The organism is Streptacidiphilus sp. BW17 (genome assembly GCF_041262485.1).
GTDB lineage: Bacteria > Actinomycetota > Actinomycetes > Streptomycetales > Streptomycetaceae > Streptacidiphilus.
Genome location: NZ_JBGCCR010000013.1, coordinates 1 through 56,747, shown reverse-complemented (window position 1 = coordinate 56,747; position 56,747 = coordinate 1). Strand labels below are relative to the sequence as shown.

The 56,747-nt window shown below is 71.5% G+C and carries 50 protein-coding genes and 1 pseudogene (1 of these 51 running past the window's edge); 17 read left to right on the top strand and 34 right to left on the bottom strand.

The features are described from left to right. Together ABH940_RS18065 and ABH940_RS18060 are read right to left on the bottom strand one after the other, a co-directional pair. Window positions 1-779 carry the 5' portion of a glycosyltransferase family 2 protein gene (locus tag ABH940_RS18065; protein ID WP_370065928.1) on the bottom strand. Its footprint begins 223 nt before the window's first position, so 779 of the gene's 1,002 nt are visible here — the first part of the coding sequence; its start codon is at window positions 777-779; the stop codon falls past the left edge of the window. A 324-nt stretch (window positions 780-1,103) separates the two neighbouring features. Next, complete coding sequence (locus ABH940_RS18060; protein ID WP_370065930.1) at window positions 1,104-1,610, bottom strand: GNAT family N-acetyltransferase; 507 nt, start codon at window positions 1,608-1,610, stop codon at window positions 1,104-1,106. A gap of 181 nt (window positions 1,611-1,791) precedes the next feature. Here ABH940_RS18060 and ABH940_RS18055 point away from each other — a divergent pair, with 181 nt between their 5' ends. Together ABH940_RS18055 and ABH940_RS18050 are read left to right on the top strand one after the other, a co-directional pair. After that, the gene (locus ABH940_RS18055) at window positions 1,792-2,280 is read left to right on the top strand and encodes a hypothetical protein (RefSeq protein WP_370105705.1); all 489 of its coding nucleotides are present in this window, start codon (window positions 1,792-1,794) and stop codon (window positions 2,278-2,280) included. Between the two features lie 530 nt (window positions 2,281-2,810). After that, window positions 2,811-4,646, top strand: a complete 1,836-nt coding sequence (locus ABH940_RS18050; RefSeq protein ID WP_370065934.1) for an ABC transporter ATP-binding protein — start codon at window positions 2,811-2,813, stop codon at window positions 4,644-4,646. Window positions 4,647-4,967: 321 nt separating this feature from the next. Here the strand turns inward: ABH940_RS18050 and ABH940_RS18045 are convergent. The 6 genes and pseudogenes from ABH940_RS18045 to ABH940_RS18020 all read right to left on the bottom strand — a co-directional run. Then, a pseudogene (locus ABH940_RS18045) lies at window positions 4,968-6,176 on the bottom strand (glycoside hydrolase family 10 protein); the annotation flags it as partial. Window positions 6,177-6,525: 349 nt separating this feature from the next. Beyond that, window positions 6,526-6,912, bottom strand: a complete 387-nt coding sequence (locus tag ABH940_RS18040; RefSeq protein WP_370105704.1) for a nuclear transport factor 2 family protein — start codon at window positions 6,910-6,912, stop codon at window positions 6,526-6,528. A 31-nt stretch (window positions 6,913-6,943) separates the two neighbouring features. Then, complete coding sequence (locus ABH940_RS18035) at window positions 6,944-7,321, bottom strand: signal peptidase I (protein WP_370066100.1); 378 nt, start codon at window positions 7,319-7,321, stop codon at window positions 6,944-6,946. A gap of 51 nt (window positions 7,322-7,372) precedes the next feature. Further along, window positions 7,373-7,843, bottom strand: a complete 471-nt coding sequence (locus ABH940_RS18030) for a hypothetical protein (RefSeq protein ID WP_370065937.1) — start codon at window positions 7,841-7,843, stop codon at window positions 7,373-7,375. Between the two features lie 235 nt (window positions 7,844-8,078). Next, window positions 8,079-8,630, bottom strand: coding sequence for an isochorismatase family protein (locus tag ABH940_RS18025; RefSeq protein ID WP_370065939.1), 552 nt, complete (start codon window positions 8,628-8,630; stop codon window positions 8,079-8,081). 145 nt (window positions 8,631-8,775) lie between these two features. Continuing rightward, window positions 8,776-9,273, bottom strand: coding sequence for a hypothetical protein (locus tag ABH940_RS18020; protein WP_370105703.1), 498 nt, complete (start codon window positions 9,271-9,273; stop codon window positions 8,776-8,778). Here ABH940_RS18020 and ABH940_RS18015 point away from each other — a divergent pair. From ABH940_RS18015 to ABH940_RS18005, 3 genes are all read left to right on the top strand, one after another. After that, on the top strand, window positions 9,263-9,499 hold the full coding sequence (locus tag ABH940_RS18015; protein ID WP_370065943.1) for a hypothetical protein: 237 nt from the start codon (window positions 9,263-9,265) through the stop codon (window positions 9,497-9,499). The two genes, ABH940_RS18020 and ABH940_RS18015, sit on opposite strands and share 11 nt — an antisense overlap. A 192-nt stretch (window positions 9,500-9,691) precedes the next feature. Further along, window positions 9,692-10,105 carry a hypothetical protein gene (locus ABH940_RS18010; protein WP_370065945.1) on the top strand — a complete coding sequence of 138 codons (414 nt, stop codon included), beginning with the start codon at window positions 9,692-9,694 and terminating at the stop codon, window positions 10,103-10,105. Window positions 10,106-10,388: 283 nt separating this feature from the next. Next, window positions 10,389-10,952: a Chromate resistance protein ChrB gene (locus ABH940_RS18005; protein WP_370105702.1), complete on the top strand. Its 564-nt coding sequence runs from the start codon at window positions 10,389-10,391 to the stop codon at window positions 10,950-10,952. 52 nt (window positions 10,953-11,004) lie between these two features. On the opposite strand, the gene ABH940_RS18000 is transcribed toward ABH940_RS18005, so the two are convergent. The 6 genes from ABH940_RS18000 to ABH940_RS17975 form a co-directional block, all read right to left on the bottom strand. Beyond that, window positions 11,005-11,223, bottom strand: coding sequence for a hypothetical protein (locus ABH940_RS18000; protein WP_370065949.1), 219 nt, complete (start codon window positions 11,221-11,223; stop codon window positions 11,005-11,007). Continuing rightward, a complete protein-coding gene (locus ABH940_RS17995; protein WP_370105701.1) occupies window positions 11,220-12,026 on the bottom strand; it encodes a COG4280 domain-containing protein in 807 nt (268 codons plus the stop codon). Before ABH940_RS17995 ends, ABH940_RS18000 begins: the two co-directional genes overlap by 4 nt. A gap of 40 nt (window positions 12,027-12,066) precedes the next feature. Next, on the bottom strand, window positions 12,067-13,227 hold the full coding sequence (locus ABH940_RS17990) for an ABC transporter ATP-binding protein (protein WP_370065953.1): 1,161 nt from the start codon (window positions 13,225-13,227) through the stop codon (window positions 12,067-12,069). Continuing rightward, complete coding sequence (locus ABH940_RS17985; protein WP_370065955.1) at window positions 13,224-14,999, bottom strand: ABC transporter permease; 1,776 nt, start codon at window positions 14,997-14,999, stop codon at window positions 13,224-13,226. Before ABH940_RS17985 ends, ABH940_RS17990 begins: the two co-directional genes overlap by 4 nt. 3 nt (window positions 15,000-15,002) lie before the next feature. Continuing rightward, window positions 15,003-16,088: an ABC transporter substrate-binding protein gene (locus ABH940_RS17980; protein WP_370065957.1), complete on the bottom strand. Its 1,086-nt coding sequence runs from the start codon at window positions 16,086-16,088 to the stop codon at window positions 15,003-15,005. 223 nt (window positions 16,089-16,311) lie between these two features. Beyond that, a complete protein-coding gene (locus ABH940_RS17975) occupies window positions 16,312-17,049 on the bottom strand; it encodes a cyclopropane-fatty-acyl-phospholipid synthase family protein (protein ID WP_370065959.1) in 738 nt (245 codons plus the stop codon). A 104-nt stretch (window positions 17,050-17,153) separates the two neighbouring features. On the opposite strand from ABH940_RS17975, the gene ABH940_RS17970 reads away from it, so the two are divergent. Continuing rightward, on the top strand, window positions 17,154-17,819 hold the full coding sequence (locus ABH940_RS17970; RefSeq protein WP_370065961.1) for a hypothetical protein: 666 nt from the start codon (window positions 17,154-17,156) through the stop codon (window positions 17,817-17,819). Here ABH940_RS17970 and ABH940_RS17965 read toward each other — a convergent pair. The 3 genes from ABH940_RS17965 to ABH940_RS17955 form a co-directional block, all read right to left on the bottom strand. Then, a complete protein-coding gene (locus tag ABH940_RS17965) occupies window positions 17,810-19,981 on the bottom strand; it encodes a ricin-type beta-trefoil lectin domain protein (protein ID WP_370105700.1) in 2,172 nt (723 codons plus the stop codon). The genes ABH940_RS17970 and ABH940_RS17965 overlap by 10 nt on opposite strands. A gap of 225 nt (window positions 19,982-20,206) precedes the next feature. Next, window positions 20,207-22,408, bottom strand: a complete 2,202-nt coding sequence (helR, locus tag ABH940_RS17960) for an RNA polymerase recycling motor ATPase HelR (RefSeq protein WP_370105699.1) — start codon at window positions 22,406-22,408, stop codon at window positions 20,207-20,209. 88 nt (window positions 22,409-22,496) lie between these two features. After that, on the bottom strand, window positions 22,497-23,459 hold the full coding sequence (locus ABH940_RS17955) for a M23 family metallopeptidase (protein ID WP_370105698.1): 963 nt from the start codon (window positions 23,457-23,459) through the stop codon (window positions 22,497-22,499). A 293-nt stretch (window positions 23,460-23,752) separates the two neighbouring features. Here ABH940_RS17955 and ABH940_RS17950 point away from each other — a divergent pair, with 293 nt between their 5' ends. Then, entirely contained in the window at window positions 23,753-24,823 is a 1,071-nt protein-coding gene (locus ABH940_RS17950; protein WP_370065969.1) for a protein kinase, read from the top strand. 93 nt (window positions 24,824-24,916) lie between these two features. On the opposite strand, the gene ABH940_RS17945 is transcribed toward ABH940_RS17950, so the two are convergent. Then, the gene (locus ABH940_RS17945; RefSeq protein WP_370105697.1) at window positions 24,917-25,963 is read right to left on the bottom strand and encodes a hypothetical protein; all 1,047 of its coding nucleotides are present in this window, start codon (window positions 25,961-25,963) and stop codon (window positions 24,917-24,919) included. Window positions 25,964-26,070: 107 nt separating this feature from the next. Here ABH940_RS17945 and ABH940_RS17940 point away from each other — a divergent pair, with 107 nt between their 5' ends. Further along, entirely contained in the window at window positions 26,071-26,742 is a 672-nt protein-coding gene (locus ABH940_RS17940; RefSeq protein WP_370065973.1) for a TetR/AcrR family transcriptional regulator, read from the top strand. 20 nt (window positions 26,743-26,762) lie between these two features. Further along, complete coding sequence (locus ABH940_RS17935; protein WP_370065975.1) at window positions 26,763-27,410, top strand: hypothetical protein; 648 nt, start codon at window positions 26,763-26,765, stop codon at window positions 27,408-27,410. Window positions 27,411-27,443: 33 nt separating this feature from the next. On the opposite strand, the gene ABH940_RS17930 is transcribed toward ABH940_RS17935, so the two are convergent. Both ABH940_RS17930 and ABH940_RS17925 read right to left on the bottom strand, forming a co-directional pair. Further along, window positions 27,444-29,138, bottom strand: a complete 1,695-nt coding sequence (locus tag ABH940_RS17930; protein ID WP_370105696.1) for a thiamine pyrophosphate-binding protein — start codon at window positions 29,136-29,138, stop codon at window positions 27,444-27,446. A gap of 41 nt (window positions 29,139-29,179) precedes the next feature. Continuing rightward, on the bottom strand, window positions 29,180-30,679 hold the full coding sequence (locus ABH940_RS17925; protein WP_370105695.1) for a sodium:solute symporter: 1,500 nt from the start codon (window positions 30,677-30,679) through the stop codon (window positions 29,180-29,182). 200 nt (window positions 30,680-30,879) lie between these two features. Here ABH940_RS17925 and ABH940_RS17920 point away from each other — a divergent pair, with 200 nt between their 5' ends. Next, entirely contained in the window at window positions 30,880-32,487 is a 1,608-nt protein-coding gene (locus tag ABH940_RS17920; RefSeq protein WP_370105694.1) for a PucR family transcriptional regulator, read from the top strand. 44 nt (window positions 32,488-32,531) lie between these two features. On the opposite strand, the gene ABH940_RS17915 is transcribed toward ABH940_RS17920, so the two are convergent. From ABH940_RS17915 to ABH940_RS17880, 8 genes are all read right to left on the bottom strand, one after another. After that, window positions 32,532-33,257, bottom strand: coding sequence for an SRPBCC family protein (locus ABH940_RS17915; protein WP_370105693.1), 726 nt, complete (start codon window positions 33,255-33,257; stop codon window positions 32,532-32,534). A 2-nt stretch (window positions 33,258-33,259) separates the two neighbouring features. Next, a complete protein-coding gene (locus tag ABH940_RS17910) occupies window positions 33,260-34,435 on the bottom strand; it encodes an XdhC family protein (protein ID WP_370105692.1) in 1,176 nt (391 codons plus the stop codon). After that, window positions 34,428-35,630: a VWA domain-containing protein gene (locus ABH940_RS17905; protein ID WP_370065987.1), complete on the bottom strand. Its 1,203-nt coding sequence runs from the start codon at window positions 35,628-35,630 to the stop codon at window positions 34,428-34,430. The genes ABH940_RS17910 and ABH940_RS17905 overlap by 8 nt, the downstream gene beginning before the upstream one ends. Continuing rightward, window positions 35,627-36,664 (bottom strand): AAA family ATPase, encoded by a 1,038-nt coding sequence (locus ABH940_RS17900; RefSeq protein ID WP_370105766.1) that lies wholly within the window; start codon window positions 36,662-36,664, stop codon window positions 35,627-35,629. Before ABH940_RS17900 ends, ABH940_RS17905 begins: the two co-directional genes overlap by 4 nt. A 17-nt stretch (window positions 36,665-36,681) precedes the next feature. Beyond that, entirely contained in the window at window positions 36,682-37,560 is an 879-nt protein-coding gene (locus ABH940_RS17895; RefSeq protein WP_370105691.1) for a xanthine dehydrogenase family protein subunit M, read from the bottom strand. Then, the gene (locus tag ABH940_RS17890; RefSeq protein WP_370066102.1) at window positions 37,557-39,953 is read right to left on the bottom strand and encodes a xanthine dehydrogenase family protein molybdopterin-binding subunit; all 2,397 of its coding nucleotides are present in this window, start codon (window positions 39,951-39,953) and stop codon (window positions 37,557-37,559) included. The genes ABH940_RS17895 and ABH940_RS17890 overlap by 4 nt, the downstream gene beginning before the upstream one ends. 14 nt (window positions 39,954-39,967) lie before the next feature. Then, the gene (locus tag ABH940_RS17885) at window positions 39,968-40,537 is read right to left on the bottom strand and encodes a (2Fe-2S)-binding protein (protein WP_370065993.1); all 570 of its coding nucleotides are present in this window, start codon (window positions 40,535-40,537) and stop codon (window positions 39,968-39,970) included. A gap of 136 nt (window positions 40,538-40,673) precedes the next feature. Then, the gene (locus ABH940_RS17880) at window positions 40,674-41,291 is read right to left on the bottom strand and encodes a hypothetical protein (protein WP_370065995.1); all 618 of its coding nucleotides are present in this window, start codon (window positions 41,289-41,291) and stop codon (window positions 40,674-40,676) included. Between the two features lie 328 nt (window positions 41,292-41,619). Between ABH940_RS17880 and ABH940_RS17875 the strand changes: the two genes are divergently transcribed. Beyond that, a complete protein-coding gene (locus ABH940_RS17875) occupies window positions 41,620-42,126 on the top strand; it encodes a hypothetical protein (protein WP_370105690.1) in 507 nt (168 codons plus the stop codon). Between the two features lie 466 nt (window positions 42,127-42,592). Beyond that, on the top strand, window positions 42,593-43,285 hold the full coding sequence (locus ABH940_RS17870; RefSeq protein WP_370105689.1) for a transcriptional regulator: 693 nt from the start codon (window positions 42,593-42,595) through the stop codon (window positions 43,283-43,285). A 68-nt stretch (window positions 43,286-43,353) separates the two neighbouring features. Here the strand turns inward: ABH940_RS17870 and ABH940_RS17865 are convergent, their stop codons facing one another. Both ABH940_RS17865 and ABH940_RS17860 read right to left on the bottom strand, forming a co-directional pair. Then, on the bottom strand, window positions 43,354-44,652 hold the full coding sequence (locus tag ABH940_RS17865) for a KamA family radical SAM protein (RefSeq protein WP_370105688.1): 1,299 nt from the start codon (window positions 44,650-44,652) through the stop codon (window positions 43,354-43,356). An 89-nt stretch (window positions 44,653-44,741) separates the two neighbouring features. Beyond that, complete coding sequence (locus ABH940_RS17860) at window positions 44,742-45,773, bottom strand: hypothetical protein (protein ID WP_370066003.1); 1,032 nt, start codon at window positions 45,771-45,773, stop codon at window positions 44,742-44,744. A gap of 532 nt (window positions 45,774-46,305) precedes the next feature. On the opposite strand from ABH940_RS17860, the gene ABH940_RS17855 reads away from it, so the two are divergent. The 4 genes from ABH940_RS17855 (at window position 46,306) to ABH940_RS17840 (ending at window position 51,355) form a co-directional block, all read left to right on the top strand. Then, window positions 46,306-47,652, top strand: coding sequence for an ABC transporter substrate-binding protein (locus ABH940_RS17855; protein WP_370066005.1), 1,347 nt, complete (start codon window positions 46,306-46,308; stop codon window positions 47,650-47,652). A 133-nt stretch (window positions 47,653-47,785) separates the two neighbouring features. Next, window positions 47,786-48,826: a carbohydrate ABC transporter permease gene (locus ABH940_RS17850; RefSeq protein ID WP_370105687.1), complete on the top strand. Its 1,041-nt coding sequence runs from the start codon at window positions 47,786-47,788 to the stop codon at window positions 48,824-48,826. Then, window positions 48,823-49,722, top strand: a complete 900-nt coding sequence (locus tag ABH940_RS17845; RefSeq protein ID WP_370066009.1) for a carbohydrate ABC transporter permease — start codon at window positions 48,823-48,825, stop codon at window positions 49,720-49,722. The genes ABH940_RS17850 and ABH940_RS17845 overlap by 4 nt, the downstream gene beginning before the upstream one ends. Before the next feature lie 43 nt (window positions 49,723-49,765). Then, the gene (locus ABH940_RS17840) at window positions 49,766-51,355 is read left to right on the top strand and encodes an alpha-amylase family glycosyl hydrolase (RefSeq protein WP_370105686.1); all 1,590 of its coding nucleotides are present in this window, start codon (window positions 49,766-49,768) and stop codon (window positions 51,353-51,355) included. Between the two features lie 16 nt (window positions 51,356-51,371). On the opposite strand, the gene ABH940_RS17835 is transcribed toward ABH940_RS17840, so the two are convergent. The 3 genes from ABH940_RS17835 to ABH940_RS17825 are packed head-to-tail and all read right to left on the bottom strand — an operon-like array spanning window position 51,372 to window position 54,812. Further along, complete coding sequence (locus ABH940_RS17835; RefSeq protein WP_370105685.1) at window positions 51,372-52,067, bottom strand: hypothetical protein; 696 nt, start codon at window positions 52,065-52,067, stop codon at window positions 51,372-51,374. Further along, window positions 52,064-54,310 (bottom strand): hypothetical protein, encoded by a 2,247-nt coding sequence (locus tag ABH940_RS17830; RefSeq protein ID WP_370105684.1) that lies wholly within the window; start codon window positions 54,308-54,310, stop codon window positions 52,064-52,066. The genes ABH940_RS17835 and ABH940_RS17830 overlap by 4 nt, the downstream gene beginning before the upstream one ends. Before the next feature lie 40 nt (window positions 54,311-54,350). Further along, window positions 54,351-54,812 carry a hypothetical protein gene (locus tag ABH940_RS17825; protein WP_370066017.1) on the bottom strand — a complete coding sequence of 154 codons (462 nt, stop codon included), beginning with the start codon at window positions 54,810-54,812 and terminating at the stop codon, window positions 54,351-54,353. A gap of 205 nt (window positions 54,813-55,017) precedes the next feature. Here ABH940_RS17825 and ABH940_RS17820 point away from each other — a divergent pair, with 205 nt between their 5' ends. Then, window positions 55,018-56,004 carry a GNAT family N-acetyltransferase gene (locus tag ABH940_RS17820; RefSeq protein ID WP_370066019.1) on the top strand — a complete coding sequence of 329 codons (987 nt, stop codon included), beginning with the start codon at window positions 55,018-55,020 and terminating at the stop codon, window positions 56,002-56,004. Here ABH940_RS17820 and ABH940_RS17815 read toward each other — a convergent pair. Then, on the bottom strand, window positions 55,997-56,470 hold the full coding sequence (locus ABH940_RS17815) for a hypothetical protein (RefSeq protein ID WP_370066021.1): 474 nt from the start codon (window positions 56,468-56,470) through the stop codon (window positions 55,997-55,999). The two genes, ABH940_RS17820 and ABH940_RS17815, sit on opposite strands and share 8 nt — an antisense overlap. Window positions 56,471-56,747: the final 277 nt, after the last annotated feature.

Below are 56,747 nucleotides of genomic sequence, written 5' to 3'. Positions count from 1 at the left end.
TGACGGATCATCCGGGTGAACAGGTGCGGTGCCACGGTCGCCCGGAGGCCGTCGTCCAGCATGCCGAACGTCTCCTCGTACCGCTCGAAGACGTCGAACTGCGTGCCGCCCGGCGATCCGGCCGGGTGCTGCGTGTGCCTGCGCCGGATCTGCACGCAGTCCCACTGCAGCACGGCGGCGCTGCCGGCGGCGAGCATGGCCCGGTACACGACCGGGATCTCCTCGTGCAGCCCGTCCGGGAAGCTGAGTGCCTGTTCGTTCCAGAACTCGCGACGGAACAGCTTGTCCCAGCAGTGCGCGGCGGTGCCGAACAGCTCCGGCTGGTTGGTGAGGCGGAAGGGGGCGCGCCCCTGACGGGCCAGCAGGTCGGAGGCGGCGCCGGGCCAGGATTTGCCGAGGTGCAGCCGGTTGTGGTCGAAGAGCAGCATCTTCAGCCCCGGAGAGCTCGCCAGCCGGTCCGCCATCGCCTGAACGGCGCCGCCCCAGACGATGAGGTCGGTGTCGAGGAAACCCACGTACTGCCCGGTTGCACGGGCGACGCCCGCGTTCCGGATCCGGCCGATGCTCGCGACCTCGTCCAGCCGCACGACGGTGACGCGTCGGTCGGTCCGTGCGAGGTCCTCGATCAGGTCGACCGGGCACTCGGGCGACGCGTCCGCGACGACGATGACCTCCAGGTCCTGGAACGACTGGCCCAGGAGGGACTGCAGGCAGGGCTCCAGGCTTTTGCGCGAGTCGTGCGCAGGCAGGACGAAGCTGATCAACGGAGAGCTGGACATGGCGGGAACCTAGGGCCCGGACCTGCGCGTGAACAAGATCGGGCCCCCGCGTGGGGCAGCATCGTTATGCAATCGGCCGCAGACCTTCACAAGATCACCTCAGAAGGTGCACGAAGGGGCGACGCAGGTCACACCGGTGTCCGGATGTGACTGTTCCTCATCTTCAACGTCCTTGTGAACACCAAGAGTTGGGCGGGGATACGGCGAGGGTTCGGCGCCTGGCGCAGGCGGTCCCCGAGCACCGGCACCGTCGGTTGACGAACGATGCGTGGTACCTGGGCGTGCGCGAAGCTATGCAGGCGCGGTACGTGCCTACGTACGTCGTCACGGTAGCGTGCGCGTCATCCACACCCGATCGCGGCCCTTCTCGTCCAGGGTGACGTGGTCCCGCTCGAACCCGACCTTTTCGAGCACCCGGAACGACGGAGCGTTCCAGCCGCCCACGGTGGCCCAGAGCCGTTGCCGCCCGGTCGCCGCCGCGGCCTCCACGACGACGCGGGCCGCCTCGGTGGCGTAGCCGTTCCCGTGCACCCGCTTGAACAGCTCGTAGCCGATCTCGGGCTCTTCGGGGGAGCCACGGCCGATCAGCAGGCCGCAGTAGCCGATGAAGTCCCCCTCGTCGCGTCGACGGATGTGCAGCAGTGCGAAGCCGTTCTTCGCGGCTTCGACACGCGCCTCCTCGATGTATGCCCGGGCCCGCTCGACGGTCGTTCCGTCGCTTTCGCGCTCGCCGACCAGGGCGCACAGTTCCTCGGCGTCCGCCCCGGTCCCCAGTTCCAGGATCAGCCGCTCGGTTTCGAGGTGAAAGGGCATCGGTTCGTAGGCGCTCATGGCCACGACCCTATCCGTACAGAACCGGAGCCGCTTCCGCGCTCGTCGGTACACATGACCGACGACCAACGGGGTGGAAGCGCGACGAGCGGGGAGGCCGGGTTCCATGGGGCGACGCGAGCGATGGAAAGAACCGACCTACAGCCCGACACCGCAGGAAGTCCTCGACGTCATGGAGACCATGACGAAACCGACGTCGGCGGGGACGATCGCGCTGGCTCTCGACGCGAAGCGCGGCGCCTTCAGATATCGCCGGTTCAGAAGCCGCCCGCCGCGCACCTCGCCCACCGCGTTGGAAGCGGTGCTGGCGGAGCTTGAACGCCAAGGCGCGGTCAGGTCCGAGGCGAGCCGTTCGCTGCTGCTCGGGACCGGACTCCCCGGAGGTGGCTCCTTGTGGCTCACCGAGGCCCGGTGGGAGGAATGGCGGCAGCGGGAGGCGCGGCGGCAGGCTGCGGCGGACCGGGCTGCAGCGGACCGGGCTGCGGCCGACAGGGCGAGGCTCGGGGAAGCACCGCGGCGCCCTTCATCCTTCGTTGCGAATGATCGACGGGAGGAGCGGGACGAGGGCGGCAGCCCGGTGAAGCGGGCGGTCGACGAGACGCTGGCGGAGAACAAGCGCATGTACAACGAGTACCAACGCCGCAGGCCCGGCGAGGGCGGCGCGTCGTGACCTCCGCCGCCGGGTGAGAGTTTCTCATCTGGATCGCGCGGTCATGGCACTGCTCACCGGAGCCCTCGAGCAGCTGCGATTTGTGTACGTCGGATATTCGTTGCTCCGTCCGCGTGACGGACACCGTCCCACGTTCGGCTTATTTTCTTGAGTGCCAGACGTGAACTGACGCCGTGTAATCTCACGTGTCTCTCAGCAACAGAACGCCACCTTCGTCTCGAAGTTTTGCCACGATCTACTCAGTTCCTCCACCGAGTGCTGGAACTGGAATCAGTAAGGATCTTTGAGAAGGAGAACTCTGATGAGCCTTCGTTTCCCGGGCCTCCGTCGCCACGGCTGGAAGCACGACCGCCACCACGACCGTCGGCACCACTGCCGCCACGGCTGGGGCCGTCACGGCCGCTGAACGTCGCCGCTGAGGCGGTAGACGGCGAGAGTCACTTCGGGGCGGGTCCGCGGCACGGGGCAGCGGACCCGCCCCTTCGGCATGAGTTGTGGTCAGTTGTGGGGATTCGAGAGGAGTGGGGCGGATGGGTACGTCCACGCCGACGCAGGAGGCGGGGATCTCCGCTCCGGCGGATGCCGAAGTCGAGGCGCTACCAGGCCGGCGGTCGTCCGCAGTGGACGACGACGGCGATGCGCCGGCGGAGTCGGGGGAGTCGACGGAGCCGGCGCAGGCGGACGCGTCCGGGCTCCGTGCGCTGGTGCGGTTCTGGCCGTTGACGCGAGGTGACCGGCGCTGGCTGGTGCTGGTCAGCGTGTCGCTGGTGGTGACCGCGCTGGCGGAGACCGTGGCGGTGTTGCTCTTCGGGGAGCTGACCGACAGCGCGTTGCAGACGGGCTCGCTGCGGGCGTACTGGGGGCCCGCAGGCGTCTGGCTGGCCGTCAGCCTCCTTGCCGCGCTGGTCGGGTTCGGCGGCAACTGTCTGGGTGCGTGGGTCGGGGAGCGGTTCATCCTGCGCCTGCGGGCGCGGGTCTTCGCGCACCTGCAGCGGCTTCCGGCCGACTTCTTCCGGCGCCACCGCCCCGGCGACCTCGTCGAGCGGCTGACCGGTGACGTCGCTGCCGTGGAGGAACTGGCGGTGACCGGCGCGATCGGCATCGCGTCCGCGGTGGTCAGCGCCGTGCTGTTCAGTGCCGCGCTGTTCTGGCTGCGCTGGGACATGGCTCTGGCCGTACTCACTGCCGCGCCCGTGTTCTGGCTGGTCGCACGGGTGATGACGGACCGCGCGGAGGTCGCCGCCCGCGCGCAGCGTGCCGCCGACGGTGCGGTGAGCGCGGTGATCGAGGAGTCGCTGCGGGGTGGGACGCTGCGTCGGATGTTCGGCCGCCGGGGGGAGGAGGAGCAGCGGCTCGACGTCGAGGCGGGCGGCTGGCTGCGGGCCACCATGGCGGCGGTGCGGCTGGAGGAGTGCTACCACCAGGTAGTCGTGGTCCTGGAGGCCGGCTGTGTGCTGGGCGTGATCGGTCTCGGCACCTGGGAGGTCGGGCACCACCGGATGACGGTCGGTCAACTCATGTCCTTCGCGGCCTTCCTCGGGTGTCTCTACCCGCCGTTGCAGTCATTGGGGCGCACCGCACTGCTGTTCACCACCGCCACCGCTGCCGCGGATCGGGTCGCCGAGATCTGGGACGCGCCGGTCGCGGAGGGCGTAGGTGCCGTCGGCGGCGCGGCGGAGCCTGAAGCGTCCGCCGCAGCACTGGAGTTCAGCGACGTCTCGGTCCGCTACCCCGGCGCCGAGCAGGACACGCTGCGCGAGGTGTCCCTCGTGCTCGGCGCGGGCCGAACCGTCGTCGTGTCCGGGCCGAGCGGGTCCGGGAAGTCCACGCTGGTACGCCTCGCTCTCCGGCTCGTCGACGCGACCGACGGTCAGGTGCTGCTGAACGGCCGCCGACCGGACCAACTCCCCACCGAGCGCCTGCGCGACGAACTCACCCTGGTGCCGCAGCACACCGACCTGCTCCCTGCTCCGGTCGGCGACAACATCGCCGTGGCCCGACCGGACGCGACCCGCGCCCAGATCACCGCAGCGGCGCGGGAGGCGGGCCTCCACGAGGCGGTGTCCCGCCTGCCGCAGGGCTACGACACCGTCCTCGACCCCCTCCAGCCCCAGCTCTCGGGCGGCGAGCTGCGCCGACTCGCGCTCGCCCGCGCGTACCTGCGCGACTCCGCGGTCTGGATCCTGGACGAGCCCACGGCGGGCCTGGACCCGCAGTCCGCCGCCGCGGCCGTGGCCGCGCTGCGCCGTCGCACGGCGGACCGTGCGGTGCTGATCGTCACCCAGGGCCCGGCGCCGTACGCCTGGGCGGACACCCACCTGGTCCTGAGCGAGGGACGTCTGACGGTCGAGGCAAGCGTCGGCTGACGGGCGATGCTGTCCGATTCAGTCGGCGGAGACAGGCGTGCTCTCCCGGTTGGCGCGGTCGACGGACGTCGCCGCGTAGCTCCAGCCGTCGGCCGCGGCGGGTCCGGTCCATGACGCGGAGGGCGCGCCGGGGAGAACGGCGACCAGCGTGCCGAGGGCGGCCTTCGAGTTCTGGCGCTGCAGCCGGATCGCATAGCGGCTCGGGGCGGCGTGCTCCGCCCGCGCGCGCAACGTCAGGGTGACCGTTCCGGTGGCGGAGCCGGGAGCCGCCGCGACCAGCGGCGGCAGCGGCGGTCGGCCTGCGGCGAGTCGGTGGAGGACCGGCGGCAGCGCGGGCCGTTGCCAGTGGTCGGCAGCCAGCGTGCTGACGCCGCCGAGCCGGTCGGCGATCACGTCCGTGCAGCTGTACAGGAGTTCGCCGTCGATCTGCGGCAGGCTCGCGTCGAGCGTGAGGTGGCGCGACAACTCGCCGGGGTCCTGCCAGGCGGCGGGCTGGCCGGGGATGCCCACTCTGAAGACGCCCTGCCCGATCCACAGCTGGACGTTTGTGCCGTCGACGGCGTTCGCCCACCACCGGGCCAGCACCGCGTAGTCGGCGACGCGCGTGCCGATGCTCCAATACAGCTGCGGGGCGATGTAGTCGACCCAGCCGTTGCGGACCCAGCGAAGGGTGTCCGCACTGAGGTCGTCGTAGGACTGGAGGTTTGCGGTGGCCGAGCCGCGCGGGTCGGTCGAGGCGTTCCGCCAGGTACCGAACGGGCTGACGCCGAAGGCCGCTTCGGGACGGACGGCACGCACCCGGGCCTGCATCTCACGCACCAGCAGGTCCACGTTGTGGCGCCGCCAGGCGGCGCGGTCGGTCCAGCCTGAGCCTTGGCCGTACGTCGCGAACGCGTCGTCGTCGGGGAAGGGCGTGGTGCCGTCCGGGTAGGGGTAGAAGTAGTCGTCGAAGTGGACGCCGTCGATCGGGTAGCGCGCGACCGCGTCCAGGATCGCGTCCTCGACGAAGGCGCGCGCGGCCGGGACGCCGGGGTTGTAGAGGAGTTGCCCGCCGTAGCGAACCACCCAGTCGGGGTGCCGTCGGGCGGGATGGTCGGGGACGAGCGCCCCCACGTCGTCATGGACCGAGACACGGTAGGGGTTGAACCACGCGTGCAGGGCGAGGCCGCGCGCATGGGCGGCGTCGACCATGAAGCCGAGCGGGTCGTAGCCGGGGTCCTGGCCCTGAACACCGGTCAGATACTGCGACCACGGCTCGAACGGCGACGGCCAGAAGGCGTCGGCGGTCGGGCGCACCTGCACGAACACGGAGTTCAGCCCGAGCCGGGCGGCGTGGTCGAACAGTCGGACGAGCTCCGCCCGCTGCTCGGTCGGCGTCAGCCCGGGCCGGGACGGCCAGTTGGCGTTGCGGACGGTTGCGATCCACTCGCCGCGCAGCTCGCGGCCCGAGCGGTTGGCTGTGGCTGGTGCCGCGACTGCAGCCGCGGCACCGGTGGCCAGTTGGGGGAGGCCGACGGCGGCCGTCACCAGGACCGTGGCGCTCCGCAGCACGGCGCGGCGGGTCGTCGGGAGGGCGAGCGCGGCAGGGGAGGGCGGGTGGTCCGGCACGGGTGCTCCTGGGGCGGCCGAGGACGTGGTGGCTGATGGCTACCACGCGATGGCCGCCGCCAAGACCGATGTCCTCCGGAGAGCGCACAGTCGGAGTCGGACGTCAGGGGTCAGATGTCGGGAGTCTGAAGTCTGAAGTCAGGAGCCGGGAGCGGGAGGTCGGAGCTCAGTCCGCGGGGACGCGCGCGAGCGCGGCGGCCAGCGCGGTGCGCTGGTACGGGCTGAGGGCGCCCAGGCGGGTGTCCTCGTCGGCCCCGGTGAGCGCCCGGTCTCAGGCGGGGCTGACGTGAGCGGCGACGACGCGCCAGCCGTTCCCCGGCGTATGGACCCAGGTGCGGGTGTAGCGCACGCGCGCGGTGAATTCCTGCCCCTCGAGCGCTCCGGCGAGCGTGCCGAGGAACCAGGTGACGCCGGTCGCGCCGTCGACCAGGACCGTGAGGTCCTCCTCGTCGACGCGCGTGAGGCGTTGACGACCGCCCTTCTGGATCTCCAGGTCGTCATTCTTGCCGTACAGGCGTCCGTCGGGCCCGGTGAAGACCAGGCGGTCGTCGAGCAGCACATCAAGTGCATCGGCGTCAGCGGCAAGCTGCGCGGCTTGAAGCCGGCGTTCCGCGGAGCGGAGTTCCTCTGTCAACTGACCGGTGCGATCGGCATTCATGCCCGTCACGCTACCCGCGCCGCACGGGTCGTTACTCCTCGGTGGGCGGCTGCACCGCGTAGCCGGGGACGGACGGCCACCGGACCGTCATGACGACGGACTCCTCCTCGGCGACCCAGGAGTGGTCGACGCCCCGACCCCACACCACGTACTCACCCTGACGCTCCAGCACCACGCTCCGGTCGCGGAACTCCATCCGGAACCGGCCGCTGATCAGCACCAGCAGGGCCGTCCGGTGCTCGCCCTCGACCCACTCCAGCCGCTTGTCACCGGCCGGGTGGACGCCCCACTTGATCTCCACGTCCTCGCTGTGGCGCGGATCGCCGGGCTCCTTGAAGTGGCCCAGGATCCAACCACGGTCCAGCGCCGCGTCGGCGCCGGCATTACCCACGTACACGGAGTCCTTCACGCTGTCGTTCACGCCGCCGCACGCTACCAGCAGGTCACCGGGGGCCAGGGATCAGGCTTCCTCCTGGATGTCCGAGATCAGCTTGGTGCTCAGGTCGCTCTGCACCGCCAGCCTGGTGTGAGTGGCGTGGGGGCCGGTGCCCCAGGTGAGGGTGACCGTGGTGAAGAGGTGTCCGGCGCCCGAGTCGTGGTAGCTGACCTGCCAGTGGGTCGGCACGTCCTGGGCGCGCAGGACGCCGTCGGCGTGGTTGGCCTCCTCCCAGACGGTCAGCCGGTGCTGGAAGTCGCGGGTGAGGTAGTGGCTGCGGAGTTCGTGGCCGAGGCTGTCCGTGCCGTCGGAGACGGCGTCGACGTAGGCGCCGTAGAAGTCGGCCACCCGGTGGGCCGCGGAGTCCGGGCTCCCGCCGCGGACGCCCGCGGTGTGGTCGGCGGCCACCGGGTGGGCCACCGCCTGCGCGGAACAAGGGGCGATCAGGGCAGCGAGGGGCAGCAGCGCTGCTACGAGGCGAACGGGAACGCGCATCTGTGAGGTCTCCTCCGCTCGAACACAGGCCCGGAGCACGGGCTGTACGCGAACCACTCTTGCCTGGTGGACGCGTCTGGACGTGGCTGCCCGGCCGAGAGGTCACCTGTTCGGACGGGTGAATCCGCGCGCCCGGCCCCGTGCGCCCGCGTCGCGTCCGTGACCAGGCGTCAACTGGACTCGGCGCAGCAGCAGGAGTGCCCCATGACGCCGCTGATGTGCTCAACCGATGTGCTCAGTCGAAGCTGACCTTCTCCGTGTCGACAGTCCCGCCCTGGCGACCGGGAGCGCTCTGGTACTGCCAGTACAGGTTGGTGTGCGCGATCACCTGGGCCGGGGAGGGGGCGCCGTAGGCGGAGTGGTCCTCGGTCGTGTGGGCGTCGCCGACTAGTGTGGCGTCGTAGCCGCGGACCATGGCCCCGTGGAGGGTGCAGCGGACGCACGCGTCCGTCTGGGCACCGGTGACCACGAGCCGGCCCACCCCGCGCGCGGCGAGCTGCGCCTCCAGGTCGGTCTCCTCGAACGCGTCGCCGTGGGACTTGTGGACGAGCGGCTCCTCGGCCAGCCGGACCAGCTCGGGCACGTAGTGCCAGGCCTCGCTGCCGCGCTCGAGGTCGCCGTCGGAGTGCTGCACCCAGACCACCGGCACGTTCTCCGCGCGGGCCTTCCCGACGAGAGTGTCGATGTTCGCAATCACACGCTCACGGTCGTGGACCCGCTCGACCACGCCGTTCTGGACGTCGATGATCAGCAGAGCGCTGTTCGGGCGGTCGGGCAGGGTGGTCATGGGAAGCCCTCGTCTCTCGTCGCGGATCCTGTGTCCCCACCCACGCTAGGACGCCCCACTGACAAACAGCGTCAGTGGCCGAGGTGAGCTGCTCGGCGCCCGGGATGCGCGCGGCGTGGAGTGCGGCGTCGTGAGAGCTGACGCGTCACTGGATGCGTCGGATGGACGCGCCCACCAGCTGGCCGTTGGTGACGGTGTACGTCCCCTCGTAGACCTGGAGCGTGCCGTCGGTCTGGGTCGCGTAGAGCACGGCGTGGACCTGGGAGGCGCCGAAGTCGCTGACCGTGCCGAGGCTGATCGACGCGGTGTCGGCGAAGCCGGCGACGTACTGCGCGTAGCTTTCGCCTGCGATGTTCCTGCCGCCGAGGGCCCAGGCGGCGGCGTAGTCGTGGTCGGTGAGGTCCTGGTAGTACTGCTCGACCACGGCCGAGGCGTTGGTCAGCGGCGGACTGGACGTGGCCGGAGTGGACGTGGCCGGGGCGGTCGACGTCGGAGGTGCTGGGGGCGCGGGTGGCGGGCGCGGAGTCGCTGTCGTCGTGACGGTCACCGTGGGCGCCGGGGGCGCCGTGGGTGCTGCGGCTCGCGCGGTGGAGGACGGCGCGGCCGGGTGGTGAGGCGCAGGCGCGGTGGTGGTGACGGTCACCCTCGGTGCCGGCGTCGGGGCCCTGGACGAGGGCGAAGCCGGGTACGTGGACGCGGTGGTGGCCGGCGCAGGGGCGGGCGCGGCCTGGTGGGTGACCGTGGCTGTCACCGTGCGGGTCGGGGTGCTCACGGACCGGGAGGGTCCACTGCTGCTGCACGCCGCGGCGGCGGCCAAGACGCAGGCCGTCGCGGTCGCGACGAATACGCCCTTCACTCCTCAAGGCTAGGACGCCCCACGCCCGCAGGCTCATCGGAGCGTGACAGCCGCTGCGGGGCGGCCGTCACAGGTCGGGGTGCGCACGACAGGCTGGTGGGGGCACCCCCGCTGAACGGCCGGACTCCTCACGACTGGGCAACCGGTGGGCCGGGCGGGGCGTGAGGGCAGATGTCAGCAACGAGATCACCTGAGGGGGTACATCGTGTTCCAGACCTTTGCCCGACTGCTCACCGTCGGCGCGATGGCGGGAACCGTCGCGGTCGCCGGGATCGGCAGCGCGTCGGCGAAGAGCAGCATCGACTTCCAGGCGAGCCCGCACGCCCAGCACGTCGGGCAGTGGTTCACCGTGCACGGCACCGGCGTCAGCGACAACAGCGGATGGCAGCGGTTCTGCGTCCAGGAGCACTACGGCACCAGTGGCACCTGGCAGACCGTGTGGTGCGGGCGGATCGTCGACCCGACGCGGCAGAACGCGGTCGGGTACGGCTGGGTCCGTGCGGGCCACCAGGGCGTGCTGGAACTGCGCGGAGTGCTGGAGGGAGTGCAGAGTTCCACGGGCGGCAAGACCTGGCTGGATGCCGAGTCCGACCCGGTCACGGTCAACGTCGTGCGCTGAACGCGGGTGTGGGGCCGGGCCGTTGAGTGTCGCCCGGCCCCGCGAACGCCCTGCGGGCCACGCCCGGCACCGCGCGGCCCGCAGGGTAGGGGAGGGCCGGGCCGGGCCGCTGCTCCGTGTTCATCTGCCCACGGTTCGTACGCCACCCCGACTGCAACCGGCCGTCATCGGTCGGCGTGATCATGATGGGTGGGCTCGGGCACGTGGAGTGCGCGGACTGCGTGGAGTGCGGTCAGGTCACGTACTGTTGCGGCAGGCAGTGGATCGGTGCGGGAGGAAGATCGTGGGGCTGGGCGCCTCGGAGCGGCAGGCCGTGGGTCTGCGTTGGTTGGTGCTGGTCTACAAGATCCCGGCGGAGCCGACACGGTTGCGCGCGGGGGTGTGGCGGAAGCTCAAGGGTCTGGGCGCGATCTACCTGCAGAACTCGGTGGCCGCGCTGCCGGCCGGAGGCCCGTCCGAGCGCGCGCTGCGGCTGCTGCGCAACGAGATCGTGGAGATGGGCGGCACCGCGTCGCTGCTTGACGCGGGCGTGCTCGGCGGCGGAGCCGAGATGGAGGACCAGTTCAACGCGGCGCGCAACGACGAGTACGAGGAGATCGTCGACCGCTGCGAGGACTTCCTCGGGCAGATCGAGAAGGAGTACCGGGCCGAGCACTTCACCTACGCCGAGTTGGAGGAGAACGACGAGGACCTGGTGAAGCTGCGCAACTGGTTCGCCAAGGTCTCGGCGCGCGACGAACTCGGCGCCGCCGGCAAGGCGGCGGCCGAGGCCGCGCTGGAGCGGTGCGCGCAGGTGCTGGACGAGTACGCCGGGCGCGTCTACGCCGAAGAGGGGGACGGCCGCTGACAGGCGGTCATCCCCCTCTTCGAGTTCACATCGGGCGGCGCGACCAGCGCCGCTACTTCTGCCGTGCGGCCTTGACGACCCGGGCCAGTGACAGGCCGAGCAGTCCGGCGACGGCGATCGGCAGCAGCCACCAGGCGTTCACGCCGGACTGCGTCAGGCCCCACGTCGCCGCGAGGGCCACGGCCACGCCGAGCGCCACGCGCCAGTCGTCGCCGACGATGAAGTCGTACCAGAACTGCCCGAAGGACTTGAGGGCGGCGATGACGCTCATGTGAGGCTCCCCTCGGGGTGTGCCGGGTCGGCGGGGGTGGAAGCGGACGCGGACGAGGCGGCAGCCGCCAGGTCGTTGGCCTGGGCCCGGCGCAGCAGCGCCGTGTATCCGATGGCCAGCAGGGCCACGGCGGGGACGATGACCAGCAGTGCCGTGTCCGAACCGGGCCAGTGGGCCCCGGTGCCCTCGCCCGCCCAGAACATGCCGAACGAGGTGAGCATCGTCCCGACGGCGAACTTCATGGTGTTCTCGGGGACCTTGGCGAGCGGCGCGCGGACCGCGAAGCCGGCGGCGACCACGGCGAGCACGGCGACGACCGCGCCGAGCACGGCCACCGGGATGTCGTGCTGGTTGTCGCCGAAGGTGACGACGATGAACGCCACCTCCAGGCCCTCCAGGAAGACGCCCTTGAAGGACAGCGTGAACGCGTACCAGTCCTTGACCCGGCCGCGTCCACCGGCAGCCGCGCCTTCTGCTGCGGCGATCTCCTCGGCGAAGGCCTTCTCCTCGTCGTGGAGCGCCTTGTAGCCGGAGCCGCGCATGACCGCCTTGCGCAGCCACTGCAGGCCGAAGACCAGCAGCAGCGCGCCGACGACCAGGCGCAGCGCGCCCAACGGGATCTGTCCCACGGCCGGGCCGAGCACGGCGACCGTCGCCGCCAGGGTCAGCAGTGCAGCGACGGTGCCCTGCCAGGCCGAGCCCCAGTGCCGGCTGGTGCCTGCGGCCAGCACGATCGTCAACGCCTCGACGGCCTCCACCGCACAGGCGAGCAGGACGGTGAAGAAGAGTACGTACGACGTCATCGGCCACCTCCAGGGTGCAGTTCTGAGCGAAGACGGATGGTCATGGGATCTCCACGGGTGTGCGGTTGAACAGGTGGGAGTCGTCGCCGTCGGAGTGCGAGGGCGACGTGGGGTAGGCGAAGCAGCCGTCCGGGTCGAGAGTGACGCGGACGGGGGTGCCGCGCAGATGGGGTTGTCTGTCGAAGACGCCGGTGAGCCGGGAGCCGTCGGCGAGTTCCACGACGTGGTCGTAGCCGCGTCCCCGGTACGCCGTGTCGGTGACCGTACCGGCCAGGCCGTCACCGCCGCCGACCGAAGCGTCCGGGGCGTCCGGCGCGTCCGTGATCGTGACGGCCGCCGGACGGATCAGGACCTGGACGGACGTCCCGTCCGCGCCGCACGGGCCCATGCAGGTGGCGACCAACGACCCCGCCTCCGTGGTCAGCAGGACGCGGTCCTGGTGCGCAGGGCCGTCCGTACGGCCCGTCAACTCCCCGGCCAGGCCGGTGAAGCGGGCGACGAACGGGGTGGACGGGCGGTGGTAGACGGACTCCGGCGTGGCGAGCTGGACCAGGCGCCCGGCCTCCAGGATGCCGACCTCGTCGGCCAGCGCGAAGGCCTCGGACTGGTCGTGGGTGATGTAGACGGCGGTGGCACCGCTCTCGCGGGTCAGCGTGGAGATCTCCACGCGCAGCCGCTCGCGCAGGTCCGCGTCCAGGTTGGAGAGCGGCTCGTCGAAGAGCAGCAGTCCCGGGCTCGCGACCAGCGCGCGGGCCAGGGCGACGCGCTGCTGCTGGCCGCCGGAGAGCTGGTGCGGATAGCGGTCCGTGTGGTCGGCCAGGCCGACGCGTTCGAGGACCTCCTGCACCCGGCGCTCCGCCTCCGGACGGGGCAGCCGGCGTCGCCGCAGCGCGTAGCCGACGTTCCCGGCGGCGGACATGTGCGGCCACAGGGCGTAGTCCTGGAACACCATCGCCAGATCCCGGCGGTCCGGCGCCAGATGGACCCTGCCCTCGGCCAGCGCTCGCCCGCCGAAGCGCACGGTGCCGCCGTCGGCGCGCTCGATGCCCGCCAGGCAGCGCAGCAGCGTGGTCTTGCCGGAGCCGGACGGCCCCAGCAGCACCAGGAACCGGCCCGGTTCGACGGTGAAGGAGACCTGGTTCAGCACCCGCGTCGACCCGAAGGACTTGCTCAGCTTCTCGACCTGCAGTTGCTCGGTCACGACAGGGCCTCCAGACGACGGGCCGCGGGCAGGAACAGGCGCATCGCGCCGAGGACGACGGCGATCAGGACCAGCGCGCCGAGGACGACCACGACCGTCATCGCCGCACCCGCACCCAGGTCGTACCCCTGAAGCTGCCGGGTGATCGCCACCGACAGCGGTTCCTCGCCCGGCGGGGCGAGGAGTTGGGAGACCGGCAGCTCCAGCAGGGTGCCGCAGAAGGCGATCAGCCAGGTCCACACCAGCGAGCCCGCGACCAGCGGCAGAACCGCTCCGGTCCAGGCAGCCGCCGAGCGGCGGCCGTGCGTGCGGGCCGCCCACAGCAGCGAGTCGCTGACCTGCCCGAGCGACCCGGACAGCAGCCGGGCTGCCGACGGCAGCGCGCCCGCGAGGTAGCCGAGCACCAGCAGCGTCGTCGTCCCGTACAGGTCGATGCCGAGGCTGGAGGCGATGGGCAGGTTGTAGGTGAAGATGTAGCCGCTGGCCAGCAGCACGCTGGGCAGCGCGATCGCGGCGAGCAGCAGCAGGTCCAGCAGTCGCCCGGCGCGTCCGCCGCTCTGGCGGGCCAACGCCCGTCCGGCGACGGCGCCGAGGACGACCGCCGCGCACGCGGTGATCGCGGCCAGGCGCGCCGAGTAGCCGAGCGCGGACATCAACTCGCCCGAGTGCAGCACATGGCGGAAGTTGCCCAGCCCCAGCGCGGACAGCGACACCTGGCCACCGGAGGGCAGCAGCGAGGCCGCCGCCGCGCCGAAGGCCGGGACCCCGGCCGCGGCCAGGAAGAAGCCGACGACGCCGGTGAGCGCCGCGACCTGACCGCCGAGCCCGAGCCGCGTCCGGCGCGCCGGACGGGTGCGGCCGGACAGGATCTGGAAGCTGCGTCCGCGCATCGACCGGCGCTGCGCCAGCAGGGCGATCCCGACCAGCCCCAGCAGCAACCACCCCATCGCCGAGGCGCTCGGGAAGTCGGCGGGGAAGGTCGAGATGGACTGCTCCATCGCCCCCGTGACCAGCGGGAAGTTGCCCTGCGAAGCCAGCGTCGCGGCCACGCCGTAGTCGGAGATCGACTCGGCGAAGACGATCGCCAGCGCGGCCCACAGGCCGGGCGCCAGCATCGGCAGGATGACCCGCGCCGTGGCCAGCCGACCGCCGCCGTGGGTACGCGCGGCGTCCTCGAACTCACGGCCGAGACCGCGCAGGACGGCCGTGATCGCCAGGTACGCGAACGGCACCCCGCGTGAGGCGAGCACCCAGATCACGCCGACCGGGCCGAAGACCACGGACCGCAGCACGGCCGGGTCGTGGCCCAGCATGCGGTCCAGCACGCCCTGTTGCTCGACCAGCCAGGTCCAGCCCAGCGATTCGAGGTACGAGGGGGCCAGCAGCAGGGCCCACAGCAGCAGCCGCCACAGGCCCTGACCGGCGAGCGTGGTGCGCTCCGTCAGCCAGGCCAGCGCGACGGCGACGACCGTGGCGAGCACGGCGGCGCCGAGCCCGACCAGCAGCGAGTCCAGCAGCGCGTGCAGCGTCCAGCCGGAGAGCACCTGCTGGAAGGAGGACAGGGTGAACCAGGAGTCGCCCTGCCCCAGCGACTTGGGGCTGATCGCGACCAGCAGGAAGCCGGCGACCGGGAGCAGCAGCACGGCGGCGAAGCCGATCCACGGCAGCAGCCGCAGCGCACCGGCGGCACGGCCGCGCGACGCGAAGCGTCGGGGGACCCGGGCCGCACCGACGGCGGTGCGCGGCCCGGGGGCGAGCGTGGTGTCGGTCATGGGTCAGTGGACGATCGTGTTGGTGAACCAGGTGTTGACGGTGCCTTCCTTGGGACCCCAGGTGTACGGGTCGATCGCCTGGGTCGGCACCGTGGACAGGGCGGGCAGCGCCGCCTCAGGGGAGACGCCCTGGACGATCGGCCAGAACAGCGAGTCGCCGTTGGGGTCGCCGCTCAGCATGACCTTCTGGCCCTGGGCGCTGAGCACGAAGTCCGCGAACTTCTCGGCCTCCGCCTGCTCCTGGGACGACACCTTGGCGTCGATGCCGATGACGCTCGGGAGCGAGGTCACCTTGGGCAGGTAGGTGGTCTTGATGTTCTTGTCCTTGGTCCCGGCGGCGATACCGGCCGAGCTCTGGATCAGCGCGACCTTGATCTGGCCGGTCTGCAGCGCGTGCAGGGTGTCGCCGTTGGTCTGGTAGATGTGCAGACCGTTGGACTTGAGCGAGCTGTAGAACGCCTGGCCCTGGCTGTCACCGCCGAGCTGGTTGAACATGCCCGCGACGAACGGGTAGGTGGGACCGGAGACGGACGGGTCGTTCATGCCGACCTCGCCCTTCCAGGCGGAGGTGAGCAGCGCCTGCCAACTGGTCGGCGGGTTCGGCGTCTTGGACGCGTCGTAGACGACGGCCGCGGTGACGGTCAGACCGGTCGGCACGTAGCTCTGGTCCTTCGGGACGACGGCCTGACCGGCGGCGTTGAGCTGGACGTTCGGCTCGAAGCCCTTGACCAGCATGCCCGCCTGGTCCATCGAGGCGAACGCCTCGTCGCCGTCCACCCACAGCACACCCCACTGGGGGTTGCCGCGCTCGGCCTGCACGCGGGCCAGCAGCGGGCCGGTGCTGTCGTCGACGAGCTTGGTGGGGATACCGGTCGCCTTCTGGAAGGCGGTGGTCATGGCCGAGTCGTAGCCCTGGGCCGAGTAGACGACCAGCGGCACCGGCGCGCCCGACGCGGCAGCGCTGCCACCGGTGCTCGCACTCGTGCCCGTGCTCGACCCGCAGCCGGAAACCACAGCCATCACCAGACCCGCGGCGGCGACGACGCCGATCGAGGATCTACGCGCACCCATGGCAGTTCGAAGAGACATGTCCGCTCCAGCACAAGTGAAAAGTAACAGTGGTTAGAACCGTGAAGCAACGCTGGAAACGGAAGAGTTGTCACCGGCAACCCGGACGTGAACACGCAGCGAACGTCAGGACGTGATCACGCCGGGCGCGCGGGTGGTGTGCCGGGCGGTGTGCGGGGCGGTGCGGCAGGCAGTCGGGAGCGGCGGATGTGCGGCGGCCACGGCGGGAGGGTAGCCGCCGCGGTCACGCGGGTGTCGGGCGCAGGACCAGGCAGACGAAGCCGAAGCAGTCGCGGTAGACGCGGAGCCACTCGTCGCGGTGGGTCGCGGCGGCTGCCAGTGCGGTGGCGCTGTCGGGGTCGGCGGGGTGTTCCAGCGCCCAGGAGGCCAGGGCGCCCGTCCAGTGCCACTCGTACGCGTCGAGTTCGCGACGGGTGCTGACGTGGCCGTGCACGGGGGTCCAGCCGTCGGCGACGACGCGGTCCACGGTGGTCGCGAGGTCGGCGAAGTCGCCGAGCATCGCGACGGCCTCCGGGGAGGGCTCGCTCTCCCAGATGCCGTCGCCGACCAGCACCCGCCCGCCGGGTGCCAGGTGCTTGCGCGCCGCCGCCAGCGTCGGCAGCAGGCCGCCGAAGGCGTGCGTGGCGCCCACGCTCAGCACCAGGTCGAACGGCTGGGTCGCGGTGAAATCGGCGGCGTCGGTGTGGTGCAGCGCCAGGCGGTCCGCCACGCCGAGCGCGCGTGCGGCGTCCCGGGCGTCCGCCAGCGACGCCTCGGAGAGGTCGACCCCCTCGGCGTGGAGCCGCGGATACGCGCCGAGCGCACGCAGCAGCCACTCCGCGCCCCCGCAGCCGAGGTCGAGCACCCGCACGTCCTCGCGGGGCACCGCCTGTTCCAGCAGCAGGCGCACCGCATCGTCGTCGAGCGGAGCGGCGATCGGGTGATCAGTATGGGCAAGTCGGGAGATCCGGTCACGATTCATCGGTGGAGCGTGGCACGGGTCGTGGACGGCCGCATGCGCTTTTCCGACCGTGGGCTTCGTATCCTGGGACGGTCCCGGTGCAGCGCACAGCAGGGAGTCGGGCGATGGACGAGCAGACCTCCGCATCGGCAGGAACGTCCGCATCGGCAGAGTGCTCCGCATCGGCCGGGACCTCCCGCACGGGAGGCAGCAGGCTGCGGCCGGTGCTGTCGGAGACCGCTGCGCGGAGGCGGCGGCGGGCGTTGCGGTTCCTGGCGCTGTGCGTGGTCGTGCTGGTGCCCTGGACGGTCTACCTGGCGTTCTCGCTGCCGGACCAGTTCGAGGCGCGGCACTGGTCGGCCGCGTGGGTCGGGTTCGACGTGCTCTTGCTGCTGTCGCTCACCGGTACCGGCCTGGCGGCCTGGCTGCGGCGGCAGCTGCTCATTCCGCTCTCCGTCGTCGCCGGGACCCTGCTCCTGTGCGACGCGTGGTTCGACATCACGCTCGACTGGGGCACCCGCGGCGTCTGGGGCAGCGTGGCCGCCGCGTGTCTGGTGGAGTTGCCGCTCGCGCTGCTGCTGTTCCTGCGGGCCCGGCAGCTGTACCGCCGCACCGTTTGTCTGGCCTGGGAACGGATGGGCCTGCCCGGCCAGCCGCCGCCCCTGTACCGCCTCCCGCTGTTCAGCGGCCTCGACACGTTCTCCCCATCCGAGGACCTGCCGGGCGTCGGAGGCGTCGGACTCCGACGCCCGGCAGGCGATGGTGAGGGAGCGGAGCCGGATCAGGGATAGCTGGTCAGGTCCGCGACCGTCGAGCTGCTGTTCACGGTCGCGCCCGTGCCGTTGACGATGTGGTCGATCGTGCCCGTGCCGCCCAGGGAGACGTCCATGGCGTCGTGCAACGCGACGCCCGAGGTGTCCGGGACCTCGATGGCGTGGTCGGCGACCTCGCTCGGGTTGACGTTGAAGTAGCAGTAGACGCCCAGGCCGTAGGCCTGGTGGTCGGTGACGCCCGGCGCGACCTCGTAGGAGGCCCAGCCGTCGCTGCCGCCGTTCATCCAACTCGCCTGGTCCGGCGGGTCGTAGGGCATCTCGGACTGGTAGAAGTAGGTCCGGCCGCCGTTGGCGTTCCACCGCACCTGGTACTGCTGGTAGTGCTCCACGGCGAGCCCGTACATCGTCACGTCGGTGCCGTTGACGACCAGGCCGTTGGCGGCGGTGTTGGAGGTCCAGCCCACGCCGTTGCCGTGGTCCGCGCGCCAGAGCCACAGGTTGTCGCCGATGGTGGAGTTGTTGTTGACCACCAGCGTCTGGCTCGCCTTGCCGACCGCCGCGCCGCCGACGCGGAAGTAGACGTCGGAGAGCACGTTCGGGTCGGCGGAGTGGTCGGCGGAGGCGCCTGCCGGGCCGATCTGCATCAGCGAGGGCGAGTTCGTGGCGCCCGCGTCGACGATCAGGCCGGCGATCCGGACGCCGCCGACGTCGGCGGTGGAGATGGCGGTGACGCCGTTGTCGGCCTCCAGCGTGGCCAGACCGAGGCCCAGGAGGACCGTGTCGGGGCGGGTCACCTGGAGGGTGTCGGTGAGCTGGTAGACGCCGGGCGTGAAGATCAGGTTCTTGCCCGCGGCCAGCGCGGCGTTCAGGGTGGCCGAGGTGTCGGACGGGGTGGCGATGTAGAAGGCGCTGAGGGGCAGTGAGGTTCCGGGCGTCGTCTGCCCGTTGCTCCAGTCGGTGCCGGTGGAGTTGGTGCGCGGGGACGGCACGAAGACGCTGTAGTTGCCCGAGGAGTCGACCGTCAGATACGGCTTCTCGACGCTGGTCGGCGTCTGGGCGACGGTGGTGTCGGGCGGGGTGGGGAAGCTCTGCGCGGGCGCGCCCGAGTCGCCGACGAAGACCATGTTCCAGTTGGAGCCGGTCCAACTGCCGAACTCGTCGTTGCGGGAGAGCCACTGCTGCTGCGAGCCCGAGTTGACCTGGCCGTCGAACTTGGAGTCACCGAAGAAGCCGCCGCTGGACCAGCCGCCGTTGTCGTCGAGGACGACATTGCCCTGGACGTGCACGCGGCGCATCGGCGAGGCCTGGGACACGGCCCACTTGGTGCTGCCGGACGAGGGCGCGATGTCCAGGTTCTCCACCCCGCGCCAGAAGTTCTCGGTGGCGTTGCCGCCGTTCCACTGCGCGTCGGCGTTGACGCCGCCGGTGATGGTGGTGTCGTCGGGCGACGCTCCGAGCCCGAGGACCTGGGTGTAGAAGCCGACGTTGACATTGACGTTGTAGCTGCCCGGCTTGAACAGCAGGGCGTATCGGCTGCTGCCGAACTGGTTCGACTGCTGCTGGCTGTAGACGGAGTCGAGTTGGCTCTGGATCGTGGCCGCGGACTCGGAGGGGTCGAAGACCAGCACGTTGGGGCCGAAGGGGTTGCTGGTCGTGTTCGTGGTCGGCAGCGTCCACTGCTGGTTGGCGGTGCCGCCGCAGTCCCAGATCTGGGCCTGGGTGCCGGGCGTGGTGGACCAGTTGGTGTCGTCCAGGCACCTGCCCGACTGCGGGTTCAGCAGGGAGCCGTTGGTCTGCGGCTCCCAGACCTGGGCGCCGGTGCCGTTGCAGTCGTAGAGGTCCACGGTGGTGCCGTTGGCGGTTCCGCCGCTGTTGACGTCCAGACACTTGCCCAGCACCTGAAGGGTGTTGCCCGAGCCGACCGTCCACTGCTGCGCGGCGCTGCCGTTGCACGTGTAGACCTGGATCGGGTTGAGGTTGGCGGTGGACGCGGAGCGGTCGTCCAGACACAGGCCGCCGTAGCCGGTGATCTGGCCGGTCGCGCCGACGGTGACGGCGGGGGCCGCAGCGGCTGAGGCCGGAGCCAGAGCCACTGCGCCCAGCGTGAGTTGGCACAGCACGGTGGCTGCGGCCAGGAGCCAGAGTCGACTTCGGCCGCGCCGGTGCCAGGGAAGGGACATGTGGGGGACCTTTCGCTCGGGGAGCGGGGCCCGACGATTGAACTCTTGAAGTCATGGCACCGTCAATGGTTTGCGCGACACAAGGTCTGGACCAGTTGCGAATGCCCTGCTGACATGGGCTTTTGGAAACGGCTGCTTATGAGTCCCCGGCTGTCGGGGTCACTTGTTGAACGCGAAGATCGGATATGACGTGCCTGTGCCTCTGTGAACTGACATGACGCCACATCAAGAGCTGGTGAGGATCACGAGTTGCTGCGTCGCGCGGGTCATCGCGACGTAGCGGTCGACCGCCCCCTCGATGCCGTCACCGAAGGAGGCGGGGTCGAGCACGACGACGAGGTCGAACTCCAGGCCCTTCGACAGCTCCGGCGTCAACCACCGCACGCGCGGTCGTTCGGCCGCCGTGGGCTCGTCCATGCTGATGACGCAGGCGACGCCCTCGTTGTGCGCGGCCAGCCAGGTGCCGAGGACCGACTCCAGCTCCGCAGCCGTTCCGTGGGCGACCGGGATCCCGCTGCTGCGGACCGACGTCGGCACGTTGGCGTCCGGGAGTGCGGCGCGGATCACGGGCTCCGCCTCCGTCATGACCTCCTCCGGGGTCCGGTAGTTGACGCTCAGCGAGGCGATGTCGACGCGGTCGAGCCCGATCCGTGCCAGCCGTTCCTCCCACGACTCGGTGAATCCGTGCCGGGCCTGCGCCCGGTCGCCCACGATGGTGAAGCTGCGCGACGGGCAGCGCTGCAGCAGCATCTGCCACTCGGCGTCGGTCAGTTCCTGGGCCTCGTCGACGACGATGTGCGCGAAGGTGCCGGCCAGCCGGTCCGGGTCGGCGGCGGGCAGGGCGGACTCGTCGACCAGGGTGTCCTTCAGATCCTGGCCGTGCAGCATGGTCACCGCGCCTTCGTGGTCGTCGTCGGCCTCCAACACGTCCTTGATGACGTCGGCCATCCGCGCGCGCTCGGCGGCGACGACGGCGTCGTGCCGCCGCTTGCGGCGTTCCGCCTCCGGGTCGCCGAGCCGTCGGCGCGCGGCGTCCAGCAGCGGCAGGTCGGAGACGGTCCAGGCCTGTGCGTCCTCGCGCTGCAGCGTCCGGATCTCGTCGCGGCTGAGCCAGGGCGCGCAGAGTCGCAGATAGGCCGGGACCGTCCACAGGTCGCCGACCAGGTCGGTCGGTTCGAGCAGCGGCCAGGCGCGGTGGAGGGTGGTGACCAGCTCCTCGTCCCGGAGCAGCGACCTGCGGAACGCCTCCGGCGGGACGCTGGGCCCGTCCAGGTCGTCGACCATGCCGAGCCTCTCCATGAGGAGGGTGGCCAGTTCCTCCCAGATCTGGTCGCGCGCCTCGTTGTGCGGCGTGCCGGGCGTGGGCGCGCGGAACGCGTCCGCCCAGTCGTCGGGGGTGATGCGGACGTCGGCCCAGTCCGTGGAGACCGTCATGCCCTCGGTGGGCGGCTCCTCGTAGATGCCGACGGCCTGCTCGATCCCCTTGACCATGCCCGCGGAGGACTTCAGCCGCGCCACCTCCGGGTCGGTTTCGGCGGGTGCGTCGGCGCCCTCGGCGACCAGGTCGCGCAGGGTGCAGGTCTGCACGCCCTCTTCGCCGAGGCTGGGGAGGACGTCGGAGACGTAGTTCAGGTAGGGCTGGTGCGGGCCGACGAACAGCACGCCGCCGCGCCGGTGACCCAGGCGCGGGTCGGAGTAGAGCAGGTACGCGGAGCGGTGCAGCGCGACCACGGTCTTGCCGGTACCCGGACCGCCGTCGACGACCAGCGCGCGGCGCGAGCTCGCACGGATGATCGCGTCCTGGTCGGCCTGGATGGTGGCGAGCACGTCCCGCATCTTCGGCGAACGGGTGCTGCCCAGGCTGGCGATGAACGCCGACTGGTCGTCGAGCGCGGCGCGCCCGTCGAGCCAGTCGGCGGTGAACACCTCGTCCCAGTAGTCGGTGATCCGGCCGCGTGTCCAGCGGTAGCGACGGCGGCTGGCCAGTCCCATCGGGTTGGCGTGGGTCGCGGCGAAGAACGGCTCGGCGGCGGGGGAGCGCCAGTCGAGCAGCAGCCGACGGCCCTCGCTGTCGGTGAGGCCGAGCCGTCCGACGTAGACGGGCTCCGCGTCCGCTGCATCGTCTGCGGGGACGATGTGCCCGAGACAGAGGTCCAGGCCGAAGCGCCGCAGCGCGCGCAGCCGACCGGTCAGCCGGTGGACCTCCGCGTCCCGGTCCATCGCGGCCCGCCCGGCCCCGCCGGGGGCCTTGAGGGCAGCGTCCAGACGGCCTGCGACGTCGGCGATCGCCGCGTCGAGGCTTTCGGCGATCGCGGCGAAGTGCTGCTCGTCGGCGGCGATCAGGGTCGGGTCGGCCTTGGCGGAGAGGCGGTCGGGGAGGTCGAAGGCGCTGGCGGTGGTGGCAACGGCGGTCAAGCGTGGACGCACGGGGTGAAACTCCCATATCCGCAGGTACTGGCGGTAGGTCGACGATTGTGCGCCACAGAGGGGGCCTTGCCGCAAGGCCCCCCATGCGCTATATCTTGAGAGTGGCGAGAGGTGGTCGATCCTCTCGCTTTTCGTTTTGCACCCGCACCCGGGCTCCACGGCGGTGGCCGCCGGGCGCGTCGCGGAAGACGAGGGTGAGCGGTGCGCCGTCGCGGACGGCGTGGATGTGCAGGTGCGGTTCGGTGGAGTTGCCGGACGAGCCGACCAGGCCGAGCTCCTCTCCCGCGTGGACGCGGTCCCCGGGGGTGTGCCTGACCGAGCCCGGAGCGAGATGGGCGAGCAGGATGCGCTCCTGGCCGGTGTCGATGACCACGTGGTTGCCCGCCGGATGCGAGCCGGCCGTGGGGTGGTCGGGGTAGGTGTCTCGGGTGATGACGATGGTGCCGTCGGCCGGGGCGAGGACAGGGACGCGGTATATCGGGTAGTCGCCCAGCCGTCGCGGGAACAGCACGCGGCTGGACCGCCCGTCGTGGGCGCGGCCGACGATGTCGAAGGCACCGCGCTGGGCAGGGACGGTCCAGTGGTGGTTCAGCAGTCGGCCGTTGCCTTCGACGATCTGCCAGTCCCCTTCCCCCAAAGGCCAGTGGAGAGTGGAGGAACGGCCGCCGAGGCGGTCCCGTCGATCGGCCAGGGCAACGACGGCGAGCATCACGGCCATCGCCGGCAGGACGGCATCGCCGAGGGCGAGATCGTCGCGCAGGCGAGGAGCGCGCAGGGCCACGTCGACGACGAGGCCGACCGTCATGGCGGTCGCCGCCCAGCGCTCCCAGCGGGGAACCGTGGCGGCGACGGGTATGCCGAGTCCCACGTAGGCGACGGTCGCGAGTGCGACGAAGGCCAACGCATCGACGGTGGAGCTCCAGGAGTCGCCCGTCAGGCACCGCACCACTGAGTCGGCCAGCACGACCGGCCACAGCCCGACGCCGAGCACGGCTCGGATCGCCGTACTGCGTCGGATGGCCGGATGCAGAGCTTCTGAGTCGTCGCGCATCCCCGTTGTCCCCCGTCAGATCTGGTGGCCCATCAGCCACGGCTGCTCTGCGCCGTTCGCTCTCCCGCAGCCGAGCGACCTCAGTCGTGCGGCGTGGCCCGGGAGGTGCTCGTGCGTGCGCAGTCGGATCACATCGCCCCAGGGTAGCCACTGTTCAAACAGGAGCTGCCGGCGGCGCGCTCCCGTCCCGGCCGGGTGACCGGTGGCGCTGATCGTCTGTCTGGTGGGCCGGGGGCGTGCTCTGTGGTGTTGGTGGTGGGCCGGTGCGGCGGGTCGCGGGGATCGGTGCGGCGATGCTGCGCGCGCTGAGTCGTGCTCACGCGGCCGGGATCATCCATCGTGATCTGAAGCCTGACAACGTGTTGCTGGTGGATGATCGGGTGGTCATCACTGACTTCGGTATCGCGCACATGGTGGATTCCACGATGGCGCTGACCCATACCGGGACGCTCATCGGTACGCCGGCGTATATGGCGCCTGAGCAGCTTTCGGGTCAGCCTCCTACGCCTGCGACGGACTTGTGGTCGCTGGGGGCGACGTTGTACTGCGCGGTGGAGGGGGAGCCGCCGTTCAGTGCCGAGACGTTCACGGCGTTGTGTATCGCGGTGGTGACCGGGATGCCGCGTCCTGCGTTGCGTGCGGAGGGTCTGGGGGCGGTCCTTACGGCGCTTTTGACGAAGGATCCGGCCCGGCGGGTCGGGGCGGCGCAGGCGTTGGCGGCGCTGGAGGAGGTGGCGCGGACCGGTGGGGCCGCGTACGTGCCGACACACGTCGACAGTCAGCCGCCCGCGCCCGCGCCCGCGCAGGCACCCGCGTTGGCACCGGGGTTCGCGCCGGCCGGGCCCGGCGTCCTTCCCGTCGGGGCGCCCGCACCGTGGGGTGGCGGGCCGAGCCCGCGTCCGGCGCTGCCCAAGGCGAGGGCCAATTCTGTGGCAGCGATGATCGCCGGAAGTACGGCGCTGCTCACCGCCGCCATGCTTGTCTGGTTCGGGGTGTACAACTTCCTCGGCGCCCACTGGGCGGCCGATGCCGGGTTCAGCCCGGCATTGGAGAACGTGGCCTTCGGTCTCCTCGGCGGCGGGGTGCTGTTGGTCCCAGCGGGGTTCGCATTCGCCCGCAGGATTGCCGGCGCGTGGACGCTGTGCGCGCTCTGCGTGCTCTACATATTGGCGATCCTCCTGGTGGCGCCACTGCAGGGTGAGGACTTCGGCGCTCACCTTCAGTTCGTCTTCGGCTTCGACGGGGGCGCTGGTGTCGCCAACGGACTGGCGATCATCTTCAGCACCCTGACGGCGATCAGTGCGGCGATCGCCGGCAGCGTGAAGTCGTCCGGACCGACCACCGCCACGCCACCCCGTCCCTGATCACCTCGGTGGTCGGTGAGCCCGGTCAACCATGGGTCGCACCGGCGGCAGAGCCGCGTACCGCGTCGGCCCGGTCGAGCACGGCGTCGCGCATCACGAGGGCACTTCCTCGCTGGAGCGCCGACGGCCGTACTCGGCCAGGGCATGGAAGGCGGCCTTCGGCTCCCAGGGCACGCCCGAGAACGTGGCGCCGGTGCCGCCGTCGGGGAGGACCTTGACGACGCCGGAGGAGGCGAGGTCGAAGTCGCGGTCCGGGGTGTCCTCCGCATGCGGGAGGTCGTAGCGGGCGAGTGTGTAGACGAAGGCGGCGTCGAGCTCCGATCGGTCGAAGGTGTCGAGGAGTTCGAGCAGGTAGGTCGCCTGCTCCTGTTCGTCGCGCGTGACCTGGGAGGTGAACCCGACCGGGCGGGCGTCGTCCCCCCAGGCGAGCACGGAGTCGCCACGTGAGCCGACGTCGGCCGCGCCGCGGTAGGTCACGCAGCCGAACTCGGTGACAGCGGCGGGCTTTCCGTGGGAGCAGAGGGCGCGGATGCCGCGGTCGAGCTGGTCGGCGTTGTGGGCGTCGCGGTAGCCGGCGTCGGAGGCGACGATGTCGAACGGGGTCCAGTCCACGCCCTCGAAGGGCAGCGACGCGTAGCCGATCCGCCCGCCGAAGCGGGCCCGCACGGCGTCGACGGCCTCGCGCAGGAAGGTGTTGACGAGCGCGGGCAACGTGCCCAGTCTGGTGCGCAGTTGCTGCGGGTCGGCGAGGACGCCCGCGCGCTCGGAGAAGGTGTCGCCGGGCAGGAAGCCGTCGGTGAAGAGGGAGATCTCCGAGCCGGTGAGGAAGACGACGTCCGCGCCGTCGAGGCGGAGCTTCTCGGCGCGTTCGGCGCTGTCCGTGAGGAAGTCGAGCAGCTCGGCCTGGGTGAGGCCGTTGGTGAAGGGGCAGTACCAGACCTCCAGCCCCGCACGGGCGGCGTGGCGGGCGGCGATCTCCAGGCGGTCGCGGTCGCCGCCGGTGATGCGGACGGCGTCGCAGCGCAGCTCGTCGCGGATGATCCGCATCTCTCGGCCGACGACGGCCTCGTCGAAGGGTTCGTGGGTAGTCGTTCCGGCGCTGGTGAAGCCGGTGTCGTAGTTGATGCCGAACGCGCGCATGCGGAAGTCCTGCCCTCGGGGAATAGGTACGGTACGTACCGTACTCTAAACCGAAGCGGGTGTCGGCGTACGATCCGTGCCGTAGGAACGGCGGAAGGGACGCGGGAGTGAGCGAGGGAGACCGCGCGACGCGGCGGCGTGGGGCGGAGCTGGAGGAGGCGATCCTGCAGGCGGCGGCGGAGGTGCTGACCGAGTCCGGGGTCGCCGGGCTGACCATGGACGAGGTCGCCCGCCGTGCCGGTACCAACAAGAACGCCCTCTACCGCCGTTGGCCCAACCGCGTCGCCCTGGGCGTCGCCGCCTACCGTCGCCTCGCCGCGGCCGAGCCGGTTCTGCCCGACACCGGAACGCTGCGCGGCGACGCGCTTGAGCTGCTGCGCCGCGCGAACACCACCTGGTCCTCGCCCTACGGCGAGATCCTGCGCGGGCTGATCGCCGCCGCCGGCGGCGTCCCTGAACTCCTCGCCGAGCTGCGCGATCCGTCGGCGAGCAGCAGCAGTGGTGACGGGAGCTTGGGTGGGCTCGACGCCGCCTGGCTCACGGTCCTCGGCCGCGCCGTCGCGCGCGGCGAGGCAGCCCCGGAGGCGCTCCATCCACGGGTCGCCGGTGCGCCGACGGCGCTGCTGCGCAACGAGTACGTGACGCGCGGCGTCCCGGCCGTGCCGGACGAGGTGCTGGTGGAGATCGTCGACGAGGTCTTCCTGCCGCTGGTGCGCGGTCGCAGCGCAGGCTCGGGCCATGCGAGTGATCAGTCCGATATGCAGACCGCACACGACTGATCGACGCTACTCTCCCGATCATGGCTTTGAGACCCGAAGAGTTCTACGACCGCGCCCGTGCCGCCGCTGACGACGAGGGCCGGCTTCCCCTGGCACGGATGACCGGTTGGGGCATCAGCCCGTTCGAGCAGGACGGGCTGCGGGTCTCGCCGCTGCGCCCGCCGGTTCTGCCCGAGCCGGACCGGCACGGCGAGGACCCGGCCGACTGCGGCGACTGCCGCGCCCGGGACGAGGGGATCTGGTTCAACGAGCGTTGGCGGCTGGCCAGGATCCCGGGCGTCGGTGTGCCGCTGGTGCTGATGCTGTACCCGCGCGAGCACTGCGACATGGCGGAGCTCTCCGACGAACTGGCCGCCGAACTCGGGGTGCTCACCACGCACGTCGTCCGGCACATCCAGGCGCTGCCGCACATCTCGCGGGCGCACGTCTACCGGATCGGGGACGGCGCCGCGCACCTGCACATCTGGTTCTTCGCCAGGCCCGAGGGACAGGCACAGCTGTTCGGGTCGTGGCTGCCGGTCTGGGACGACCTGCTGCCGGAGTACCCGGCTGACGTGGCCGATGCGGACGCGTCGGCTGTCGCGGACGCGCTGGTCGCCTCCTACGGCGGGAGCCGTTCGGCCGTCGGGGACCAGGCGCAGGCCGGCTCCTCCGGCTCACTTGCCTGATCACCCCGATCACCGCGGCGCGTCGGACGACGCTCAGCAGTCCGGCTCGTCCAGGTGCGTCGGCGCGAACATCCGCAGCGTGGCGGGGAGGACCACCACGGACGGGCCGGGCGCGGCCAGGGCTGCGGCGAGGTCCTTGGCCAGGCGCTCCGGGGTGGTGGCGACGGCCGGGACACCGAAGGACTCGGCCAGGCGGACGAAGTCCGGGCGGGCGAGCTCGGTCCCGACTGCGGCACCGAAGGAGTCGGTCATGTACTCGCGCAGGATGCCGTAGCCGCCGTCGTCCACGATCAGCCAGGTCACGGGGAGGTCGTGCTGGCGCGCGGTGGCCAACTCGGCGAGGGAGTACATCGCGCCGCCGTCGCCCGAGACGGCCAGGACGGGACGCTGCGCCGCACCGGTCCCGTCGGGGTTGAGCGCCCAGGCCGCACCGAGCGCGGCCGGGTACGCGTAGCCGAGACCACCCGCGCCCTGGGCGGACTGCATGGCGCCCGGCCGCCGCGCGTCCCAGGCCGACCAGGCCCAGTAGCCGAGGATCGTCATGTCGAAGAACGCCGGGGCCTCGTCCGGCAGCGCGTCGCGTACGGCGGTCAGGATCTGCTGCTCCAACTCCAGCCCCTGGCCGTCGATCCGCTCGCGCACCTGCTTGAGCAGCCCGGCCGCCCGCGCCTCCGCCCGGCCGTCGGCGGGCCGTTGGGGCACCGCGCGGCACAGCGCCGACAGTGCGAGGGCGGCGTCCGCGTGGATGCCGAAGGCCGGATGGTTGGACTCCAGCTTGCCCGCGTCGGCCTCGATCTGGACGATCCGGCCGCGCGGGGCGAAGGTGCGGTAGTTGGTGGACAGTTCGCCGAGCCCGGAGCCGACGACCAGCAGCACGTCCGCGTCCTCCAGCAACTCGGTGGTGTGCCGGTCCTCAAGCCAGGACTGCAGCGAGAGCGGGTGCTCCCACGGGAACGCGCCCTTGCCGCCGAACGTGCAGGCGACCGGCGCGCGCAGCAACTCCGCGAGCTCCCGCAGCTGTTCGCCGCCCTCGGCCCTCACCACGCCGCCACCTGCGAGGATCGCGGGCCGCTCGGACGCCGCGAGCAGCGCGGCAGCCTCGGCGACCAGCTCGGCACGCGGCTGCACGGCCCGGGGCTCGGCACGCAGGTCGCGCACCGGCGGTACCTCGGTCGGCGCGAGCAGCACGTCCTGAGGGATCTCCACCCAGACCGGGCCGTACGGCACGGCCAGCGCCGACTCCCACGCCGCCGCGATCGCGGAAGGGATCTGCGACGCGCTGCGCGGGGTGTGGACGGACTTCACCACGTCCCGGAAGCTCGCCTGCTGGTCGACGAGTTCGTGCAGGTAGCCGCAGCGTCGGCCGCCGAGCCCGGCCGAGGGGATCTGGCTGCTGATCGCCAGCACCGGAACGGACGCGGCGGCCGCCTCCTGCAGCGCCGCCAGCGAGGTCAGCGCGCCCGGCCCGGTGGAGAGCAGCAGTGGTGCCACGGTGCCACGGAGTCGGGCGAAGCCGTCTGCGGCGAAACCGGCGTTGTTCTCGACCCGCAGGCCCAGGTAGCGCAGTCGGCTGCGGCCGAGGGCGTCGAAGAGGCCGAGGGCGTGCTGTCCCGGCAGGCCGAGCACACTGTCCGCGCCGAGCGCGGTCAGGGACTCGACCACCAGGTCGCCGCCGAAGCGCGCGGCGCGCGACGGGGTGGCGTTGCCGCGCGGTCCGGTGGTGTTCACTCAGGTTCCTTTCGATCAGCTTGCGTGGTGTGTGCGGCCGGTCAGGCGGCAGATGCTGCGGCCGGTCGGCCGTCCGCGGCCGTTGTCGGGTCCACCGAGGTGGTCTCACCGGCGATCCTGCGCCGCCAGGCATCCAGCCTGGCCGCGTCCGGAGCCGGCGTCAGCAGGCTGACCACGACGTAGGCGAGGAGACTGATGCCGAGGCCGTAGTAGATCGGCTCGTTCGCGAGCACTCCCTTGGTGACCATCAGCACGATCACCGTGCACCCGCCCACGATGATGGACGCGAGCGCTCCCTGGAGGTTGCCGCGCCGCCACACCAGCCCGCCGAGGATGGGCACCAGCAGGCCGCCGACCAGCAGGTTGTAGGCGACGGTCAGGGCGGAGACGACATCGCTGAGCAGGCAGGCGACGACGGTCGCGGCGACGCCGAGGACGAGGATGAAGACACGGTTGGACCGCACCTCGTCCCGCTCGGCGACGGCCGTTCCGTCCGTTGGGCGGGCGTTCCGGCGTCGGCTGACGCGGCGCCAGATGTCGTTCTCGGCCACGGTCGCGGAGGCGATCAGCGCACCGCTCGCGGTCGACATCATCGCCGACAGCGCCGCGGCCAGAACCAGGCCCTTGACCCCGGGCGGCAGGGCGTTCTTGACGATGGTCGCGAACGCGCTGTCCGCGCCGGGCAGGGTGGGATAGAGCGCCCTGGTCGCGGTCCCGATCACCGCCCCGGCGAGTGCGTAGACGAGGCAGTAGACGCCCGCCACCGTGCCGCCGAAGGCGGCGACCCTGTCGCTGCGGGCGGTGAACACGCGCTGCCAGATGTCCTGGCCGATCAGCATGCCGAAGGTGTAGATCAGCACGTAGGTGAAGATCGTCTGCCCGCCGATCGAGGTGGGGGAGAAGAACCCGTGCGGCAGCCGCGCCTCCATCCGGCCGAATCCGCCCGCCTTGATCACGGCCAGTGGCAGCAGGAGCAGCAGCACGCCGACGCTCTTGACGACGAACTGCACCATGTCCGTCAGGGTGATCGACCACATGCCGCCGAGGGCCGAGTAGCCCACGACGATCGCGCCGCCGATGACGATGGCGGCCCAGCGCGGGATGTCGAAGAGCACGTCGAAGACGCTGGCGTAGGCGATGGTGGAGGTCACCGCGAGCATCAGCGTGTACATCCACATCACCACGCCGGAGATCACGCTGGCCGCGTCGCCGTAGCGCAGCGACAGCATCTCGGCGACGGTGTAGACCTTCAGCCGGGCTATCCGGCCGGAGAAGAAGACGCTCAGGGCGAGCAGACCGAGGCCGATGGCGAAGACCATCCACGCGCCGGAGATCCCGTAGGTGTAGCCGAGGCGGACGCCGCCGATGGTGGAGGCGCCGCCGAGGACGACGGCGGCCATCGTCCCGGTGTACATGGTCGGGCCGAGGCGGCGTCCGGCCACCAGGAAGTCGCTCCTGGAACGGGCGCGGCGTCCGCCCCACCAGCCGACGCCGACGATTCCGACCAGATAGGCGACGATCACCACGTAGTCGACAGCCATGCAGGCCTCCGATCCGACCGCCCGGGGGTGGCGGTCCAGCTGTGGGGGAGTTGGGGGTCTGCGGAAGAACCTAGGGCTGCCGCCGAGCAGCGAGGAAGTGTAGGTTTCCTCCATTCCCGCGAGCTCAGCTGGATGGTCTGCACACAGGTTCGCCCGCGAATGCGACCCGGAACGCGACATCGACCCGGAAGGGGCATGGCATGCCCGCACATCCCCCGGCTGATTCCCCGGCGTTCGCCGGACTGACGGCGGTCCCGCTGGACGTCGTCCTGTCCGACGCCGGGCTCGGCGTGCGTCAGGTGGCCGGACCGGTCGAGGACCGCGAGGTCGCGATGGTGCACACCTCGGAGTGGGAGGATCCCAGCCGGTACCTGCTCGGCGGAGAGCTGCTGCTGACCGCCGGACGCCATCTCGGCACCGGGCACGCCGAGTTGGACGCCTACGTGGAGCGCCTGGTCCGCGCGGGAGTGGCGGCCCTCGGCTTCGGCCTCGCGCCTGTCCACGACGAGGTGCCCCCGGAGCTGCTCGCCGCCTGTGCCCACTGGGGCCTGCCACTGTTGCTGGTGCCGCCTGAGACGCCCTTCGTCGCGGTGTCCCGCGTGGTCCACCTCGCCATGGCCGAGGCCCGCAGCCGGGAGCTGCGCCGGATGTCGCGCGCCCAGTCCGACCTGGCCGCTGCCGCGTCGCGACCCGACGCCGTCGAGTCGGTGCTGCGGCAGTTGGCCGGGCACCTCGGAGCATGGACGGCGCTGCTCGACGGCGACGGTCACGAGCTCGTCGCCTGCGGCTCGCACCCCGCCGACAGCGCGCGGCAGCGCCTGCTTGCCCTCGCCCGTGAGCGGGGACGCCTCCGCGCGGCCGGAGGCCGGGTCCCCGAGGCGGCCGTCGAGCACGTGGGCGAGGCGCAGCTCATCCTGCACACCGTGCCGGGCGCCGAGAGCAGCGGCGCGCTCCAGTTGGCGCTGGTCACCGCAGGACGCCAGACCTCGGTGGACCGGTCCGTCGCCGGGATGGGCGTCGTGCTGCTCTCCCTGCTGACCGGTCCCCGGCATGCACTCGGCGCCGACGGACCCACGGCCGGTGCGCTGTTGCGTGCCCTGCTGGGAGCCGGACCGGCGGAACTCGCCGCGCTGCTTCATCCGTCGGGCGACGCATCGGCGGCACGCTGGTCGGTGGTGGCGGGACGCAGCTCCGCCGCGCGGGCGGACGGCTCGGCGCGGTCGGCGCGCGTCCACCTGGCGGCGCTCGGGACGGCGCTGGGCACGGCCTGCCTGGAGGTCGACGGCGACACCCTGCGCGCGGTGATCCCGTTGCCGACAACGGCGGAGGACCGCATGCCGACCGGCGAGGCGGAGGTCTTCGAGGACTTCCCCGACGCTGTCCGGCTCGGTTGGACCCTCGGCGTGAGCGCACCGGCCGGGACCGCGGACCTGCGCGCGGCGGCTGCGCAGGCCGAGCGCGCCCTCCACCGCGCGCTGGCCACCGACCGCCGGACGGTTCGGCACCCCCGAGCGCAGAACGGCGTGCACTCGCTGGTCGACCCCGACGAGGCCCGGGCGCAGGCCCGGCACCTACTCGCCCCCTTGCTGACGGCCGGGCCGCCGGGAGCCGACGTCCTTGTGGAGACCCTGCACGGTTGGCTGTCCGCGCACGGCAGTTGGGACCGCACGGCGGCGGCTCTCGGCGTCCACCGCAACACCGTCCGCCAGCGCGTCACGCGTGTCGCCGCGCTTCTCGACTCGGACCTGGACGACCCGCAGACCCGTATGGAGCTCTGGTTCGCCCTGCGCTGGCTGGATCGGGTGTAGGGCCTGTCGTCAACTCAACGGCCGCCAACGGCCGTCAACGGCGGTCAGCGCCGCCTGCGCGCGATTGCGCGGCGCAGCTGACGCTCCGCGATCGCCAGCGCCAACGCGAACGCCGCGAGCAGGGCCGCGCGGCGCACGACGGGGAGCAGGATCGGGCCGAGATCGAGGGCCTCGTCGCTGCCGAGCTTGGGCGGCGGCGCGGGCTCGGCTTCGTTCTCGACGGTGGCGTCGGCTTCGACCTCAGCCGCTACCTTGGCTTCGGTCGTGGCGGCCGGTGCCTCCTCGGTTGCTGGAACGGCAGCGGGAGCGGCTGTGGCCGAGGCGAGTTGGGCCGAGAGCCGGTCGGCGAACTCGGCGATGACGCGGTCGCCGATGTCGGCCATGACGCCGCGTCCGAACTGGGCCGGGCGGCCGGTGATGGTCAGGTCGGTATCGACGTCCAGCTCCGTCGTGCCCGGTGACTGTTCGTGGACCGCGACCACCAGTGTCGCCTGCGCCGTTCCCGCGCCGCGCTGTTCGCGACCGGAGGCGTGGACGAGCATGCGGTGGTGCGCGTCGTCGCGTTCGTCGACGACGGCGCGGCCCCGGTAGGCGACGGTGATCGGGCCGACCTTGACCGTCATCGAGCCGTAGACGGTGTCGTGATCAGCACGGTCCACATGGTCGACGGCTGCTCCGGGCAGGCACGGCGCAAGGTCCTCGATCTCGCCGAGCGCGCGCCACACCTCGTCCGTGGGGGCGGGGACGGTTGTCACGTGGTGCAGCTGCATGGTCAACTCCTCGCGCTGGTCGGCGCGTTCGCGGGCGGTTGCGCGTGCGGGGCCGGGCCGTGGACGGCGCCGGTCGTGGCGGAGAGCGCGGTGCCGGTGCCGCCCCAGCGGGTGGAAACGATCTCCGCCGCGATCGAGACCGCCACCTCCTCGGGCGTCCGCGCGCCCAGGTCCAGGCCGATGGGCGCGCGCAGCCGGGCCAGTGCGGCGTCGTCGACGCCGGCGTCGCGCAGTCGTGCGAGCCGGTCCTCGTGGGTGCGGCGGCTGCCCATGACGCCGATGTACGTGGCGGGCGTGCGCAGCGCGACCTCCAGCAGCGGGACGTCGAACTTCGGGTCGTGGGTGAGCACGCAGATGGCGGTCGACCGGCTCACCTCCGTCTCCGCGATCGACGCCAGGTAGCGGTGCGGCCAGTCGACGACCACCTCGACCTGCGGCGGGAACCGACGCGCGGTGGCGAAGACCGGGCGGGCGTCGCAGACCGTCACCCGGTAGCCGAGAAAGGCCCCGAGGTCGGCGACGGCGGCGGCGAAGTCGATCGCACCGAAGACCAGCAGCCGCGGCGGGGGAGCGAACGACTCGAGGAAGACGGTCACCTGATCCATCCGGCGCTCGCCGTTCGGGCCGTAGTGGCGCTGCGCGGTGACGCCCTGCGCCAGCTCGCCGCGCGCGTCGGCGGTGACGGCGGCGTCCAGTCCCTCCGCGCCCAGTGGCCCTGCACCCAGCGACCCCTCGACGCGGTCGGGCCAGACGGCGAGGACCGAGCCGACAGTGGTGTCGTCGGGCGCTGCCAGCACGGTTGCCAACGCGACCGGCCGTTGCTCGGCCACGGACTCGGCCACCGCGCCGAACGCGGGGTCCAGCGCGGCCGAGACCGGCCGGACCAGGAGGGTGATCTCACCGCCGCAGGTCAGCCCGACGGCGAAGGCGTCGTCGTCGCTGTAGCCGAAGGTCGCAAGCCGGGCCCGGCCGGTGCGGACGACCTCCTGGGCCAGCTCGAAGACCGCGCCCTCGACGCAGCCGCCCGAGACGCTGCCGACGACCTCGTCGCCCGGTCCGACCGCCATCGCCGCGCCCGGCGCACGGGGCGCGCTGCGAGTCACCCCGACGACCGTGGCCAGACCGAACTCCGCGCCCGCCGCGTACCAGCGCCGCAGCGCGGGCAGGATCTCACGCATCAGCCGCTCCTCTCACCACGGCGGCCAGGTGCGTAAGGGCCGCGAGGCTGTGCCCCTCGACGAACACGTCCACGCTCGGCAGCGCCGCCGCCATGCCCGCCGCCAGCGGCGCGTAACCCGGCTGTCCCTTGCGGGGGTTGGCCCAGACGACCCGGTGTGCGAGCCGGTGCAGCCGCTGCATCTGCGTCGCCAGGACGGCCGGGTCGCCGCGCTCCCAGCCGTCGGAGAGCAGGACCACCACCGCCCCCCGGGCCATGCCGCGCCGGCCCCAGCCGCCCAGGAACGCCTGCAGCGTCTCGCCGAGCCGCGTCCCGCCGCTCCAGTCCGGCACGGCGCGGCTCAGCGTGGCCATGGCCAGCTCGGGTTGACGGTGTGTCAGGTGGCTGGTGACGCGGGTGAGTCGGGTGCCGAGGGTGAACACCTCGGTAGCTGAAGCCGCGGGCCCGGCGGTGCGAGCGGCGGTGCGAGCGGCGTGGGCGAAGCGCAGCAGCGCGTCGGCGTAGGGGGCCATCGACCCGCTGACGTCGACCAACAGCACCACGCGGCGCGGTGTGCGCACGCGGGTGCGGCGCAGCAGGCGGACCGGTTCGCCGCCGTGGCGCAGCAGGTCACGCATGGTGCGGCGGACGTCCACCTCACCGCGAGTGCGCCGGGACGGGCGGCGGCGCGCGGTGCGGCGGGTCTCGCCGTCGAGGGCCAGGGCGGCGAGCAGGCGGCGGAGTTGGGCGCGCTCGGCGTCGGTCGTCGCCGCGATGTCCCGGTGCCGCAGCACCTCCGCCGAACTGGCCAGCGCGGCCAGCGGCCGGTCGACGGCAGGCGAGGGCTCACCGTCGCCGGTCGGTTCGACGCCGACGGACAGGCGCGGCCGTGGCCGCAGCGGCAGCGGACGTCGGCCGTCCACGCCGCGTGCGCGAACACCGAAGTACGCGGAGAAGACGCGGTCGTAGCGGTCGAGGTCGTCCCGGTCACCGCAGAGGGTGAGCCGTCCCGCCCAGTACACGTCCCGTCGCAGCGCCGGTCCGAGGACGTCCAGCGCACTCAGGAACCCGCGCACCTGCCCCGGGGCGACGTCCACCCCGGCCGCGCGCAGCGTCCGGACGAACCCGACGACGGCGGAGGTCGCGGCGCAGGCGGTGAACTCGGCGGGGAGGCCGGGAGACGGCGGTGCGTCGACCGTCGCGACCGGGCAGGTCACGGCGCACCGCCGGACGCCGCGCCCGCGAGCAGCGCCGTCAGGTCGAGGCTGCGCGCCTGCTCGATGTCCTCGTGGTACTTGAGGACCGCGCCCAGCGTCGCCGTCGCCGACTCCGCGTCCAACGCCGTCGCGCCGAGTGCGTGCAGCGCCTCCGCCCAGTCCAACGTCTCCGCCACGCCCGGCGGCTTGAGCAGGTCGCGGGCGCGCAATGCCCGTACGGCGTGCGTGACTTCGACCGCCAGGCGTTCCGTCACCTCCGGCAGCCGTCGCCGGACGATGGCGACCTCGCGGGCGAAGTCCGGGTGGTCGAACCAGTGGTAAAGGCAGCGCCGCTTGAGCGCGTCGTGGACCTCGCGCGTGCGGTTGGACGTCAGCACCACGACGGGAGGCCGTTCGCCGCGCAGCGTGCCCAACTCCGGGACGGTCACCGTCCATTCCGACAGCAGCTCCAGCAGCAGTGCCTCGAACTCCTCGTCCGCGCGGTCGATCTCGTCGACCAGCAGCACCGACGGCCAGGTCGTCAGCGCGCGCAGCAGCGGACGGGCGATGAGGAAACGCGGGCTGTAGAGCTGGTCCTCCAACAGTTCGGCATCGGGAGCGCCGGCCGCGCCGCCCGCCTCGGCGACCTTGAGGTGCAGCAACTGCCGTGGGAAGTCCCAGTCGTAGAGCGCCTGGGCGGCGTCGATGCCCTCGTAGCACTGGAGTCGGATCAGCGGCGCGTCGAGGGCCTGGGCGAGGGCGGACGCCAGGGCGGTCTTGCCGGTCCCGGCGTCACCCTCGCAGAAGACCGGCCGGTGCAGCCGCACGGCGAGGAAGCAGGCGACGGCCAGGCCCTCGTCCACGAGGTAGCCGGTCTCCTCCAGCCGGGACCGCATCGCCTGCGGACTCTCCGGCTCCGTCCGCTCGGGCCCTTTGTCGCGCTCCGCTTCCGCTCCGCTGCGCTGCGCCTCAGCTCGCCGCTCGGGCCCTTTGTCGCGCTCCGCTTCGGCTTCGCTGCGCTGCGCCTCAGCTCGCCGCTCGGATGCTGGCTCCATCATCCCGTGCGCCCTCCTCAGACCGCGCCCGCTGCGGCGGCGCCGGTGGCGGCCAGGACGGCGCGGCGGGTCAGGACGCGGGTGAGGTGCTCGCGGTACTCGGCGGAGCCGGACAGGTCCGTCGGCGGATGCGCGCCCTCGGCGGCCATGGTCGCGGCGCGCCCGATCGCCTCCTCGGTCGCGTCGGCGCCCGCGAGCGCCGTCTCGGTCAGGTGCGCGCGCATCGGCCGTGGGCCCATGTTGACCAGGCCGATCCGCGCCTCGGCGATCCCGCCGCCGTCCCGTTCACGGCGCACCGCCGCCGCGACGCCGACCACCGCCCACGCCTGCGCGGTGCGGTGGAACTTCTCGTAGTGGAAGCCCCAGTCGCCCAGCATCGGGAGGCGGATCTCGATCAGCAACTCGTCGGGCCGCAGGGCCGTCTGGAGGTAGTCGACGAAGAAGTCCGCCGCCGGGACGGAGCGGTAGCCCTGCGGGCCGAGCGCGACCATGGTCGCGTCCAGCGCCAGGCAGACCGCAGGGAGGTCCCCGGCCGGGTCCGCGTGGGCGAGCGAGCCGCCCAGGGTGCCGCGGTGGCGCACCGCCGGATCGGCGACGGTCGCGGCGGCCTGGGCCAGCAGCCCGGCGTGCATCCGCACGCGCGGGTCGCGAATGACGTCGTGATGCGTCGTCATGGCGCCGACGATCAGCTCCCGGCCCTGCTCGCGGACGCCACGCAGCGACTCGACGCCGCCGACGTCGACGAGGAGTTCGGGGAAGGAGAGCCGCAGCCGCAGCATCGGCATCAGGCTCTGGCCCCCGGCCAGCACCTTCGCCTCCGGCCCGGCTTCGGCCAGGACCTGGACGGCCTCCTCCGCGCTCTGCGGGCGGGCGTAGTCGAACTTCGCGGGGATCACGACGCGTCCCCCTTCCGGGAGTTCTCCGCCTTGTCGTGGGCGGCGTCCCTGACGGCCCGCCAGATGCGCTCCGGCGTGCAGGGCATCCGCACGTCGTGGACGCCGAGCGGGCGCAGCGCGTCCATGATCGCGTTGACCACCGCCGGGGTGGAGGCGATGGTGCCCGCCTCACCGACGCCCTTGACGCCGAGCGGGTTGGAGGTCGACGGGGTCTCGGTCCGGTCGGTGACCAGGTCGGGCAGGTCCGGCGCGGCCGGGACCAGGTAGTCGGCCATGGTGCCGGAGACCAGGTTGCCCGCCTCGTCGTACACCGCCTCCTCGTACAGCGCCTGCGCGATGCCCTGCGCGACGCCGCCGTGCACCTGGCCTTCGACGATCATCGGGTTGACGACCCGTCCGACGTCGTCGACGCAGACGTAGGAGCGGATCGCGACCGCGCCCGTCTCCGTGTCGACCTCGACCGCGCAGAGGTGGGTGCCGTGCGGGTAGGAGAAGTTCTCCGGGTCGACCAGGTGCTCCGCGTTGAGCGTCGGCTCCATGCCCTCCGGCATGTCGTGCGCGGCGAACGCCGCGAAGGCGATCTCCTGGATCGTCTTGCTCGCCTCGGGCGAGCCGCGCACCGTGAAGACGCCGTCGGCGAAGTCGAGGTCGTCCTCGCTCGCCTCCAGCAGGTGCGCCGCCAGCTTCCGCGCCTTGGCGACGACCTTGAGCGCCGCCTCGTGCACCGCGATGCCGCCGACCACCAGCGAGCGCGAGCCGTAGGTGTCCATGCCCTGCGGCGCGACGCGGGTGTCGCCGTGCATCACCTCGACGTCCTCGAACGGCACGCCGAGCGCGTCGGCGGCGATCTGGCTCCACGCCGTCACATGGCCCTGGCCGTGCGGGCTGGTGCCGGTGATCACCTCGACCTTGCCCGTCGCCAGCACCCGGATCGACGCCGCCTCCCAGCCGCCCGCCGCGTAGCGCAGCGAGCCGAGGATCCGGCTCGGGGCCAGGCCGCACATCTCGGTGTAGGTGGAGATCCCGATGCCGAGCCGCACCGGGTCGGCGTTGGCGTGGCGGGCCCGCTGCTCGGCGCGCAGGTCCTGGTAGCCGAAGAGCGCGACGGCGCGGTCGGTTGCCGCCGCGTAGTTCCCGCTGTCGTAGGTGAGGCCCGCGACGGTGGTGAACGGGAACTCCTCGTGTCGGATCCAGTTGCGGCGGCGCAGCTCCAGCGGGTCCAGGCCGAGCTCGGCGGCGAGCTCGTCCATGGTCCGCTCGATGGCGAAGGTCGCCTCGGGACGGCCCGCGCCGCGGTAGGCGTCGGTCGGAGTCCGGGTGGTGAAGACGCCCGTGCAGTGGAAGTCGTAGGCGTCCATCTTGTAGATGCCCGGGTACATGAACGCGCCCAGCAGCGGCACGCCCGGCGTGATGATCATCAGGTAGGCGCCCATGTCGGCCAGGATGTCGGCCTTCATGCCGAGCAGCCGGCCGTCGCTGGTCGCGGCCAGCTCGATGTCCTGGATCTGGCCGCGTCCGTGGTGTTGCGCCTGGTAGCTCTCCGAGCGCGACTCGGTCCACTTCACCGGCTGACCGAGCGCGCGGGCCAGCGCCAGCATGATCGCGTCCTCGCCGTAGACCTGCAGCTTCGAGCCGAAGCCGCCGCCCACGTCCGGGGCGACGACGCGGAGCTTCTGCTCCGGGATGCCGGTGGTCAGCGCCATCATGATCCGCAGGATGTGCGGGATCTGGGTGGCGGAGTAGAGGGTGTACTCACCCGTGGCCGGAACCGGGACGACCATGCAGGCGCGCGGTTCCATCGCGTTGGGGATCAGGCGTTGTTGGTGGTGGCGGCGGCGCACGACGATGTCGGCCGCTGCTCGCGCGGACTCGTAGTCGCCCGAGACCAGCGGCCAGGTGTAGCAGTGGTTGGTTCCCTTGTGCGCGTGGACCAGCGGCGCGCCGTCGGCCAGCGCCGCCTCCAGGTCCATCACCGGCGGCAGCGGCTCGTAGTCCACCCAGACGTCCTCCAGGGCATCCGCCGCCGCGTAGCGGTCACGGGCCACGACGACCGCGACCGGGTCGCCGACGTAGCGCACCTCGTCGACGGCGAGGGGCGGGTGGTCGGGGAGGACCATGTCCTCCGTCACCTGCCAGGCGCAGGGCAGCGAGCCGAGTCCCTCGGCCAGATCACGGCCGGTGAACACGGCGACGACGCCCTCGCGTTCCAGCGCCGGGGTGGCGTCGACGCGGGTGATCCGCGCGTGGGCCATCGGGCTGCGCAGGATCGCCACGTGCAGCAGACCGGGCGCGGACATGTTGTCGGTCCACGTGGTCTGCCCGGTCACCAGCCGCGCGTCCTCCTTGCGGGTCCGCGCGCGGCCGACCTCGCGGACGCGGGCCTGCTCGGTCATGCCCGTTGTGTCCGTCATGCCGGGGCCTCCTGACCGCTCGCCTGGGGAACGTCCGCGGCCTGGCCGCGCGGCTCGGGTGCGCCCTGGCGACGCAGTTCCGCCGCGGCGGCGAGAACGGCGCGGACGATGTTCTGGTAGCCCGTGCAGCGGCAGAGGTTGCCCTCCAGCGCGTCCCTGACCTGCTCCGGGGTGGGGTCCGGGGTCTCCCTGAGCAGGTCACGGGCCGCCATGATCATCCCGGGTGTGCAGTAGCCGCACTGCAGCGCGTGCTGCTCGTGGAAGGCCTTCTGCAGTGGGTGCCAGGCCCCGTCCGGACCGGCCAACCCCTGGATCGTGGTCACCCGGCAGCCGTCCGCCTGGACGGCCAGCACCTGGCAGCTCTTGACGCTGACCCCGTCGAGATCGACGGTGCAGGCACCGCAGTTGCCGGTGTCGCACCCGATCGGCGTGCCGGTCCGGTCCAGCCGGTCACGCAGGTAGTGGATCAGCAGCAGGCGTGGCTCCACCTCGTCCAGGTGGTCCACGCCGTCGACGTTCACATGGATCCGGGCCGAGGACGCCCGGGGCATCGGAGTTGTGGCCATCTGCCCTCCTGAGCGATCGGGTCCTGCGACCCAGGGCCCGAAACGGCAGAAATCCGCCTATATCACTACACTAGGCCGCGCCCACGCGCCCTGCGCGGCAGGCTTTCGCTCCCACGGGTCGGCCCCTGCTCCTCTTCTACTCCTCTTCCTCTTCCGCCCTCAGCTGCAACCGCAGCAAGTGCGCGGTGAGCAGCGCCTGGGCGAGGAAGCCCTCGACCGAATCCAGCGCGTGGTGGGCCGCGCGGGTGCGGCCGTCGTCCACCGCGTCCTGCGCGGCGAGCAGATCCGCCGCGGCGAGCGCGCAGACCGCCGCGCCTGCCACGCCGGGCGGGCCGACCGCCTCTTCCTCCTCCTGGTCCCCGTCCACCTCGCCGACGACCTCGCCGACGACTTCTCCGCCGATGACCTCCCCGACCGCGGTCACGTCATCCGCGCCGAGTGCGGCGCCGATGTCGAAGGCCGTCCGGTGCAGGCGGTTGACCAGGACCGCCCGGTGGACGTCGGGGTTGTCGCTCTCGGTGCGCCAGCCGCCCTGCAGCTCGGACATGGCGTGCGGCGGATCGTCGTTGGGGTCCACGACCGTGGCCACCTCGAACTCCACCCGGCCCAGCAGGCCGCCGAGCAGCTCCGGCAGGTCGTCCCGGGTCGGGCCGTAGGGCCGGTACTCGGGATCCGCCACGACCTCCTGGCCCAGCACGGACAAGGCCTGCACCACCTGGTCGACGGTGACGGGCGCGGGATTGTGCAGGTCCATGACGGCTCCCTCGCGTACCTCTCGCGTACATGACGGTTCGTCCACCCTAGACGACCGGCTTAGCAACGCTGACGGGTGCAGTAAGCAAACCTCGCGACAGGCAGTCGCGTTGGCACGGCAGGGTGGACCCATGCTGTGGACGAAAACCGTGTGGGCCAAGACGTTGACCGGGATATCGGCGGGCGCGCTCGTGCTTGCCGTCAGTGCGTGCGCGTCGAGCGCGTCGAGCGCGTCGCCGGTGGGGGCGAGCCGGACGACTTCGGGTGGGAAGGCCGCCGGGAGCTCTGGTGGGGAGGCCGCCGGGAGTGCGGGGGGCTGGACCCTCCGGATGCCGAGCACGGTGGTGGGTCTCAAACAGACCACCCTTCCGAGCGACGCGATGGCGAAGATCGGCTCCACCCTCGCGCAGGAGGCCGCACCCCTCGGCGTCACCGGCGGGACGCCCGCCGTCGCGGTCTACGACGACCCGCAGTACGACGTCTACATCATCATCGCGGGCTACAACGGCTCCGGTTTTGATCCCTCGAAGCTGACCGCTCTGGTCGACGCGGCGCCGAAGACCACCGAGGACGGCGCCGGGGACAGGATCACCACCAACTCGATGCCGGTCGATCCCGGACCCCACGCCGGCACCGCAGGCTGCGCGTCGGAGCTCCTGCAGAACGGGGATCTCGCGACCGAGAGCACGGTGTGCAGTTGGATGACGGCCACGACGATGGGCAGCGTCTCGTACTACCCGAAGCCCGACCAGCAGAAGATGGTGTTCGGGACCGGGTCCGACGTCATCGGGAAGTTGATGCGGGACGTTCGGCAGGCCGTCGAGCAGCAGAGCTGACACAGGCCCCAGGCGCGCACGCGGGCCCGGCGCGCTCCGGTACCGCATGGCGCGCTCACTCGGGCGGCTGACCGGGCGTGCCGCAGGGCGGTCGGGTTCGTTGAACCGGACGTGACTCCTGCGGAACTGTTTCCGCGGCGTGCTCCGAACAGTGCCGCGCGGTCGAGCGACACGCCCCTGTTCAACGCGATCGCCGCGTCATGGGCGGCGGTCGGCCGCGCGGTGCCGGGAAGCCCGGATCCGGAGTGGGACCGGCTCGTCTCCGCCCACTCCGCCCCGCGTCGCCGCCGCCTGCTCCTTCCGACCCCACGTCAGGACGCGCCCTGAGCCCTACCCCGACCCTGGCCCTGGCCCTGACCCTGGCCCTCACCCGCCCGTGCGCGCGTCTCGCCGCGTGCTGTCGGTCCGCCGTGATACGTACACATACAACAGGAATCGAGGGCAACCGAGGGGGAGAGGTGCAGCCATGACGACGGCACAGGACGCCGGTGAGCTGCTGGCCCGCGTGCGCGCGGAGCTGGCGCCGCACGCTGACGAGAACCGGCTGATCGGGCGGATCGCGGACGGCAGCGCGCCGCCGGGCGTGCTGGCCGCGCTCGCTGCGCAGCAGCGGCGGATCATTGCCAGTGACCGCCGTAGCTTCCTGCTGCTGGCGGCGCGTTGCGCGGACTCGCCGGGCGGGGCCTACTTCGCGGAGCTCGCCGCGGGTGAGACCCAGGCGCTGGAGCTGCTGGCGCCCTTCGCCGCCGCGTGCGGTCTGGCGGACGACGCGGCGCTGCGCGCGCAGGCGCCGCTGCCCGGGTGTCAGGCGTACCCGGCCTACCTGGCCTGGCTCGCAGTCAACGGCGAGCCGACCGGCGTGGTGCTCGCGCTGACCGCCAACTTCGCCGCCTGGGGTGGCTACTGCGCCACCGTCGCGGACGCGCTCCGCCACCGCTACGGGTTCGGTGACCGTGCCTGCGCCTTCTTCGACTTCTTCGCCGCGCCCGACCCGGAGGCCGACGCCCGCGCGATCGCCGTGGTCGCGCAGGCGCAGCGGCAGGGCCAGGGGCAGGCCGAGGGGCAGGGGCAGGCCGACGGCGACGTGCTGGAGTACGGCCGGATGCTGCAGGGCTACGAGCTCATGTTCTGGAACACCCTGGCCGACCTGGAGCCATGACCTCGTGCGCCGGCCCCTCCCGAAAGCCCGCCGGGAGGGGCCATTGGTACTGACGGTCCGTCAGCGTGTCAGCTCAGCCCCGGGAGGGCGCCCGTGCCGTCGAGGGGCTTGAGGTCGGTGAGCCAGCGGGCGTCCGGGTCGTAGGCCGCGAAGAACGGGCGGCCGACGAGCTCCGGGTTGCGGGCCTGGACGTAGTGGAGAACGAACGCGCGCTGACCGGCCACCTCGGCCACACCGTCGACCTGGACCTTGCCCGGCGTCGCCGACATGATCGGCCCGCGCACCGTCCGCGCCAGCCCGGAGATCTGCGCGTACGCGTCACGGAAGAGCTCGTAGGCGCGGCCGAGCGGAACGGCGAAGTAGTCCTGCGGGCCGGTGTCCCGCTCGACGAACATGTAGTACGGGACGGCGCCGAGGGCGACCAGCCTGCGCCACAGGACGGCCCAGTCCTCGGCCCGGTCGTTGACGCCGCGGATCAGCGGCGCCTGGCAGCGCACCACCGCGCCGGTGGACTGCACCCGGCGCAGAGCCTGCTCGGCGGAGGCGTTCGCAAGCTCGCGCGGGTGCGAGTAGTGGGCCATCAGCGCGAGGTTGCGCCCGCTCTGCACCACCCGCTCGAACAGCCGCAGCAGGTCGTCGGCGTCCGGGTCGGTCAGGACCCGGTGCGGCCAGTAGGAGAGCGCCTTGGTGCCGATCCGGACCGACTCCAGGTGCGGGATGTCCAGCAGCGGCTCGATGTAGCGGGCCAGGACCGAGCTGCTCATGATCAGCGGGTCGCCGCCGGTGATGAGGACGCTGGTGAGCTCCGGATGCGCGGCCACGTAGGACCTGAGCGCCTCCGCGTCCCCGCTGGCCATCTTCAGGTCGGGCTCGCCCACGAACTGCGGCCAGCGGAAGCAGTACGAGCAGTAGGCGTGGCAGGTCTGGCCCTGCCGCGGGAAGAAGAGCAGCGTCTCCGCGTACTTGTGCTGCATGCCCTCGGTCGGCACACCGTCCAGCAGCGGGGTGTTGAGGTCGAGCTGGCCGCTGGGGTGCGGGTTGAGGCGCAGCCGCAGCTCGTGCACGTCGGCGCGCAGCCGGTCGGCCGACGCGCCCTCGCGCAGCATCGTGGCGATGCGGTCGACGTCGGCGCGCGGCAGCATGTCCGGCTGCGGGAAGACCAGCCGGTAGATCGGGTCGTCGGGCGCCGCCTGCCAGTCGATCAGCTCGTCGACCACGTAGGAATTGGTCCGGAACGGCAGCACCTCGGCCACGGCCCGGGCCCGCATCCGGTCCTGGTCGTTCAGCCCGGCGCGCGCGAGCAGGGCGTCGAGGTGGGGGAGGGAAAGAGCCCGGAAGACTGGACGATCACCGTTCTGCACTGGCACGTACCGAACCTCTGTCACTGCTTGACTGCATTGCCCTTGCTGGTACCGCTGCTGCTTCTGTTGTCCCTGATACCCCTGATGCCCTCGCTTCAGACCGGAGTCGGGCGGGTCTCGTGCAGCCGGACAAAAACCTCGGCGTCCTCACCGTACGTGTCGGCGTACTTGTCACCGTACTTGTCGACGAACGCCGCGCGGAGCCGTGCGAGCAGCTCCGCCTCCGCGGTGTCGATCAGCTCCAGCTGGAAGATCCGCTCCGGGCGGTCGCCCACGGTGACGCGCACCGGACCGTCGCGGTGCCGGGCGAGTTCCACGACGAGACGCCGGTCGCTCAGGACGAGGCCGCCGTCACTGTCGACGTACTCCAGCCGCAGCGGTTCCCGCGCGCCCCCGCCGTCCTCGTCGACGAACTGGACGTTCTTGGTCAGCACTTCCTGGACCGGTCGGGAGCGGGTCCACAGTTCGGCGAAGCGCTCGGAGACGAAGGCGCCGAGCGGCGTGGTGATCCGCACCTCCAGCTGCTGTCCCTCGCCGGAGAGGCGGTCCACGGGGTAGAAGCTCACCATCATCCGCTCACCGCACCGGTACAGCTGGATGGACGGCGCGTTGGCGTAGACGCGCACCTGGAGCTGGTCCCGCCGCGCGGCCGGCAGGCGCTCCGCCAACTGCCGCAGGTCGCGCAGGTTCCGCATGATCTCGCGGCGCACGTCCGCGCTCAGCTCGTGCGACCGCTGCCGTGCGGCCAGCGAGTCGGGATCCAGCAGCATGACGCGGACCGTCGCGCCGCGTCCGATCGCGTTGCGCGCGGCGTCGGCGAAGCGTTCGGCGTTGTTGCCGGACATCAGGTACGAGAAGGTGTCCAGCACGCAGACGATGTCCTGGGTGTGCGCCACCCTGTCGCAGAACGACGGGTAGTCCAACCGCAGGTGCTCGCGGACGCGCTCCTCCTCCAGCCGGGTCAGGATCGGCTGGATGACCAGCAGCGTCACGATCGTGGTCAGCAGCTCCGGGGCCAGGTTCAGCAGCAGGTTCTGCCGGAAGTCCGGCAAGCCCTGGGCGAACCAGATGCACAGGCCGACGCAGAGGCCGACTGCCGCACAGATCAGCAGTACGCCCCGTCGCACGCGGCTGTCCCCGAACACCCGCCACCCCCGTAGCCGCAGCACGCCCAGAAGGCGAGAACGCCCTGAAACGGAACACGTGCCCGGGGAGCGGGCACGTCCGTACGGCCTTAGTACCCCGGCTCCATGGGTGCATGCACCGGAGCGCTCCTCTTCCTGATCGGTATCGGCTGGATAACGCCCCGAGTACCTTTCTTGACGCAAGAAAAGATCACCGGACACACTCTCGTCACCCGAGCGAAACGCAAGTCGGTGCGGATAGTTCTTGTCACCCGCGCGTCGCCCGCACCGGCCTGCCGGCCGCAGGTGGACACGTCCGACGCGCGGGAGGTGCAGGCGGCGCGGGACGCGTTGTCCAGTGCCTGAACTTCCTGTCCGTCACCTTCCGGACTTCTTGTCCTCATCCCAGCGCTCGCCTATCCTCACCTGCCTGCCCGAACCGGCCGACCGATCACCCGTCAGAACTCCGACTACGTACAGCAATCGGGATCCATCAGGGTGTCGATGCTGATCACTACCGTGAGGAGCGTCACCCATGTCCAGCAGTTCCCGCAATCGAGTACGCACCGTGACGACGGCCTTGGGCGCGACGGCCTTCCTGCTGGCGGTCACGGCCTGCAGTTCCAGCTCGGGCGGTTCCGGCTCCACAGGGGGAGCGCTGCCTTCGGCGTCCGGGCCCGCGAAGGGCACGATCACCTGGTTCGCCAACCAGTTCGGCCCGACCGGAACGGATGTCCGCAAGACGCTGATCGCGGCGTTCGAGAAGGCCAACCCGGGCATCACGGTCAACCTGGAGCAGGCCCCGAGCGACACCGACGCCTACCGCTCCACGCTGACGACCCAGATCTCCGGCGGCTCCTCCAGCTTCGACGTGTACAACGGCGACGTCGTCTGGCCCGCGCAGTTCGGCAAGGCCGGCCTCGCCCTGCCGCTGGACAGCTACCTGCCGTCCAGCTTCTGGCAGACCTTCTCGCCGGGTCTGGTCAACGGCCTGAAGTACCAGGGCCAGACGATGGCAGTGCCGCTCTTCACCGACAACGCGTTCCTCTTCTACCGCAAGGACCTGCTGGCCAAGGCGCACCTGCCGGTTCCGACGACCTGGGAGCAACTGCAGTCCGAGGCGGCCCAGTTGCAGAAGCAGGGGGCGGTCAAGTACGGCTTCGCCGCCCAGTTCGCCTCCTACGAGGGCCTGACCTGTGACTGGACCGAGTTCGACGCGGACGCCGGCGGCCAGATCGTCGACTCCGGGGCCACCAAGTCGGAGATCAACTCGGCCGCGTCGCTGAAGGCGCTGAACTACATGCGCGGCCTGGTCAGCAGCGGCGTCGCCCCGGCGGCGGTCACCACCTTCCAGGAGCAGCAGTCGGAGCAGCTGTTCACCTCCGGGCAGGCCGCGTTCCTGCGCAACTGGACCTACGCGTACGCGGACTCGAACAGCCCGTCCTCCTCGAAGATCGCGGGCAACGTGGGCATCACCAACCTGCCGACCTTCGCGGGCCAGACCGGTCCCGGCTACTCGGTCACCGGCGGGTGGAACCTCTACGTCAACCCGCACAGCAAGAACCTGGCGGCTGACGTCGCGTTCGTGAAGTGGATGGCCAGCCCCGCCGCTCAGAAGATCATCGCTGTCCAGGGCGGCGAGATCCCGACGGTCGCCAGCGTCCTGGCCGACCCGAGCGTGCAGTCCGCCAACCCGGCGTTCCCGGTCGCGGCGAAGAACAAGCTGGTGACGCGCCCGTCCAACGTGGCCGCGTACGCGCAGGTCAGCCAGAGCGTCTACAGCAACATCAACGCGGCGCTGTCCGGCTCCACCTCCCCGTCCTCGGCGCTGTCGGCCGCGGACAAGGCCATCGGCACGGCCATCGGCGGTGGCGGGCTGTAACCGACGGGTACCACCACCTAGGAACCGAACCCGGTCGTGGGACGGCAGTTCCGTCCTGTCCCGTCCCACGGCCGGCCCCCGCAGGCCATCCCGTTCCAGCTGTTTCAGCCGCTTCAGCCAAGGCAGGTGCCCCGTGACCACCGACGACCCCGAGGCGGCAGGCCCGCCCACGCCGACCTCAGCCACACTGAGCTCCGACACGCTGACCGAAGACGCCGTCCCCGCGAGCGCGCGGCCCAGGGCCACGGCCGGGCCGAAGGCGCGGAAGCGCCGCAAGGCGTCGGCGCTGGAGCGCCGTTACGCCCGCCTCGGCTGGCTGTTCGCCAGCCCCGCGCTGCTCGTCGTCGCGGCCGTGACGATCTTCCCGATCGTGTTCTCGGTCGTGATGAGCCTCAGCAACGTCAACGTGACGGCCGACGGCTTCCAGCTGTCCGGATTCACCGGCTCCAACTTCTCGCTGGTGGTGGGCTCCGCGCGCTGGCAGCACGACCTGTGGTTCACCGTCATCTACACGGTCGGCACGGTCGCGGTGGAGATGGTCCTCGGTACGGCGATCGCCCTGGTCCTGGAGCGGCTCAAGGTCGGACGCGGCTGGCTGATGGCGCTGCTCCTGCTGCCCTGGGCGATGATCACCGTGGTCTCCGCCGAGCTGTGGTCCTACCTCTACAACGGCGTCTACGGCCTGGTCGACCAGATCCTCGCACCCATCGCCGGACACGACGTCAACCTGCTCGGCACACCGGTGGACGCGACCGTGGCCATGGGCGTCGCCGACGTGTGGAAGACGACGCCGTTCGTCGCCATCATCGTCCTCGCGGGCCTGGTCATGCTGCCCGGGGACGTCGTCGAGGCGGCCCGGATCGACGGCGCCAACGCCTGGACGATCTTCTGGCGGGTCCGCCTGCCGCTGCTGCGGCCGACGCTGGCCATCGCCGTGATGTTCCGCATCCTGCAGGCGTTCGGGCTCTTCGACCTGCCCTTCGTGCTGACCCAGGGCGGACCGGGCACCTCGACCGAGTCGCTCGCCATGCTCGGCTGGCGGGTGATGTTCCAGGACCTCAAGTTCGGCCCCGGCGCGGCCGTGGCGACCACCACGGCGGCGATCGTGCTGGTCGGCTGCCTGCTGTTCCTCAAGGTCTTCCGGGCCCAGGTCGGTCAGGAGGAGACCGTATGAGCACCGTCAGTTCCGGTTCCAAGCCCACCTCGGTCGCCGCACGTCCGGTGGTGATCAACCGCCGACCGGGCGGATGGCGGCGGATCGTCAACGGGACCAACCTCGCCGCCCTGCTGGTCGCGGCGTTCGTCGCCGCGCCGCTGTACTGGCTCGTGGCCACCTCGCTCAAGTCCACCACCGACGTCGGCGCCGCGCACCCGACGCTGATCCCGCATCAGCCGACCTTCTCGAACTACAGCAACGCGTTCAGCAACTACCACTTCGCCACCTACATCGTGAACTCCGCGGTCGTCACCGTCATCTCGACCGTGCTCGTGCTGAGCCTGGGCACGGGAGCCGGGTACGCGCTGGCGCGGCTGCCGCTGCGCGGCAAGGCGTCGGTGATGACCGCGCTGCTAATGATCTCGCTCTTCCCGACCGTGGCGCTGGCCGCGCCGCTCTACCTGCTGATGCGGGACGCCGGGTGGCTCAACTCCTACCAGGGCCTGATCGTCGTCTACACGGCGCTCAACCTGCCGTTCTCGATCTGGATCATCCGCAACTACATGCTGGCGATCCCGAAGGAGATGGAGGAGGTCGCCTGGATGGACGGAGCCTCACCGCTGCGGACCGTCGTCAGCGTGATCCTGCCGCAGGCCAAGCCGGGCCTGTTCACCGCCGGGGTGTTCACCTTCGTGGCCTGCTGGACCGAGTTCCTGATCGCGCTGACGCTCAACAACGACGACCAGCACCGCACCATCCCGGTCGGCATCGCCCTCTTCGGCGGGCAGTTCACCACGCCGTACGGCACGATCTTCGCCGCCGCGACGGTGGCGATGCTGCCGATCGCGCTGCTGGTGCTGATCTTCCGGCGCGCCGTCGTCTCCGGCCTGACGGCCGGTGCCGTCAAGGGCTGACCCGCACCTCCCCACATACCGCACCTGGAGAGACCGCACCCTCATGACCGACGCCGCCCGCCACATCCCCGCCTGGCTGCCCGACGCCGTCCTCTACCAGATCTACCCACAGAGCTTCTCCGACTCCAACGCCGACGGCATCGGCGACCTCCCCGGCATCACCGACCGCCTGGACTACCTGTCCTGGCTCGGCGTCAACACCCTCTGGCTCAGCCCCTGCTTCACCTCAGAGTTCGGCGACGCCGGCTACGACGTCGCCGACTACCTCACCATCGCCCCCCGCTACGGCACCAACGACGACATCGCACAGCTCGTCGAGGAGGCGCGCCGCCGGGACATCCGGGTCATGCTCGACCTGGTCCCCGGCCACACCTCGCACCGCCACCCCTGGTTCCAGCACTCGGCGCAGACGCCCGGCGACGACCGCTACATCTGGGCCGACAAGATCACCGCCCCCGTCCGCGACTGGATCCCCAACCAGGGCGCCCGCGGCGGCTTCTACCTCGCCAACTTCTACCCCATCCAACCCGCTCTCAACTTCGGCTACGCCCGCACCGACGACGCCGAACCATGGCGGCAACCCGTCGACGCCGACGGCCCGCGCGCCAACCGGGCCGCGCTGCGCGAGATCATGGGCCACTGGTTCGACTGCGGCATCGCAGGCTTCCGCGTCGACATGGCCGCCTCCCTCGTCAAGGACGACCCCGACAAAGTCGAGACCGGGAAACTCTGGGGCGAGATGCGCCAGTGGATCGACCGCGCCTACCCCGACCGCGCCCTGCTGTCGGAATGGGGCGACCCCAAGACATCCATCCCGGCCGGGTTCCACTCCGACTTCTTCCTCCACTTCACCGGCCCGGCGCTGCGCTCCCTGTGGGACAACGGGACCGGCAGCCAAGGCGCTTGGGCCGACGGCCAGCCCTGCTACTTCGACCCCGACGGCAAAGGCACCATGGGCCCGTTCCTCGACGCCTGGAACGAGGCCCGCGCCGCCAGCGACGGCTCCGGCCACGTCGCCCTGCCCACCGCCAACCACGACTTCTCCCGCCTGACCTGCGGCCCCCGCACCCGCGACATGGTCGCCCCCGCCTTCGCGTTCCAACTCACCTGGCCCTCCCTGCCCGTCATCTACTACGGCGACGAGATCGGCATGCGCTACCTGCCCGGACTCCCGGAGAAGGAGGGCAGCCAGCTCGGCAGCGAGGCCCGCCAAGGCTCGCGCACCCCGATGCAGTGGAACGCCACCCCCAACGCGGGCTTCTCCACCGCCCCCGCCGACCACCTCTACCTCCCACTCGATCCGGCCCCCGACCGCCCCACCGTGGCCGCCGGCCAGGCCGACCCCGACTCACTCCTCCACCACGTCCGCCGCCTCATCCACCTCCGCCGCACCACCCCCGCCCTCGGCTCCGCCGCGCCGGTGCAAGTGCTGCACCGCGACTACCCCTTCGTCTACCTGCGCGGCAACACCCACCTCGTCGTCATCAACGGCCGTGAGCAGCCCGTCACGGCCCCCGCGCCGATCCTGGGCGGCGGGGGCGGCCTGCGTCCGTTGGCCGTGCACGGGGTCGAGGTGACCGGGGGCGAGATCCGCGCGGCCGGGTTCTCCTACGGCGTCTTCGAGGTTGTCTGACGAGTCGTCACGTGGGCTATGACGGATAGGCGGGGATGCTCGGCGCGCTCGCCGGAAGCCTCACCCCGCCGCACGGGTACTGCTGTGTGAACGCCTTGGCCAGCTTGAGGACGATCCCCGCGTCCGCCTGACGCACGTGGCCCGGGGGCGGCGCGGGGGAGGCACCGGGGTCGACGGCCGCGTTGACGGAGACGCGCGCGTAGCCGTGGTCGACCTGCCCGGAGAAGGAATCGTGGTAGGTGCAGGGGAAGGCCAGGTCGATGCTGTAGCCGTAGGACGCCTGCCAGGCGATGATCCCGCCGCCGGTCCCGGTGCCAAAAGGCAGTGACCGCACCGCTCCGCGGCTCGCGTCCAGGGCCTGGGCCTGACGGAGCTGGGCGGCGGTGTAGAGGGCGATCGTCGGGCCGCTGCCCAGGTAGCGCGGCGTCTGGCCGCCCTGCCAGGACAGCACGCAGTGGTAGCCGCCCTTGGTGGCTTGGCTCGCGGGCTGGAGCGTGGTGGTGTCGGTCGCGGCGCTGAGCGTGCCACCGCCCTGCCCCGCCAGGGGCCGCAGGTCGTCAGCCGTCAGCACACCCCAACAGGCCTGCGGCGGGAGGTTAGTGACTGTCTGCCAGGGCCGCACCGCCAGAACCACGACGGCGGCGGCGACCACGACGACCACCGCGGCGACGACGAGCGGCAGCCGTCGGCGACGGTGCGTCGGCTCGCTCACTTGCCCCCCTGGTGGTAGGCGCCGTCCGTGGTGACGCCGCCTTCGTAGCCGGTCTGCGCCGCCTGCCCGACGTTGTAGGTGGTGGTGCCGTCGGGATCCTGGCCGGTTCCCTGCAGCGCGTTCTGCACGGCGTACTGGGCCGCCTGACCCGCAGCCGTCTTGCCCGAGTTGACGATGTCGATGTTGGTGTCGACGCTCTGCGCCGTGGAGTTGTGGTGGAAGCTGCTGCCCATGTTGGTGATCATCTTGCTGACCTGGCTGTTCAGGATGCTCCCGACGATCGGCACCTTGCCGACCACGCTGCCCACCGAGGCGCTGTAGATGGTGCTGGCCCAGCCAGCGTTGCGGTCGATGGACGCGTTGTAGGCCGCGTCCGACTGCCAGCCGTTCTGGGCCACGGCGTTGGCGCGCGCGTTGCTGAGGATGCCGCTGATCTGGCTGCCCTGGTTGGCCACTCGTGTGAGGTTCTCGTTGAGGTCGCCGGGCTGGTGCACCGCGTTCTGCAACTGACCTGCCGTGTAGCCGTTCTGGGCCTGCTGGAGGATGCCGTAGGCGTTCGGGTCCCGGCCCAGGGTGTCCAGCAGATGGGTGGTGTTGTTCTGGTCGAGGTTGGCCGGGGCACCGTAGACGCCGAGCAGGCCCCCCGAGGGTGCGTTGACGGTCCGGTCGACGTCGCCCATGTACGAGCCGGTCATGTGCGCGAGGCTGCCGTTCATGCTGGAGAAGGGCGCGCCGTTGCCCTGGATCAGGCTCGGGTTGCTGCCGAAGGTGTTCACCACCTGGTTCATCACGTCGTCGGTCGCGGGGGTGTGCGGCGGGGGCACCTGGCCGCTCGGCGCGTCCCAGGCCTGGCCCGTGGTCGCGGCCTGGAGGGCGTGGCCCAGCGCAGTCGGCTCGGAGTTGGCGCCTGCGGCCTGGGCGCCGGCGTCCTGGGAGGTGGTGTCCGACCACAGCGGGTTCTTGTCGCCGTTGGTGTAGAAGCTCAGGTAGCCGTTGGGCGTCACCGTGTGGCCGGACGGGGTGCCGTCGGTGTTGTAGAGGGTCTCCGGGTTGTGGAAGAAGTCCGTCGCTGCGGCCGGGCTGTGCCCGAGCCCCTCCAGAACGCCCGTCACGGGGTTGAAACCGGAGCCGTTGCCCAGGAAGTTGGTCGTGACGTCCGGGCAGGGCGGCGTCGGCATGGCCTGCTCCCACATGCGCGGGTTCTGCTCCGTCAGCTGGGTGACGTGCTCGGCGATGGGGTCGATGAAGTGCGGGTCGTAGTTCCCGGTGCGCAGGATGCTGCCCAGGATCTGGTAGCCGTAGGGCTGGTAGTTGAAGTTGTCCGGCCCGGCCAGCTGGATCCGCTGGGATCCCGCCGCGCGCAGCCCCGCCTCCCACTGGTCGGAGAGGTGCGGCCAGGTCTGGGTGTTGGTCGCGCAGGCCAGCGACGTGCCGAGCTGCTGCTGCAGGTCCTTGAGCAGCGCCACCCGGTTCGGATCGACCGGCGGGCTTCCGGTCGTGCCCTCGGAGAGCTGGCCCCAGGACAACAGCGTCCCCTGGGGGCCGAGGTCGTTGTAGAACGCCGTGGTGAACCGCGGGTCGTTGGCGTGAGCCTTCAGCAGCGCGTCCAGCTGGGCGAGTTGGGCGTTGGTGAGGTTGTTGCCCTGCCGGGCCAGGTTCGCCGCCTGCGCGGCCTCCTCCTCCGGGATGCCGCCGACCGGCGCGGCGTTGAAGCTCTGCTGGTTGGTCCCGGTGTCCGCGGAGAGCGCGGCTGCAGCCGTCTGGTCCGCGTCGGTGGCCTGCTGCACCACGGACTTGATCCGCTGCGCGATGGCGTCCGCCTCCTGGGACATCGCCTGCTGGTACTCCTGGTGTACCCCGGCGTTGTGCGGGAGGTCGGGGGGCGTGTTCCAGGTGACCTGGCTGCCGTCGGCGGAGATCACCAGGCCCTGGCTCTGCGCGTCCTGCTGGATCTGACGCAGTGTGTTCTGGAAGCCGACGAACTGGTCGTGGGCGTCCCGCAGGGCCTTCGCCATCGCGCTGGTCTCGGTGAACGCCGCGTCGATCTGGGTGCGCGCCTGGGTCAACTCCCCGGCGGCGGCCTCCGCGGCCGGCCCGGACCAGCCACTGGCCGAGAGCGGAGTGACCACGCCGCCCTGGAAGTCCGAGTCGTACTCCCACCCGCGCGTCATCTGCTCCAGGTCGGTGGTGACCGTGTCCAGCGCGGAGAGATTGGTGTTGGCCAGCTCGTCGTACGTGACCATGGCGGCTTGTCGCCTCCCGACCGGTGAATGCAGCAGTGGCTCAGTTGTCCAGTGCACGGATATGGCTGCGGTTGGTGTTCTCGGTGCTGGTGTAGCCATTGGCGCTGTCCTGCAGGTTCTGCCCGATGGTGATCAGATTTCCGCCGAGCGTGAGGAACTGCAGTTCCCACGTCTGGTGCGCGGTGGTGATCGCGCCGCCGATCGCCCATCCGTTCATCGCCGTCGCGGCGGTGAACATGTCGCTGCCGGTGGGATTCTGACAGTCGGCGGTCATCTTGTTGCCGAGTTGTCCGGCGTTCTGCCCGGCGGTGCGCAGGGCGTCGGGGTGCACCACCAGTTGCTGGCCACTGGCTCCTGCGGGAGCCGTCGGACTTCCACCGGTGGTGATCGCGGCGGGTGCGGCGGCAAGATCGGGAAACTGTTTCTGTGCCTGTGGCGTGAGATCCCCGGACTTGTCGTACATCCACGGATTCAGAGCTTGATCGAGATCCTGGTTCCCCATGGCGTTTCTCCCCCTGCCAGACACCGGGGTCGCGGTTGCCGCGAATCTATGGCCAATATCCGCCGGTGTCCACAAAAGCAGGCAGTGGGGGTGCGGGCGGCGAAAGGCCGCTGCGAAATGGTGACGAGCCGGTGACATATGCCCTTCCCGCCCGCGTCGGAAAACGGTTCGACGCCCCGGCGCAGCCCTGGCACAGTGGCCCGTCATGACGGACTTCGAGCTCCTGACCGCCGCGGACGTGAGGCTCATGCAAGGTCTGGCGCAGCGCGTCACGGCAACCCGCCTGGACCTGGTCAACGCCGACGCGTCGTACGGGGAGTTGGCCTGGGTGTGGGGCCACGGGCACGCCGCCTACGGCGCGACGTGGCCGCGTCGACTGTGGTTCTGCGGCGACAGCGACCGGGACGAGCTGGTGGCGTGGGGCTGGGCGTACCTGCCGCGCCAGGTGCGGCGCAACGACGGGTCCGTGCGGGAGGTCACCGGCGCGTCGCTGACGTACCAGGTCCATCCCGACCACGCCGAACTGGTCGACGAGGTGATCGACTGGTTCGAGGGCGTGGCGGCCGGTCTTGAGCGCACGGTGCTGGCGTCGGCCGCCGACGCGTTCGCCCTGAAGCGCTGGGCGGCGCACGGCTATGCGTCCGACGCCGAGGCACTCGCCGACGACGGCGACTGGACCCAGCTCAACGAGCGTGACCTCGTCGATGTCGAACTGCCGGTGCTACCAGCCGGTTTCCGCTTCCGCACCGCCGCCGACGCCGGTCCGGACGCTGCCGTTCAGGCCCACGTGGACGCCTGGACTCCCACGGCGTACACGGCGGAGAGCTACGCAGGCGTCCGCCGGACGCCCGGCTACCGCGCCGACCTGCACGTCCTGGTCGAGGCCCCGGACGGCACCATGGCCGCCTCGGCCATCATGTGGCTCGACGAGGTAAACCGCACGGTCGAGTTCGAACCGGTCGGCACCCACCCGGCCTACCGACGGCTCGGGTTGGGCCGCTCGATGCTCCTCCACGGCATGCACCTGGCCCGCGCGGCCGGAGCCACGCACGCGACGGTCGTCTGCCTGGGCGCACCCGGCCACCCTGGGGCACGCGGGCTCTACTACGGCCTCGGCTTCCGGGAACTGTCGCGGGACGCCCCGTTGATCAAATCCGGTCAAGGCCCAGCCCCGACCCACGGGGTCAGGTGAGGGCCAGGCTCGCGCGAGCTGCGATCATGAAGGCACTCTTGTGCTCTTCGAGGTGCTCATTGACCTCCATGCCGCCGATCTCCCGCCAGACCGCTTGGTTGAGCGCTCGCCCGTAGGCACGAGCGGGTTCGTCCAGGGTTGGGTCGCAGAGCAGGGCGACGCCACGATCCGCTGCCCAGAGGTTGGTCATCACTGCTTGTGTCCGAGCTGTCCAGCCGTTCTCGTCATCACCCCAGGGTTCCGGGCGCGTGTAGGCCGCCCGCTCGGCGTCCTGGGCGCACACGAGATACTCCTTGATCGCCTGCACCTGCTCGGCCCTGCGCGTCTCGGCGGTCGCCGCCGACTGCCGCCGCTCCTCGGCCCGATCCGCCGCCCGCTGCGCGGCGCGCTGCGTGAACGCCGTCAGCGCACCGCCGAGCGCGACACCCGCGAGCGAGAAGGCCGATACCAACAGTTCCCCCACCACGCCAACTCTCCTTCTGCGATGAGTTTTCGCCCCTCAGTGTGCCCATCGTCCCGCAGCGGCCCGGTCAGTCGTCCGCGTGGCTCGACGAGGATGCGGACCGGGGCTGTCCCCGCTGTCCCGGCTCGCCCTGGTTGGTCGCGGTCACCACCGCGAAGTCCGCCGCCCACTCCGCCGGACAGGCACTAGTGATCTGGTTCTGAGATGCGCGTGCAGTAGCGGCAGATGCGGTCGAGGATCTGGTCGGCGGTCTTGGTCCAGCGGAAGGGCTGAGCGGACT

Excerpts from the sequence above, each read along its gene's own strand:
- ABH940_RS18060 (WP_370065930.1), bottom strand. The coding sequence starts at position 1,610 with ATGAGCGCCTACGAACCGATGCCCTTTCACCTCGAAACCGAGCGGCTG.
- ABH940_RS18055 (WP_370105705.1), top strand. The coding sequence starts at position 1,792 with ATGACGAAACCGACGTCGGCGGGGACGATCGCGCTGGCTCTCGACGCG.
- ABH940_RS18050 (WP_370065934.1), top strand. The coding sequence starts at position 2,811 with ATGGGTACGTCCACGCCGACGCAGGAGGCGGGGATCTCCGCTCCGGCG.
- ABH940_RS18040 (WP_370105704.1), bottom strand. The coding sequence starts at position 6,912 with ATGAATGCCGATCGCACCGGTCAGTTGACAGAGGAACTCCGCTCCGCG.
- ABH940_RS18030 (WP_370065937.1), bottom strand. The coding sequence starts at position 7,843 with ATGCGCGTTCCCGTTCGCCTCGTAGCAGCGCTGCTGCCCCTCGCTGCC.
- ABH940_RS18025 (WP_370065939.1), bottom strand. The coding sequence starts at position 8,630 with ATGACCACCCTGCCCGACCGCCCGAACAGCGCTCTGCTGATCATCGAC.
- ABH940_RS18000 (WP_370065949.1), bottom strand. The coding sequence starts at position 11,223 with ATGAGCGTCATCGCCGCCCTCAAGTCCTTCGGGCAGTTCTGGTACGAC.
- ABH940_RS17995 (WP_370105701.1), bottom strand. The coding sequence starts at position 12,026 with ATGACGTCGTACGTACTCTTCTTCACCGTCCTGCTCGCCTGTGCGGTG.
- ABH940_RS17985 (WP_370065955.1), bottom strand. The coding sequence starts at position 14,999 with ATGACCGACACCACGCTCGCCCCCGGGCCGCGCACCGCCGTCGGTGCG.
- ABH940_RS17980 (WP_370065957.1), bottom strand. The coding sequence starts at position 16,088 with ATGTCTCTTCGAACTGCCATGGGTGCGCGTAGATCCTCGATCGGCGTC.
- ABH940_RS17975 (WP_370065959.1), bottom strand. The coding sequence starts at position 17,049 with ATGAATCGTGACCGGATCTCCCGACTTGCCCATACTGATCACCCGATC.
- ABH940_RS17970 (WP_370065961.1), top strand. The coding sequence starts at position 17,154 with ATGGACGAGCAGACCTCCGCATCGGCAGGAACGTCCGCATCGGCAGAG.
- ABH940_RS17965 (WP_370105700.1), bottom strand. The coding sequence starts at position 19,981 with ATGTCCCTTCCCTGGCACCGGCGCGGCCGAAGTCGACTCTGGCTCCTG.
- ABH940_RS17955 (WP_370105698.1), bottom strand. The coding sequence starts at position 23,459 with ATGCGCGACGACTCAGAAGCTCTGCATCCGGCCATCCGACGCAGTACG.
- ABH940_RS17950 (WP_370065969.1), top strand. The coding sequence starts at position 23,753 with ATGCTGCGCGCGCTGAGTCGTGCTCACGCGGCCGGGATCATCCATCGT.
- ABH940_RS17945 (WP_370105697.1), bottom strand. The coding sequence starts at position 25,963 with ATGCGCGCGTTCGGCATCAACTACGACACCGGCTTCACCAGCGCCGGA.
- ABH940_RS17935 (WP_370065975.1), top strand. The coding sequence starts at position 26,763 with ATGGCTTTGAGACCCGAAGAGTTCTACGACCGCGCCCGTGCCGCCGCT.
- ABH940_RS17925 (WP_370105695.1), bottom strand. The coding sequence starts at position 30,679 with ATGGCTGTCGACTACGTGGTGATCGTCGCCTATCTGGTCGGAATCGTC.
- ABH940_RS17920 (WP_370105694.1), top strand. The coding sequence starts at position 30,880 with ATGCCCGCACATCCCCCGGCTGATTCCCCGGCGTTCGCCGGACTGACG.
- ABH940_RS17915 (WP_370105693.1), bottom strand. The coding sequence starts at position 33,257 with ATGCAGCTGCACCACGTGACAACCGTCCCCGCCCCCACGGACGAGGTG.
- ABH940_RS17910 (WP_370105692.1), bottom strand. The coding sequence starts at position 34,435 with ATGCGTGAGATCCTGCCCGCGCTGCGGCGCTGGTACGCGGCGGGCGCG.
- ABH940_RS17900 (WP_370105766.1), bottom strand. The coding sequence starts at position 36,664 with ATGGAGCCAGCATCCGAGCGGCGAGCTGAGGCGCAGCGCAGCGAAGCC.
- ABH940_RS17890 (WP_370066102.1), bottom strand. The coding sequence starts at position 39,953 with ATGACCGAGCAGGCCCGCGTCCGCGAGGTCGGCCGCGCGCGGACCCGC.
- ABH940_RS17885 (WP_370065993.1), bottom strand. The coding sequence starts at position 40,537 with ATGGCCACAACTCCGATGCCCCGGGCGTCCTCGGCCCGGATCCATGTG.
- ABH940_RS17880 (WP_370065995.1), bottom strand. The coding sequence starts at position 41,291 with ATGGACCTGCACAATCCCGCGCCCGTCACCGTCGACCAGGTGGTGCAG.
- ABH940_RS17875 (WP_370105690.1), top strand. The coding sequence starts at position 41,620 with ATGCCGAGCACGGTGGTGGGTCTCAAACAGACCACCCTTCCGAGCGAC.
- ABH940_RS17870 (WP_370105689.1), top strand. The coding sequence starts at position 42,593 with ATGACGACGGCACAGGACGCCGGTGAGCTGCTGGCCCGCGTGCGCGCG.
- ABH940_RS17855 (WP_370066005.1), top strand. The coding sequence starts at position 46,306 with ATGTCCAGCAGTTCCCGCAATCGAGTACGCACCGTGACGACGGCCTTG.
- ABH940_RS17845 (WP_370066009.1), top strand. The coding sequence starts at position 48,823 with ATGAGCACCGTCAGTTCCGGTTCCAAGCCCACCTCGGTCGCCGCACGT.
- ABH940_RS17840 (WP_370105686.1), top strand. The coding sequence starts at position 49,766 with ATGACCGACGCCGCCCGCCACATCCCCGCCTGGCTGCCCGACGCCGTC.
- ABH940_RS17830 (WP_370105684.1), bottom strand. The coding sequence starts at position 54,310 with ATGGTCACGTACGACGAGCTGGCCAACACCAATCTCTCCGCGCTGGAC.
- ABH940_RS17825 (WP_370066017.1), bottom strand. The coding sequence starts at position 54,812 with ATGGGGAACCAGGATCTCGATCAAGCTCTGAATCCGTGGATGTACGAC.
- ABH940_RS17820 (WP_370066019.1), top strand. The coding sequence starts at position 55,018 with ATGACGGACTTCGAGCTCCTGACCGCCGCGGACGTGAGGCTCATGCAA.